Here is a 55,726-nt window from a genome sequence, read left to right as displayed (position 1 = left end):
ACGCCGCCGCTGCCGGGACGGTCGTGCTGTACGAGGCGTCGCGGCAGCGGTCCGGCCTCAGCGGCTGACGTCGTCGTAGGCCAGGGTCAGGCGGCCGTTCGCCGAGCTCGCCCGCACCGCGCTCAGCATGCCGAGCAGGATCATCACGACGCCGGTCATCTCCGCTGCCTCCTCGACGGCCATCACGAGATGCCGCCACAGGTAGCGGACGCCGACCTCGGTGAGGAGCACGTTCACGACCTCCATGCCCAACGCGCCCGCGATCGACAGCGCTAGGCCCCCGACGATGATGCCGCGGGGCCGGAACGGGATTGCTCGGAACGCGGGGATCAGGACGAGAAGGGAGGCGACGATGACCGCGGCGGCCGGGATGGTCCATCCGAGGGACGCCAGCAGGGAACCGGTGTCGAACACCGACGCCGTCCACCGGGCACCGCGCTCGTGCAGGGAGACGACCTCGTCGAAAGAGAGGAGTGCGAAGACGACGGCCAGGACCAGCCATGACCTCGACACGCGCGCCGTCGCCTGGCTGTCGGCGGCCAGCCGGGCGACGACGGTGGCGGTCGCGCAGGAAGCGACCAGCAGCGCGGCCGTCCACCAGCTCGCAACGGAGCGTTCCTGCGCAGCGTTCAGGAGGGCAAGGATGTCGGCCAACGTGCCGGGGCTTGGACGGATGAGGCTGCGGGCCGCGACCGCCACGACGTGAAGCGTCATGACGGCCGCGCACACCACCAGCAGGACCCTGCCGATCGCGTACCGGGGATCGTCCTGCGAGAACGCGGGGACGATCGTCCGGTGACGACCGGCAGGGTCCGTCATGAACGCAAGGTAGCAGCGAGGTGTCCGGGACGTAGCCGACGCGCTAGGCGGCTTCGATGAGAGTTTCCTCAGGAATCTCGGGCCCGTCCTCGACAGGTTCCGTCGTGGCCTGAAACCGGCGGAACAGGGACACCCCGACCACGGCGAAGCAGAGCATCGCCACGGAGCCGACTCCGGCCACCACGTTCAGTCCGCTCATGAAGGCATCCCGGGCGGCGTCGAGCAGCGGCACGGCCACCTCGGGCGGCAGCTGCGGCGCGGCGGCGACGGCACCGGCCAGCGTGTCCTCGGCGGTGGCCGCGACCTCCGCCGGGGTGCCCGCGGGAACGGTGAGCTCGGAACGGTAGATCGCGGTTCCGAGGCTGCCCAGGGCCGCGATGCCCAGCGCGATGCCGAACTCGCCGCTGGTCTCCGAGACCGACGCGGCCGAGCCGGCCTTCTCCGGCGGGGCGGCGCTGACGACGATGTCGGCGGTCAGCGCGGCGCCCGGGCCCAGGCCCACGGTCGCGGTCACGAGTCCGGCCACGATCAGGCCCAGCCCGCCGGTGGCGCCGGCCTGGGTCATCACCGCCAGGCCGATGCCAGCCATGGCCATCCCGCCGCCGATCACCCGGCCGGCACCGAGCCGCTGGCTCAGGGCCGGTCCGAACATCGTCCCGCCGATCATCGCGACCGCGGGCGGCACCAGCCACAGCCCCGCCTCCAGCGGGGACAGGCCCTCGACGAGCTGCAGGAACTGGCTGACGAAGAGGAACATGCCGCCCATCGCGAAGCCGCCGACGGAGAAGATGCCCAGTGCGGAGGTGAAACGGCGGTTGGCGAACAGCCGCAGGTCCAGCAGCGGGTCCGACAGCCGCAGCTGACGGCGGACGAACGCGACACCCACGGCGACGCCGACGGCGATGGCGCCCAGCGACGTGGTGGACGGGCCGTCCTTGGCCAGCTCCTTCAGGCCGTAGATGACCGGGAGGATGGTGCCCAGGGAGAGTGCGACGCTGGCCAGGTCGATCCGGCCGGCTTCGGCATTGCGGTGCTCCGGCAGCAGGACCGGGCCGGTGGCCAGCAGCAGCACCATGATCGGAACGCCCAGCAGGAACACCGAGCCCCACCAGAAGCTCTCCAGCAGGATGCCGCCGATGGCCGGGCCCAGGGCGGTGCCGCCCATGAAGCAGCTCATCCAGACCGCGATCGCGACGCCGCGCTGCTTCGGGTTGGTGAACATGTTGGTGATCAGGCCGAGAGTCGACGGCATCAGCGTCGCGCCGGCGATGCCCAGCACGGTGCGGGTGGCGATGAGCATCTCGGCGCTGGTGGAGTATGCCGCGAGGACGGAGGCGGCGGCGAAGAAGACCGCGCCGGTCATCAGGAGCTTGCGGCGGCCGATCCGGTCGCCCAGCGTCCCCATCGTGATCAGGAAGCCGGCCACCATGAAGCCGTAGATGTCGGTGATCCAGAGCAGTTGGGTGCTGGTCGGCTGCAAGTCCGCGGCGAGGTGCGGCAGCGCCAGGTACAGCACGCTCATGTCCAGGGCGAGCAGTAGCGTGGGCAGCGCCAGGACGGCGAGGCCGATCCATTCGCGCTTGCCGGCGCGGACCTCGGGGGCCGCGAAGGATGTGGTCGTCACGGAAGTCCCTCTCTCGATGGTGGTGTCGCCTGAGACGTCGCGGCCGGCATCGCGTCCTCGACATCACTGTGAGCACAAGCGATGTGACGTGGGTCACATCGATGTCGTGAGAGAGTGTGAACCGTGAAGTACCTGATGCTCATCTACAACAACCCTGGTGCCGGCCCCGATCCGGACCCGGAGGGGCGACTCCAGGGGCACGTCACCCTCTTCCGCGAGCTCGACGCCGCCGGGGCAGTGCTCAGCTCCGCCGCGCTGCGCGACCCGTCGGCGGCCACGACGGTCCGGATGTTGGAGCGCGGCGGGACCGCCACCGTCACCGATGGGCCGTTCCTCGAGGCCAAAGAGCTGCTGGCCGGCTACTACCTCGTCGAGTGCGACTCGCTCGATGAGGCCAAGGAGATCGCCGGCCGGATTCCGTGCGGCGTCGGCGGGGCGGTGGAGATCCGCCCGGTCGACGAGGAGGTCACGACCGCCGTCCGAGGCGACACCCCACATCGACTCGGCTGAGCGGCACCGCCGCGTCGCGGGCCCGGCCCCAGAACGGCGAACACCCGCTCCACCTGTCAGGCAGTCCAGGTGGAGCGGGTGGCTTGCGTTCGCCGGGATCGGTCAGCGCGGCGGCGCCGCTACGCGGCGCTCCGGGGTGCCGGCCGCCATGATCAGGGCAGCCCCGGGCGCGCACGCTGCCAGCGCGGCACGCCGGCGGGTACGCATGGTGTGGTGCCGCTTCCCGTTCCCAGAGGTCATGTGCCCGCGCGCAGCACCGTAAGGTGGCATGACTGGAGGTAGGCTGCGGCGCAACGGCTACTGCAGGTCGTTCCAGAGGATGCGGAACGGCTGGGTAGCGTCGGGCTCGGCCGCGGTGCCGCCGAGGATCGCCAGCTCATCGGGCTTGTGGCGCAGCACGTTCTCGACGTAGTCGCGGGCGGCCTCTTCCAGGCCGGCGTCGTGCCCGAGGTGCTCGGAGAGGTACCAGCGGTGCTCGAGGACCTCGTGGTAGATCTCCGGGCCCTCCAGCTTGCCGCGCAGCTCGCGCGGGATCGCACGCAGCACCGGCTCGTAGGAGTCGAGCACCCAGGCATTGGCGACGATCTCCTCGTCCTCGCCCTGTTGCTCGGTGACGGCCGCGTAGGTGTCGAGGTCGTTGAGTAGCCGGCGCGCCTGGTTCTCCTGTGCGTCGATGCCGATGAGCCGCAGCAGCCGCCGCGAGTGGTGGCCGGGGTCTACCACCTTGGGCTGGACCCTGATGGTGCGGCCGCCGATGTCGGTGACGATGTCGAGCTCGTCGACGTCGAAGCCCAGCTCGTTGAGCCGTTCGACCCGCCGGGCGATGCGCCAGCGCTCGTTGACGTCGAAGGCCTCCCAGTCGGTCAGCTCGGCCCACAGCGCCTCGTACCGATCGGCCACTTGGTCGCTGACCGCGATGGGGTCGACGCTTTCGTCCAGCTGGCCCGCGGCCAGCAGATCCATCATCTCGCCGGCGATGTTGGTGCGGGCGGTGTCCAGGTCGTGCGCGCGCTGCCCGTCGCTGAGAGTGTTGTGCAGCTCGCCGGTCTCGGCGTCGACGAGGTACGCCGCGAACGCGCCGGCGTCGCGACGGAACAGCGTGTTGGACAGCGAGCAGTCACCCCAGTAGAACCCGGTGAGGTGCAGCCGGGCGATCAACACGACCAGGGCGTCGATCAGCCGGTCGACGGTGTCGCGGCGCATCATGCGGGCGAACAGCGCCCGGTAGGGCAGAGAGAACTGCAGGTGCCGGGTGACGAGGATGGAGTCCAGCGAGGTGCCGTCGGGCGCCTCACGGCCACTGACCACGCCCACCGCCTTGACCGACGGCACGTCCAGCCGGGCCAGGTCGCGCAGCATCTGGTACTCACGGTCGGCGAACGGCTTGACGATCTCCTTCAACGCGTAGACATTGCCGCCGAGCCGGGTGAAGCGCACGACGTGCCGCGAGATGCCGCGGGGAAGCGCCACCAGGTACCACTCGGGCCACTGCTCCAGCGGCATGTCCCACGGCAGGTCGAGCAGAGCCTGCTGCTCCCGCGGCGCGGCGAGGATCCGGAGCTCCATGCCCACGATTGTCCCGCACCCCGCGCGTGGCCCAGGGGTAATCGAAGATCAGGGGGCGGGGCCTGCTGTGCCTCGTGATCAACGATCGGGTACATCACGAGGATCGTGTGTGCTTCACCGTGCTTGTAGGCCTGGTGGAGCGCGGGAACGCCCGGTGATGTCGCCGACCGCCACGCACCCGACGACCCCCGGAACCACCCGTGGGTGGGGCGGATGGCGACGGCGTGGGTACGGGCCGGCGCGGCGTGCTGGCGGGTGGTTCGGTGGGGTTCTGGCGCTACCGAATCAACCATGATCATGAGCCGCAGAACGATCAGCGCCCGGCCGGGAGCCGGCCAGGCGCTGATCGTCGTGTGCTGGACGTGAGCCTGTCAGGCGTCGAGACGCTCCCCGGTCTTGACCGAGAAGAAGTGCTCGCTGCCAGGCCGGACCGTGAAGGTGATCTTCTCGCCCTTCTGCGGGGCGTTGCGCGGCTCGACGCGGGCGATGATCTGGTCGCTGCGCAGCCTCTCGGTCTGCTGCTCGGCCTCCGGGCCGGCGGGCCGGCCGTAGACGTAGGCGTCGGAGCCGAGCTCCTCGACGACGTCCACCAGCACCGGGATGCCGCCGGTGTCCTCGCTCGACGCCGGGATCAGCGACTCCGGCCGGATGCCGAGGGTGACCGTCGAGGACCCCTCCGCGGCCACCTGCGAACTGATGGAGCTGGGGATCGCAACGTCGGCGTCACCGAGCTTGGCACGGCCGTCGGCGACGTCGAAGGTCGCGATGTTCATGGCCGGCGAGCCGATGAAGCCGGCGACGAACACGTTGGCCGGCTTGTCGTACAGGCCCAGCGGGCTGTCGACCTGCTGCAGCAGGCCGTCCTTGAGCACGGCCACGCGGTCGCCCATGGTCATGGCCTCTACCTGGTCGTGCGTGACGTAGACGGTGGTGATGCCCAGCCGGCGCTGCAGCGAGGCGATCTGGGTGCGCGTGGACACGCGCAGCTTGGCGTCCAGGTTGGACAGCGGCTCGTCCATGAGGAACACCTGCGGCTCACGCACGATGGCCCGGCCCATGGCGACGCGCTGCCGCTGGCCACCGGAGAGGGCCTTCGGCTTGCGGTCGAGGTACTCGGCCAGGTCGAGCAGCTTGGCGGCGTCACCGACGCGGCGGCGGATCTCGTCCTTCGGCGTGCCGGCGATCTTCAGGGCAAAACCCATGTTGTCGGCGACCGACATGTGCGGGTAAAGCGCGTAGTTCTGGAACACCATCGCGATGTCGCGGTCCTTCGGCGGCATGTGCGTGACGTCGCGGTCACCGATGCGGATGGAGCCGCCGTCGACCTCTTCGAGGCCGGCGAGCATGCGAAGGCTGGTGGACTTCCCGCAGCCGGACGGGCCGACGAGGACCAGGAACTCCCCGTCCTCGATGGCGAGATCGAGACTGTCGACCGCTGGCTTGTCGGTTCCCGGGTAGATCCGGGTTGCCTTGTCGTACGTGACCGTGGCCATCGTGCTTCCCTTCACCGGCAGGTACGTGCCGGACGATCCGTAGTGAAGTGGACGGGGTATTCAGTTGTCCCGCAGGTTTCCACTGGGTTGCGGGTGTTACGAGACACTATATGGTGAGCCGCGACACGTCACCCAGGCGTGACGTAGGTCACGTGGCCGCTGCCCACCGCGCCGGCAGGCGACGGGAGCGCGGTACGGTCCGTCCATGACGGTGCGGCTCAGCGACGTCGCCACGCACGCGGGTGTCAGCGAGGCGACAGTCAGCCGGGTGTTGAACGCCAGGCCGGGTGTCGCCGTGCAGACCCGGCAGGCGGTGCTCGCCGCGCTCGACCTGCTCGGCTATGAGCGTCCCAGCCGGTTGCGCACCACTGGCGCAGGGCTGGTCGGGCTCGTCGTCCCCGAGCTGGAGAACCCCGTCTTCCCGGCGTTCGTCCAGGTCATCGAGACCATCCTGGCCCAGCGCCAGTACACGCCACTGCTGTGCACCCAGACGCCGGGCGGGGTGAGCGAGGACGAGTACGTCGACATGCTGCTCGACCGTGGCGTCGCCGGCATCGTTTTCGTATCGGGCCTGCACGCGGACAGCACCGCCAGCCCGGACCGCTACGTCCGGCTGCGCGAGCTCGGCGTGCCGGTCGTGCTGGTGAACGGGTACGTCGCCGGGCTGGACGCGCCGTTCGTCTCCACCGACGACGTCGCCGCCGCCGGGCTCGCGGTCGGGCACCTCGCCTCCCTCGGGCACACCCGGATCGGGCTGGTCATCGGGCCACGGCGGTTCGTGCCCGCCGCCCGCAAGATCGAGGGTTTCACCCGGGCGCTGCGTGCGGTGCCGGGCGCGCCGGCCGTCGAGAACGCCGTCGCCACCTCGTTCTTCACCGTCGAAGGCGGCCGGGCCGGCGCCGAACAGCTTCTGGACGCCGGCTGCACCGGCATCGTCTGCGGCTCGGACCTGATGGCGCTGGGCGCGGTCCGCGCCGTGCGCAACCGCGGTCTGGACGTGCCCGGTGACGTGTCAGTGGTCGGCTACGACGACTCGCCGCTCATGCCCTTCACGGACCCGCCGCTGACGACGGTCCGGCAGGCGGTGCCAGCGATGTCCGCCGCGGCCGTCAACGCGCTCATGGAGCAGATCGCGGGCGTCGCGCCGGAGCGGTCGGAGCTCCTGTTCGCGCCTGATCTGGTGGTGCGCGCCTCGACCGGGCCGGCGCCGGGCTTGCGCGCTCCGTAGCTGAGAACTTCCGAAAAACCTGGGCAAACCGCCCGCGGGAAGTTCGGATCCCTTTCCTGATCGGCCGATTGGCCGTACGGTTCAAAGGCACCAGGTGTGCTCCGTGCCGGCGAGGAGGCCCCGATGCGAATCTCCGACATCATCCGGAACAAGGGCAAGGTTGTTGTCACCGTGCCGCCCGACACCGACGTCCGCAGCCTTCTGACCGTGCTGGCCGAGAACCGCATCGGCGCGGTGGTCGTGTCGTCCGACGGCAGCACGATCAACGGAATCGTCTCCGAGCGCGACATCGTCCGCGCGCTGGCCGCCCGCGGTGCGGCCATCCTCTCCGAGCCGGTCTCGGCCATCATGACGTCGGAGGTCCAGACCTGCGTGCTCGGGACGCACATCGACGAGCTGGCCGCGGCCATGACGGAGGGCCGGTTCCGGCACGTGCCGGTGATCACCGACGAGGGCCGGCTGGACGGACTCGTCAGTATCGGCGACGTCGTCAAGATCCGCATCACCGAGCTCGAGGTCGAGCGCGATTCCCTCTCCTCCTACATCCGCGCCGCCGCGACCTGACGGCTGGCGCCGGTCCGGCGCGCGTGCATTCCGGGCATTCGAGAATGCCGCGAACTGCCTTCCGCAATTTCCTGGATGGGTAAAATAACTAATAGTGAACCCGTCCAATAGGGAAAACATCTGGTGAATCGTCACGTGCGCGGCGCGGGGGTCTCCGTGCGCCGATTGTCCCCTCTTGTCGTCATCTCCGTTCTGCTGTTGTCGCCATTGGCCGCTTGTTCAGACGATGGCGACGAAAACCCCGGCGGTGATTCCGCGGACCCGTCCGCCACGGGAGGCGGGTCCAGTCTGGTGCGGGTGCCCGAGGACGCGGCCACGATCGGCGAGGCGGTCGAGCAGGTCGCGGCCGGCGGCATGGTGCTCATCGGGCCGGGCACCTACCGCGAGTCGGTCGTCGTCGACACCGCCGACGTCACCATCCGCGGCGCCGACCGCAATGCCGTCGTCATCGACGGTGAGGGCGAGCGCGCCATCGGGGTGCTCGGGGTGGCGGACGGGGTGCGGGTGCAGAACCTGACCGCGGTGCGCAACACACTGGCCGGGGTGCTGATCTCCGGCGTGCACGACGCGCAGGGCAACGTGCCGGGTGACATCTATTCCAGCGAAGACCCGGAGGCCGAGCTCCTGCAGCGTTACGAGGTGCGAAACGTCACGGCCAGCAACAATGGGCTGTACGGCATCTACGCGTTCCACGCCCAGCACGGCGCCATCGTCGACAGCTACGCCTCCGGCGGCGCGGACTCCGGCTTCTACCTGGGTCAGTGCATCGAGTGCGACGCCGTCGTCACCGGCAACGTCGCCGAGCGCAACGCCGTCGGCTTCGAGAACGCCAACGCCAGCGGCGGCGTGCTGATCACCGGCAACCGGCTCTCCGGCAACCGCGTCGGGCTGACGCTGACCTCGGACTACCAGGAGGCGTTCGTCCCGCAACGCGACAACCTCGTCGTCGCCAATGTCGTCACCGACAACGTCCAGGCCGACTCGCCGGCGCAGGCCGAAGGCGGCTTCGGTGTCGGCATCGGGATCAGCGGCGGTCAGGAGAACGTCATCGAGCGCAACCTGATCGGCGGCAACGCAGCGGCCGGCAGCGTGCTCAGTGGCGCGGAGGACGTGCCGGCCCTGGACAACCAGTTCCGCTCCAACCGGTTCGCCGGCAACGGCGTTGACATCGTGGACGCGTCGAGCGAGCGGACGCCGTCGTCGGGGACCTGCCTGCTCGACAACGGTGCCGCCTCGGTCGCGCCGGACGCGCTGGCCGCCGCGGTCTGCCCGGACGGCACGCCGTCGGCGCCGGGGGTGACATACGAGGTGCCTGCCGCGCCGCCAGGGGTGCCGTACCTGGACGTCACCATGCCCGTGGACCAGCCGGGCCTGGCCGGCGACCTCGAGGCCGTGCCGGAGCTGCTGCCGGACACCCCCGAGCGGCCCGTCGTCGACGACCTCCCCGTCCCGGACGCGTCGTTGCTCGCCGACCGTTCGTCGCTGTGAATTCGGGCCGTGAAATCGGGCCCGCCGGACATCATCCGATCGGCCGATCTTTTCTGACCTTTGCCGCGAAAACGGGCAACACGGCGATTGTGGCGGGCGCGTCGGCATGCGTGTCCGTGCTCTTTCTGCAAACCTGATCCGGGCCGAATCCGGCGGTGCGGATTTGTCGTGCGTACGAACGGAAAGACGCATTCCTGATCGTGGTGGTCCTTGGATCGCCATGTCCGGTCGCGGGGACCGCCTGAAATCAAACCCGCGGCCGGGATGGTCACATGCCCTCGTGACCGACGTCGGAGGGCCCGGCACTCCATCCCGGGGTGCCGGGTCCTTCGCACGCCATTGGACAATGTGCGTCTGATGTCGATTCCACGCCGGGCCTGGGCCATTTGGGCCGTCGGCGTCTCCGCCTACATCGTGGCCGTGCTCCACCGGACATCCTTCGGGGTGTCGGGGCTGGACGCGGTCGAGCGGTTCGACCTCTCCGCCAGCGTCCTGGCATCGTTCGTCGTCCTGCAGCTGCTCGTCTACGCCGGGCTGCAGATCCCGATCGGGCTGCTGCTGGACCGGGTCGGCGGCCGGCTGCTGGTCGCTGCCGGTGCCGTGCTGATGGCCGCCGGGCAGGTCACGCTGGCGCTGGCGACGTCGGTGCCGGTTGCCGCGGCCGGCCGGGTGCTCGTCGGCACCGGGGACGCGCTGACGTTCGTGAGCGTGCTGCGGATCGTGGCCGGGTGGTTCCCGCCCGGCCGGGTGCCGGTGATGACCCAGCTGACCGGACTGGTCGGCCAGGCGGGCCAGGTGCTCTCGGCGGTGCCGTTCGTCGCGGTGCTGCACGCGTACGGCTGGAGCTCGGCGTTCGGGTCGGCGGCGGCCCTGGGTGTGCTGGTCGGGGTCCTCGCCTTCTCGGCGCTGCGCGATTCGCCGTCGACACGGTCTGCGCCGGTCCAGGACGGCTCCATGCGGCATCTCGGCCGCGACCTCGTGACGGCGTGGCAGCACCCTGGCACGCGGCTGGGGATGTGGGCGCACTTCACCACCCAGTTCTCCGGCACTGTCTTCGCGCTGCTGTGGGGATACCCGTTCCTGGTCTCGGGCGAGGCCATGTCACCGTCGTTCGCCGGCGCGATGCTCACCCTCACCGTCGTCGCCGGCGTGATGGCCGGCCCGCTCATCGGTGTCATGGTGCAGCGGCATCCGCTGCGGCGGTCGTGGTTGGTACTCGGCGTCGTCGGGACCAACGCCGGCGCGTGGACGGCGGTGCTGCTGTGGCCGAGCAAGGCGCCGGCCTGGCTGCTGGTGCTGCTCGTGCTGTCTCTGGCACTGAGCGGACCGGGATCAATGATCGGGTTCGACTTCGCCCGCACGTTCAACCCGGCCAACCGGCTGGGCACGGCCACCGGCATCGTCAACGTCGGCGGCTTCCTGGCCTCGCTGCTGACGATCCTCGCCATCGGCCTGGTCCTCGACGCCCGCACCGGCGGCTCCGGTCAGTACGATCTGGACGACTTCCGGATCGCGCTGTGCGTGCAGTACGTGGTGTGGACGGTGGGCTTGGCCGGCATCCTGCGCTCCCGCCACCTGGTCCGCCGCCGGATGGCCGAACACGGCGTCGTCGTCCCGCCCATCCGCGACGTCATCGCCGCCCGCCGCCGCCGTCGTCGAGAGCGGCCGTGAAGAACCGCTACCGTTCGTGCCGCTCCGCCAGCCGGCTTCCCCGCGTCGCATCGTGTAACGCTCGGAGGTGGGCCGATGCCGCCTATGGTGCGAGGGGGAGCGCACATCACCAGGGCTTCTGGTGCTTCCTCAGGGATGCAAGCATGGTGACGCACCAGAAGTCCTGGTGATGTCGCCCAACGTTGATGATCAACGGCGCCGCACGGGCGTGTCCCGCCGTGATCCTCCGGCGCGCTTGCTACAGCAAGCATTCATGCGACAGCCCTGCTCCACCCGTTGGCTGTCTGGCGATCTTGTCGCGCAGGCGCCACCAGCGTCTGCGCAGGTGGAGCCCGAAGTCGGATTCGAACCGACGACCTACCGCTTACAAGGCGGTTGCTCTGACCAGCTGAGCTATTCGGGCAGGAGAGGAAACGGTACCCGAGCGGGTACCGTCCCTCCAACCAGTCTGGGCTCAGACCACGGCGCCGTAGTTGGGGTCTTCCCGACTACGCTTGTCGGCCTTCTTGACCGGCGGCGGCGGGGCGGGCTTCTTCCGCTCCAGTGTGATCGCCAGTGGCGTTGCGGTGAAGTTGGACGAGTAGGTGCCGATCAGGATGCCCAGCACCAGCGCTAGGGCGAAGTCGGACAGGGAGTCGCCGCCCAGGAAGAGCAGCGCGAGAAGGATGAACAGCGTGCTGGCGCCAGTGTTCACCGAGCGTGGCAGCGTGTTCAGGATCGCGGTGTTGGCCACCTGGGCGAAGTCCTCGCCCTCCTTGCGTGTCCAGGTCTCGCGGATGCGGTCGAAGACGACGACGGAGTCGTTGACCGTGTAGCCGATGATCGTCAGCATCGCGGCCAGGAAGATGCCGTCGATCGGCTTGCCGATCCAGGCGAAGATGCCCAGGGTGACGATGGCGTTCTGGAACAGCGCGATGACGGCGCCGGTGCCGAAGGTCCAGCGGAACCGGATCGCCAGATAGGCCAGCTGGGCGACCAGGGCCACCGACAGCGCGATGATCGCGTTGCGGCGCAGCTCGTCGCCGAGGCTCGGACCGACCAGCTCGTCGCGGATGAGCTCCGAGCCGCCGCCGAGCTCGCCGAGGGTCTCGACGACGGCGGCGGCGCCGTCGTCGTCCATGTCGCTGGCGCGGACGGTGATGTCGTCGTCGCCGGACTCTTGGACGATGGCGGTCGGGAACCCGGCCTCGGCGACCGCGTCGCGGGCGTCGTCGACGTCCAGCTGCTCGGTGGTGGAGACCTCGACCAGCCGGCCGCCGGTGAACTCGATGCCGTAGTCCAGCCCGCGCACGAAGATGCCCGCGCCACCGACAACCACCGCGAGCGCGGAGATGATCAGCCACCGGCCCGGCCGGGCCATGAGCTGCGGGTTGCGCCGGCGCAGCCACAGACGCACCCGACCGTGGTGGGCCAGACCGCTCGCGTCGGGGTGGTTGCGCAGCCACTTCCGGTCGGCCAGCCACTCGCACAGCACCCGGCTCAGCACCAGGGCCGACAGCAGGGACGCGAGCACACCGATGGTCAGCGTCACGCCGAAGCCGCGGACCGGTCCGGAGGCGAGGAAGAACAGCAGGGCCGCCGCGAGCAGGGTGGTGACGTTGGAGTCGGCGATGGCCGACAGCGCGTTCTTGAAGCCGCTCTGGACCGCGCCGCGCAGGCTCTTGGTCTTGCCGTCGACGTAGTCCTCCCGTGCTCGTTCGAAGATCAGCACGTTGGCGTCGACGGCCATGCCGATGGCCAACACGAAGCCGGCCAGGCCGGGCAGGGTCAGCGTGGCGCCCAGCGCGCTGAGCGCGGCGTAGGCGATGGCCGCGTAGCCGACCAGGGCGAGGATGGCCATGACACCGAAGAGCCGGTACGCGATCGCGATGAAGACGGCGGTCAGGCCCATGCCGATGATCGCGGCCCAGGCGCTGGCCTCGATGGCCGCGTCGCCGAGCGTGGGGCCGACGACGCGCTGCTCCACGACCTCGACGGGAACGGGTAGCGCGCCGCCCTTGATCAGGGCGGCCAGGTCCTTGGCCTCGTCCTCTTCGAAGTCGCCGGTGATCTGGGTCTGGCCGCCGCGGATACCCACGCCGCACGCCACCGAGCTGGTGACGTTGGGCGAGGAGATGATCTCGTTGTCCAGCACGATGGCGATGCGACGGGTCGGGTCGCCCTCCGGCTGGCAGGCCGCGTCGCTGGTCAGCTGCGCCCAGGTGTCGCCGCCACTGCCGGTGAAGTCGATGGTGACCAGCCAGCCGCCCTGGTTGACGTCGAAGACGGCGTCGGCGCCGCTGATCTCCTCACCGGTCATCGCCGACGGGGCCAGCAGCAGCGGCTGCCCCGACTCGTCGGGCAGCACGATCGAGTCCTCGCTCGGGGTCTCCGGCGCGGGGGTCTCCGTCGGCGCGGGGGTCTCGGTCGGGGTCTCCGTCGGGATGCTCGAGGTGTCGTAGCCGAGGACGGGGTGGACGGTCAGCTGGGCCGTCTGGCCGAGGGCTTCCGAGGCGTCCCGCGGGTCGGAGACGCCGGGCAGCTCGACGATGATGCGCCGGTCGCCGGACCGGCTCAACGACGGCTCGGAGACGCCGAGCGCGTCGACCCGGCGGCGCAGCACCTCCAGAGCCCGGTCGGTGGACTCGGCGTCGGCCTGGACGGTGTCGGAGTCCTGCGTCTCCAGGACGATCTGGGCGCCGCCCTCCAGATCGAGCCCGAGGTTGGGGCTACTGGTCAGGGTGACGAACGCGGACCCGGTCAGGACCAGGAACGCGACGACGGCGCGGAACACCCGGCTGCCGTCCGGCGGGTCGGTGCCGCGACGCTTGGCACGATGGCGCAGCAGGTTGTACGTGCCGAGGATGACGGCAATGGCACCTATGAAGAGGTAGAGCGCGGACATGCGATCCACAGTGGGTCTCCAGGAAGCGTGCCCGGCGGGCTGTAGTGGCGCGGCCAGGCAGGGGAGGAAAGCGAGGGCAGGGAGCGTCTACTGCCGGTTCGCCGGCGGTCCCCGGTCGGGGTCGGTGGCGGCCCAGGAGACCTCGGCCGGCGCATCGTCGCCGCGACCGTCGCCGGCCCCGAGGGTGAACAGGTCGAGAGGGTCGACCTCGGTGCCGGCCGCGGCCGGCGGTGCGTAGCCCAGCTTGCCGGTGGGCGCCGTGACCGTGACGGTGCCGGCGCGCTCGTCGACTCCGTCGACGGACGGTGCGGCTGGCGGTGCGGTGGTGTCTTCGGCGCCGCCGCCGACCTCGACGGCGCTGCCGCGTGACCCGGAGCCCTGGCCCGCAGCTGCCGGCAGGGCGGCCGAGAGCAGCACCAACGCACCGGACAGGATCATCAGGACGCCGGAGAAGAGGACGGCTGAGAACGACCCGCTCCTGGGGAGCAGGCGTCGTCCGGACCGGTGTCCGGTCACGGCCTCGACCTCCCTCCGACGGTGTCCCCCTGGTCGGCGCCAACCTTACCCGTGCCGGTGGCGGCGTACGATGGGGTGGACCGGTACCTGTCAGGAAGAAGTGACCACATGCCCAGCATCGGTACACCTGAGCTGATCATCGGACTCATCGTCGTGTTCCTGCTCTTCGGCGCCAAGCGGATGCCGGACATGGCCCGTGGCATCGGCCAGTCGCTGCGGATCTTCAAGACCGAGATGCAGCAGCGTCCCGCCGAGGCCGGCACCACGCCCGCGCCGACCACCCAGGCCCCGCCGGTCACCCCGGACGCCCCAGTCCCGCCGACCGCGGACACGGTGGCCGACACGCCTGCCGCCCCGGCGCAGCCGGCCACGCCGAGCGCCGACCCGCAGCCGCGTCCCACCCCGTAGACCTCACCGGCCCGCCGAGCCTCGATGCCCGGCGGTGACCTGCTGTAAAGCCGCATGACGTCGATCTGACGCCGATCTGAAGGCGCCGCTTGGTTGTATCGCATCATGCGATACAACCGCGCGCGGATGAGCCGGAGAACGTTCGTCGGTGGCGTCGCCGGTGCCGCGGCGCTGGCCGCCACGCCGTCCCCGGCAGCCGCCGGTCAGCCGGCAGCCGGCCAGACGGAGTCGAGCCAGCCGGCGGCGGGCCACGGCCCGCTCCGTGCCGCCGGCCTCACCACCGACCACCTGAGCGACCCGCTGGGCATCGATACGACGGCGCCTCGCTTCGGCTGGCTGCTCGAGGGCGGCGGGTCCGACCGGTACCAGAGCGCCTACCAGCTCCTCGTCGCGAGCGGTACCGGCCGGCTGCGAGACGGCCGCGGCGACGTCTGGGACTCCGGCCGGGTGGAGTCCGGCGAGCAGACCGCTCAGGTCTACGCCGGTCCGCCGCTGCGTTCCCGCACCCGCTACCACTGGGCGGTCCGGGTGTGGGACGAGTCCGGGCGGCGGGGCCCGTGGAGCGAGCCGGCCTGGTTCGAGACCGCGCTGCTGACCGAGGACGAGTGGAGCGGCCGCTGGATCGGTACCGGCCTCGAGGTCCCCCGTCCCACCCGCACCTTGGCGCCCGGCGGGTACGAGGCCGTCCCGCTGCTGCCGGGCCACACGCTCGGCCAGACGTTCGTCTCCGTCTCGCCGCTGGCCGCGGTGGCCGTCCTGCTCAGCACCGCGGACGAGTCCGCGGGTTGCCGCATCACATTGCGCCGCGACGGCCCGGACGGTGAGCTGGTGGCCAGCGACGTCGTCACCGGTCTCGGCGGCGGTGAGGCGCAGGGCCGGCTCGACCTCCCCGTCGAGGCCCAGCCGGGCACGTTCTACCTCGAGCTGTCCGAGGCGGCCGGCGAGCTCGGCTGGCAGGGCGGGTCGAGCCCCGACGACTACCCGTACGGTGCCGCCGTCGTCGACGGGGAGGCGGACGAGACCGTCCCGGACCGCTGGCTGTATGGGCTGCCGCCGGACCCGCCGGCCGATCCACTGCTGCGGCACGAGTTCGACCTGCCCGGCCCGGTCGAGTCGGCCCGTCTCCGCCTCTGCGGGCTGGGACTGGCCGTCGCGTGGCTCAACGGCGAGCGCGCGGGCGACGCGCGACTCTCACCGCCGCCCACCGACTACGACCGGCGGGTGCTGTACACCACCCACGACGTCACCGGGCTGCTGCGGACCGGCCGCAACGCGATCGGTGTGGCACTGGGCCGCGGCTTCTTCGCCACCCGGGCACCGGACAGCGACGGCAGCAACCTCGCCCGCTGGGTGACCGAGCCGCGGCTGACCGCCGTGCTCGAGGTGACGCTGGCCGGCGGCGACCGGGTGATCGTGACCAGCGGGCCGGACTGGCGGGTCATCGAGGGCCCGACCACCTACGACGGCGTGCTGACCGGCGAGACGTACGACGCGCGGGTGGCGGTGCGGCTGAACGGCTGGTCCGAGCCCGGTTACGACGACGGTGCTTGGCGCGCGGCGCCGGAGGTGCCGGGGCCGGGTGGCCGCCTCGTCGCACACCCGCTCGACGTGATCCGGGCCGCGGACGAGGTGGAGCCGGTCGAGGTGCGGCGGCTCGACGAACACACGCGGCTGTACGACTTCGGGGTCGTGCTGGCCGGCTGGGTGCGCATCTCCGGCCGATTGCCCGCCGACGCCGTCGTCAGCGCGCTGTACAGCGAGAAGATCGGGCCGAGCGGCCGGATCGAGGTGGGTGCGCCCGGTGGGGTGAACAACCCGTCCATCGTCGGCCGTTTCAATGTCGACGAGTACGTCGCCGCCGGCCGCGGCCGTGAGACGTGGCAGCCGTCGTTCACCTACAAGGGCTTCCGCTACGTCGAGGTGACGGCGCCGCGCGAGGTCGACGTCGTCGCCGTCACGGTCCAGAGCGACCTGGCCGAGACGATGGACCTGCGGCTGGACGACCCCGAGCTGCAGTGGATCGCCGACGCGTTCCGGCAGACCGCGATCAACGGACTGCACGGCTACCCGGACAACGCGCCGATGTACACGAAGATCGGCTGGACCAGCTCCACGTACCGGGCGACCGCCCCCATGCTCTACCAGCTCGGGATGGCGGGGCTGTTCGCGAAGTGGCTGGACGACATCCGGCTGTGCCAGGAGCCCGACGGCGAGGTCACGGTCTACGCGCCGCACGGGATCCCGTGGCACGGCGGGCTGCTGACGCCCAGCTCGACCGGCGTCTATCCCTACCTGGTCCGAAGGTACTGGCTGACCTACGGCGACCGGACGGTGCCGGAGCGGCACTTCGACGCCGTCGCCCGCTACGTCGACTGGCTGCTCGGACGCATCGGCGACGAGCCGGCGCCGGACCACTTCGGCGACTGGTACCCGCCGCTGCACGGCGCGGAGCACGGGTCACCGCAGGCGCCGGAGGGCGGCGAGATCGTCGGTACCGTCTACACGATCCAGACCCTGCGCGACGCGGTCGCGCTCGCCGAGCTGGTGGGCGACGACGGCCGTGCGGCCGGCTGGCAGGCCCGGCTGGACCGTCTCACGACGCTGCTGACCGAGCGCTTCCTCGACCCCGCGACCGGTGTCTACACCACCTCGCTTCCGGCGGCCGGCTACCGGCAGACAAGCAACGCCGTGCCGCTCGCGTTCGGACTGGTGCCGCCGGAGCATGCCGCCGCCGTGGCCGCCAACCTGGCCGCTGACGTGCAGGCTCGCGGCCGGCACCTGGACACCGGGGCGCTGGGCACCGGGGCGCTGCCGTTCGCGCTGTCCGACCACGGCCGGTCCGACCTCGCGCACGCGGTGCTCAACCGGCGCACCTACCCGTCGTACGGGTTCTTGCGATCGCTGGGTGCCTCCACGTTCTGGGAGTCGTGGGAGGTCGACTCCCGCGGCAACAACGACGCCACGCTCAGCCTGGCGGTGCAGTGGCTGGTGGAGCGCGCCGCCGGGGTCGAGCCGCTGGAGCCGGGCTGGGCGCGGTTCCGGGTCCGTCCGGGCGCCGTCGAGACGCTGCCGGCGGCGAGCATCACCGTGCGGACGGTGCGCGGCCCGGTCGGGCTGGCGTGGCGCCGCCGCGACGGCGGCGTGCTCGCCGTCGACCTGTCCGTCCCGGTCAACGCGGTCGCCGAGGTGGTGCTGCCGGACGGGTCCGGTCGCGAGGTCGGCTCCGGCCGGCACCGGTTCACCGGCTGAGCCGGCTGGTCGGCCGGCCTGAGACGGCTGGTCACCCGCCGACAGACGCTCCGGCGGGTACGGTGACCTCGACGGTGTGGCCGGCGGCCAGCGTGCGCTCCGGCAGCTCCGTCGCGCCGACGCCGGTCAGCGCGATCGACCGCAGCCGCAGCCGCCCACCTCGCACCGCCAGGGTGACCTCGACGCCGTCGTCGGCGGGTCGCTGGGTGAGGGTGCCCCAGGCGTCGCCGCTGGACCAGAACCACCGGACCGGCCGGTCGGTCCCGGACGCCGCGGCGATGCGGAGCGTGCCGGTGACGCCGTCGTAGTCGAAGCCGGTCAGCGCTGGGACGGTTCCCCAGGAGGCCATGGCCCGGACGTAGTGGTGGCCGCACTCGGCCTCGTCGAACGGGTTGCGCCGGCGGCCGTCGAACCGGCTGCGCACCGCATCGACGACGCGCACCCCGTCGTCGGCCAGGCCGGCCTGGATCAGCCCGATGGCCGCGGTGTACTCCAGGCCGGTCCACACCTCGGCGTAGTAGGGGAACGGCCGGGCCGGCCGGTTGCCCCGGGGGTAGGACGCGACCACGAGTCCCGGCTCGTCGGCCAGGGCGTAGCTGCGCTTCGGGTTGAACTCGGCGGCCGGTCCGGTGCGGTCGTTGTGGCGCAGGATGCTGCGCAGCGTGGTTCGTTCGTTGTCCGGGTCGAGCAGGTGGCCCAGGCCGGTGAGGTGGGCAAGGTTCTGCCCGACGAGCTGGTCGGTGAGGCAGCCGTCGCCGATCTGCAGCTCCGGCTCGACCAGGTCGCGGGCGCCGATGCCGGGCAGCCGCAGCCCGGGCGCGATGGCGTCCTCGCTGCCGGGCGGGCGGATCTCGTGCCGGTAGTACTCGCCATTGAACAGGTGCTCGTCGATCCAGGAGCTGCCGCGGGCGAACAGGTCGGCGCAGATGTCGGCGAAGGCGTCGTCGCCGAGGTGCCGCGCCATCTCCTCGCAAGCGCGCAGCGCGGCCAGGTACCACGTTCCGATCTCGGGGTTGGGGCCGAAGTACTCCACGTCCATGGTGTTGTGCTGCGAGCCCTCCATGACGCCGTCGCGGTCGGCGTCCCAGCCGCCGGGGATCCACGCGAACTCCAGTGCCCGGCGCGCCGCGGGCCACAGCGAGCGCAGCAGGTCGTCGTCGCCGGACAGGCGCCACTCGCGGTAAAGCTTGACGATGCAGCCCATCTGGCCGTCGGCCGCGGCCACGCCGTGTGCGCGGGCGCGGTCCAGCGGCAGGTCCAGCCGGAAGCTCATGTGGCCGTCGTCGCCGGTGGCGTGGAGGAACTCCAGCTCGCGCATGGACCTGGCCAGCTCGCCGAACAGGTACGGCGTGGCGAGCTCGTAGTTCCACACGTGGGTGCAGTTGCCGTGGCAGCTGCCGTGGTCGTCGAGGCAGCCCTCCCAGCCGTAGAACCGGCCGTCGGGGGTGCGGAAGCAGGTCTGGCTGCGCAGCGTGCTGACGTTGCTGAGGGCCGCCTCGACGACGGTGCCGGGCAGGTCGCTGCCGGCCAGCGCATCGACGAATCCGACGGTGCGGTCCTCCAGGTTCGCCAGCGCCGGCGCAATGCGTGCGACGACGTCCCAGGCGTCGCGGTAGGCCTGGGTGTAGTGGTTGCCGATGACGTTCTCGCCGCGCCAGTCCATCCGGTTCGGGTAGTGCCAGGTCAGCAGGAACGTGAACGTGTGCGTCACACCGGGCGCGAGCGTGCGCATGGCGGCGACGGACGCCACCGGCTCGCCGGCCGCGGCGGGCCGTTCGTCCAGCCGGCCGTCGGCGCGCAGGTCGTCCCAGAAGTCAAGCAGCGGACCGCCCCAGCTGGACCCGGCCCAGGCGGTGCGGAGGCTGATGTCGTCCTCGTCGAGCACCGCCAGCGCGATCGAGCCCCACCTCTCGTCCCGCTCGTCGCCGCCGGCGGCGAGCAGGACGCCGTCGAGTCCGGGCTCGCGGCGGGCGGCATTGCGGTGGTCGTCCGTGGCGAGGTTGCGAACGCTGCCGGCGACGGTGACGTCGAGCGGCTCGCCGCCGGTGTTGGTCACGGCGTAGCGCAGTACCGCGACCGGGATCGAGCTGGCGTCGAGGTCGGCGGGGACCAGCGGGTTGAACGCGCGCAGGCGCACCGACACCGGCACGGCGGGGTCGTTCAGCAGCACCTGCCCGAGCGGGTAGGCGGCCAGGAACGCCGATCGGGAGAACCGCGGCAGGCTGTGGTTGGCGACGGCCGCACCTTCCCAGCCCTCATAGAGGACGGGGTCGATCGGTCCCTCGAGCGCCCGGACGGTGTCGCCGGCCCGGATGGCGAAGAAGCTGTCGCGCGGTGTCCATCCCTTCGCGGGCCGGTTCATGATCTCCCAGTCGCGCAGGTCGCCACGGCCGCCGAGCGAGACGGTCCCAGTGCCGATGCCGCCGAGCGGCAGGGCGATGCGCAGCGAGTGGTCGGTGTCGTACCGGCGGAGGACCGGCCAGTCGGTCATGGATGCTCCCGTGCGTAGACCTGCGGTTCGTCGAGGAACGAGATGCCGGCGGCGTCCGCCGTCGCCGGCTACCAGCGGTGCCGTCGGTGGCGCCCGGCTCGGCCGCGCCCGCGAGTCCGGCCAGCGGCAGGAGGACGAGGGACAGGGACGTGGACACGACGGTGGGTCGGTTCATGGGAACCTCTTACGAGTCGAACGTCGTAGATCGTGTGCCCGGGCTGCGTTCGCACCCACACAACGTGCAACAGTGTTTTATGTCAAGAGGCGAGTGGCCGCGTCGAGACGACGACGGCCAGCGTCTTGCGCCGGTCCGGCCGCCGGACCGTGTGGACGCCGGTCTGGCCGAGCTCGCCGAGTCGTGCCTCCACCGCCGCGATCTGCGCCGGCGTGATGCCGTGGCCGGGTTTCTCGAGCAGCCGTTCGGCCAGCAGCAGCCGGCCGCCGGGGGCGAGCTTCGCGGTCAGCGTGGCCAGGCCGTCGTCGCGGTCGTCCCAGTGGTGCATCGACATGATGGTGTAGATGACGGTGAACGCGCCGTCGTCGAAGGGGACGTCCTCCGCGCCGGCTACCCGCACGTCGGCGCCGGGCACCCGCTTGGCCACCATGGCCGCGAAGGTGGGCGACGGGTCGACGGCGGCCACGCGCTCGGCGCCGATGCGGCTCGCGGCCAGCTCGAGCGCTGCGCCCGGACCGCAGCCGACCTCGAGCACCCGGTCGTCGGGGCCCAACTCCGCGACGTCGATGACGATGCGGTTGGACGGCGGGTTCCGGTTGAACCACGCGTAGAAGCGGGCGGTGATCGCGCCGAAGCCGCTCATCGTCGCAGCCTACAACCGCACTCGCGGGTGAAATGAGGTGTCGCGCCGGCGGCCGTCACGAGGACTTCGTGTGCATCACGATTCACCCTGTGTCGTCGGGCCGGGCAGGCCCCAGCCACGATCACCCTCACCTTCGTCACGCACCGGCGATGAGAGGAGGCTTCCGGCCCCCGTCTCATCACCAGGCCTGCCCGACCCTCACGAGGCTTGCGAGCATGGTGCGACACGAGATCTCGTGCTGAACGTGATCATTCCGAGGTCCCGCGCAGCGAATGGCTGGTAGTGCGCAGCGCCGACGGCTACCTCGGCTGCGCGACGTACGGCGCCAGGCGGGCCGGTGCGATCTGCCCGGCCCGGACGCGGACCGCGGAGACGGGCTGTCCCACCACGCCGTCGGGCAGGTCCACCCGCACCAGGTAGAGGCCGGGTTCGACGTCCACGAAGCCGAACCACCCAGAGCCGTCGCTGGCGTGCGACTGCTCCTCGCCGCCCATCACCGGCTCGAGGGTGACCGTGACCCCGTCGAGTGGAACGCCGTCGCGCAGGGCGAGCGTGCCCGTCACGTTCCCCGTCGTCGGGTCTTCCTTCCACGGCATCGACGGGACGGCGGCGTCCGCGGCGAACGGCGCGTCCGCGCCGGTGGTCAGGGCGGCGGCGAGCGCGGCGCGTTCGGCGTCCTTGACCGCGGCGGAGCCGGCGGCGGCGGTGAGGCTGGGGTTGGCGTAGGAGTAGCCGCTCCAGCCGACGACGGTGTTGCCCGCGGCGGTCGGCGTCAACAGGTCGCGGACCTGCTGGACGCTGTCGTCGATCTCGTTGAGGTACAGCGCCGGACCGGAGACGGTCTGCCGCTCGCCCTGCCAGTCGGCCAGGACCTCGTTCCACTCGGCGTACATCTGCGCCTGGTCGGGCATCCACTCGCGCTTGTAGTTCATCGCGACGACGGTGTCGATGATCCCTTCTTCCAGCCAGCCCTTCCAGTCCTGGAGGACCTCGGCGTAGGTGCGCGTCTTCTCCCAGCCGCCGACGCTCTGCGGGCCGAAGCCGTAGGTGATGCCGTCGTTGGTGAGCCGGTCGGTCGGGTCGGCCTCGAGCATGCCGAGGTAGATCTTGCGCACGAGGTTGGTGATCTGTTCGCGGCGCCAGTCGGTGAACTGCTGGTCCGACGGTGCCGGCACGTCGGTGCGGCCGGTGGCTGCCTGGAAGCGGGCGATCGAGGTCTCGCTGTAGCCCCAGTCGCTGTGCGTGGTGGTGGAGTTGTAGTCCGGGTAGCGGATGTAGTCGAGGTTGATGCCGTCGACGTCGTACTCGCTGGTGATGCTCTGGATGGCGTCGACGATGTAGTCGACGGCGGCCGGGTTGGCCGGGTCGATGAAGGCGTTGGCGCCGACCAGCTCGGTGCCGTCGTGGCGCTTGTTGAGCCAGCGGTCGGCGCCGGTGGCGCTGGGGCCGTGCGCGTTGAAGGCGTGGTCGGGAGAGCTCGGCGCGGTCGCGGAGTTCCACAGCGTGCCGACGTTGACCCAAGCGTGGACCTCCAGGCCGGCGGCGTGGGCCTGTTTGATGACCTCGTCCAGCGGGTCGTACGGTGCGGGCGCGATGGCGGCGTCGGTGCGCGGGTAGAGCGCCCGGTTGCAGAAGCAATCGTACCGGCGGGCCACCTGGACGATCAGAGCGTTGGCGTTGACCTCGAGCGCGTCGCCGACCAGCTCTTCGACCTGTGCTGAGGTGTAGATGCCTTCGTTGAAGGCGTCGACCCAGTAGCTGCGCCACTGCTCGGGCATGTCGGTGCTCGCGGTGGCCGGTGTGGTCGCGGTCAGGGCGGCCCCGATGAGGCCCAAAGCCGCCGCCGCGGTGACGAGGGAACTGCGACGCGATCGTGTCACGCTGGTGCCTCCTCGTTGGACTAGACCAATATGGGCGCCAAGTCTGGAAGACTTTGCCCGATACGTCTAGACCAAAAGGGGTGGCGGGCGTGGCGAAATATCACTCGATCCGTGACGAGATCCTCGACCTGGTGGCCGAGCTGAGCGTCGGCGACGCGCTGCCGGCCGAACGCGCCCTCGCGCCACGCTTCGGCGTGTCTCGGATGACGCTGCGCCGGGCGGTGGAGGAGCTGGTCAGGGAGGGGCGGCTGGTGCGCCGGCAGGGTGCCGGCACGTTCGTCGCCGGTCCGAAGATCGCCCAAGGCCTCGCGGTCACGTCGTTCTCCGAGGACATGCGCCAGCGCGGCGCGGTGCCGTCGAGCCGGACGCTCGCCGTCGACGACGTGCTGGCCGGCGCGCCGCTGGGCCGCCGCCTGGAGATCTCACCGGGCGAGCGGGTGGTCCGGGTGGTCCGGCTGCGGTTGGCCGACGACGCCCCGATGGCCGTCGAGACCCTGCACGTGCCGGCCCACATCGCGCCCGGTCTGGACGGGCAGATTCTCGCGGACGGTTCGTTCTACGAGCTGCTGCACGACGTGTACGGTCTGGAGCTGTCGGGGGGAGTCCAGACGATCGAGGCGACGGTGACCGACGAGTCCGAGTCGGAGATGCTCGGCGTGCCGCTGCATTCGCCGGCGTTCCTGTTCGAGCGCATCTCCCGCGACGCCCAGGGCCGGGTGGTGGAGTTCGTCCGTTCGGTCTACCGCGGCGACCGCTACCAGTTCCGGGTCGAGCTACAGCCGGCGCACCGGATCGGGGCGGCCGAGTGAGGAACGCCGAGCTGGACGGGCTTGCCACCGAGGGGCGCCTGCCCGCGGCCGCCGATCTCGACCTGCGCAGCACTCGCGAGCAGGTCGCGCTCATGGCCACGCAGGACCGGGCTGCCGTCGACGCCGTCGCGGCCACCCAGGACCGACTGGTCGAGGCCATCGACGCCATCGTCGCGAGGATGCGCCGTGGCGGCCGGCTCATCGAGGTGGGCGCGGGCACACCGGGCCGGCTCGCGGTGCTCGACGTCGCCGAGTGCGGCCCCACCTTCGGCGTCGACGAGCACCAGGTCGTCGCCGTGATGGCCGGCGGCTTCGGCGCGGTCCGCTCCGCCGCCGAGCACGACGAGGACGACGAGGAGGGCGGCCGTGCCGACCTGCTCTCGCTGACACCCGGGCCCCACGACGTCGTGGTGGCGGTCAGCGCGTCCGGCCGCACGCCCTACGTGCTCGGTGCGCTCGCCGCCGCCCGCGGGGCCGGCGCGTACACCGTCGCCGTCGTCAACAACCCCGGCTCGCCGATCGCCGCGGCCAGCGACGTCGCCGTCGAGGCGCTGACCGGGCCGGAGGTGGTGGCCGGCTCCACCCGGCTCAAGGCTGGCACGGCCGCGAAGCTCGTGCTCAACACCATCTCGACGCTGGTCATGGTCCAGCTCGGGCGCACGTACGGCGACTTGATGATCGATGTCCGTGCCACCAACGAGAAGCTGCGCCGGCGGGCCCAGCGCATCGTCACCGACGCCACCGGCGAGAGCGACACCGCCGTCGCCGCTGCGCTGCGCGACAGCGGCGACGACACCAAGGCGGCCACGGTCATGCTCCTGGCCGGGGTCGACGCCGACGAGGCCAGGCGGCGGCTCGCCGCGACCGGCGGCCGGGTCCGCGACGCGATCGCCGCGTTGTAGTTGGCCGCGTCAGGACTCGGTCGCCAGCGGGTCTACCCAGCTAAGGCCCTTGAACCGGCCGAAGTCGGTGTCGTTCGAGTGGAGCTGTGCCCGATGCTCGATCGCGTACGCGGCAAGCTGGACGTCAGTGGTGAGATTGCCAGCCGTCCCCAGGCCTCTGAGGAGGTCCAGCGCGATGTCCATATGTGCGCGTCCGGGGGTGAGGAGGGCGATGTTCGGCTGCTCGAACCATTCGTTGACTCGCCCGGTGGCGTCCTCGACCGGCATCGGGTACTCGAAGATACGCGCATTGGTCGCAAGCCTGAGGAAGCCGAAGACCGCAGGCGGAGTCAGGCCGATCGAGGCCGCACTGTTGACAGCCTCTTCCCACCAGCGGCGCGCTCGGACGTGCTGAGGAAAGCCCGTGATGGTCGCGTAAAGGAGGAGGTTGACGTCCGGAACGATCACGAGGACGGCCGGGTGTGGTGCATGACCGCCTCGTCATCCAACTCGTCGGCAAGTCGATTGAATCCCGCCAGGTCGAAGCCGGGCCGGACAGCCGACTCGTGCGGGACGACACGGAACGGCGTCGCGCGGCTTCGTTCCGGTGCCAGCGCCCGCCGTAGCGCGTCGTTGACCACCTGCTTCATGGGGCGCCGCTCACGATGCATCGCTTCCTCGACCAGTCGGGCTACCTCCGGATCGAGCGTCAAGGTGGTACGCATGGTGACATCATGATGCGCACGAGCTTGAGCGTCAAGATGTCATGCGATGGCGTAGGCGATCTCCAGCACGGCGAGCAGGAGGGTGACGACGGCGACCAGGCCCGGCAGGCGCCCGTCGGGCAGGGTGCGGTCGGCGTGCAGCGCCTCGTGCGAGCGGCGGTAGCGGCGCCGTGCCAGCAGCAGGATGGCCACCGGTAACGGCACGACGACCAGGCCGAACACGAAGGCCGCCGCGCCCAGCGGCTCGGCGGCCAGGCGGCTGGCCAGCACCACGCCGACCAGCAGCGACAGCGCCGTGCGGGTCCACGCCAGAGAGGTCCGCTCGTTCTGCGCGCCGTCGTCGAAGGCCCGGTCGATCATCACGACGCGGCGAGCACGACGACGATGACGATCGCGGCCACCGCCAGGCCGAACGCCAGCACCGGGGCCAGCGCCGGCGAGGGCAGCGGCCGGGACTCCCGCAGTGCCTTCTCCGCCTGCGCCCACCGGAAGAACGCCAGGACGCTGCTGACCGCGCCGAGCAACGCGAGCGCCACCACGAGGGTGAGTCGCAGCACACGCTGGTCGGGGATCTCGAGCGCCTCGAGCGCGATGCCGGCCGCCAGCAGCGCGAGCGCGGTGCGGATCCAGGCGAGGAAGGTGCGCTCGTTGGCGAACGTGAACCGAGGGTCGGGCTCGCGGCCGGCGGCGTAGACGCTGCGCGGCCAGCGGCGGGGCGCGTCGTTCCGGTCGGCGGGTCCGGTCATGGTGCGTCTCTTTCGATCGGCGGGCTGCTGGCTCGGGCTTCCTGGTCGGGCATGGATCGACGGTGCCGCCCGGTCCGGCGCTGGCTGGGCACCCGGGCGTGCGGCGGCCAGCCGCCGTTGCCGTCGGGCGGCGGTGGCGGTCCTGGCGTCTCGACGGCGACGCGGCGAGCCCGGCGGCCGGTGATGCGCTGCTGGGGTGCGGTGTCGGCCGTCGACGGGTCCGGCTCGGCCGGCGGCGCCGTGGCCGGCGTCGGCTCGGGCTCCCGGTCGGGTGCAGGGTCGGGTTGCGGTGCTGGTGCCGGGGACGGGGCGGGCGCGGGCGCGGGAGCGGACCGTTGTTCCGGCGCCGGGCGCAGCGGCTGGAGGCGTGGCGGCGCGTGCGCCGGCTGGCCGAACGGATCGGCGGCGGGGTCGAGCCACTCGATGCTGGTGGCGTCACCGTGCCCGTGCACGGCCATGAGGTCGTCGAGGGATGCCCACAGGCTGGTGGCGGGATGGGTCGACGACCACCGCAGCGCCACCTGACCGTCGCCGAAAACGACGCCGTATGCCACCACGCCGACACCGGAAACGCCGGTGTAGTCGACGTGACGGACGAGCGCGAACCGGCGTGGGAGCAAGCGACCACCGTTACGTAGAGTCTCCGGGCAGGCCGGACGTCACCCCCGTGTTACTCAGGCCTGTGCAGCCACATCATCGTCGATGTGCGTCGTTCCTGTCACGGCGGCCCGCCGTGAGCTGCGCGGCGCGGCGGGTTACGGTACCACTCGACTTCGAGTGAAATCTTCAGGAGTGATCGCGTGATGGACCCACGACTGCAGCCGAAGACCCCGGAGGTCGACCCGATGGTCACCGCCGCCGTGAAGAACGTCCGTGACCGGTTCGGAGCCGAGGGTCTGCGCGACCTGATCGCCGTCGCGACGATGGAGTTGCGCACGGCCGAGGCCGCCGAGCAGCGCCTGGCCTCGCTGTCCCAGCAGGCGCCGGGGCCGGAGCCGCTGGACTCCGCCGACACCCAGGCCTGGCTGGCCTACACCGAGGTCGACCCGGACCACGACCCGAACACCCGCCGCTGACAGGTCACGGCGGGTCAGATCGCTCTCAGTGCGGTGAGGAAGTCCCGGGCCCAGCGGGTGATGTCGTGGCTGATGACGTGGTCCCGCAGGAGCTTCATCCGCTGCTCGGCCTCGGCGTCCTCGATCCGCATCGCCGCCATCATGGTTCGCTTGAGACCGTCGATGTCGTGCGGGTTGACGAGGAAGGCGCCGTCGCCGAGCTCGTCGGCGGCGCCGGCGAACTCCGACAGCACGAGCGCGCCGCGCAGATCGGACCGGGCGCTGACGTACTCCTTGGCCACCAGGTTCATGCCGTCGCGCAGCGGCGTCACCACCATGACGTCGGCGGCGAGCAGCAGCGCGACCAGCTCGGCCCGTTCATAGGACGAGTGCAGGTAGTGCACGGCCGGGGTCCCGATGCGGCCGAAGTCGCCGTTGAGGCGACCGACCTGCAGTTCCACCTCGTCGCGCAGGGTCTGGTAGGCCTCGACCCGCTCGCGGCTGGGCGTGGCCACCTGCAGGAGCACCGCCTCCTCGGGCGTGATGACGCCGTCGCGCAGCAGCTCGCCGAAGGCCTTGAGGCGGTGCCCGATGCCCTTGGTGTAGTCGAGCCGGTCGACGCCGAGCAGGATGTACTTCGGCGAGCCGACCTCCTCGCGGATGGTGGCTGCCCGGGCCTTGACCTCTGGGTCGTCGGCCAGCCGGGCCACCTCCTCGACCTCGATCGAGATGGGGAACGCGCGGGCCAGCACCTCGCGGCCGTCCTCGGTGATGAGGCGGTCGCCGGCGAGCGTGGCGCTGGTGAAGTGGTCGGCCAGCGACTCGAAGTTGCCGGCGGCGCCGGTGCGCTGGAAGCCCACCAGGTCGGCGCCGAGGAGACCTTCGAGGATCTGCCTGCGCCACGGCAGCTGGGCGAACAGCTCGGTGGGAGGGAACGGGATGTGCAGGAAGAAGCCGATCTTCAGGTCAGGGCGCATCCGGCGCAGCAGCTGCGGGACCAGTTGCAGCTGGTAGTCCTGGATGAACACGACGGCGTCCTCGTCGGCGACCTCGGCCGCCGCCTCGGCGAAGCGCTGGTTGACCTTGCGGTAAGCGTCCCACCACTCGCGGTGGTACTCCGGTGAGACGATGACGTCGTGGTACAGCGGCCACAGCGTCGCGTTCGAAAACCCCTCGTAGTACATGGCGACGTCCTCGGCCGAGAGCGGAACGGCCACGAGGTCCATGTCGTCGGTCGAGAAACGGTCCGGAGCGTCGTCCGGTGTGCCCGTCCAGCCCACCCATGCTCCGTCGTACGCCCGCATCACCGGAGCCAGAGCCGTGACCAGCCCACCCGGGCTGCGGCGCCAGGTTGTCCGGCCGTCGGCGGTGACCACCCGGTCGACCGGCAGCCGATTGGCGACTACGACGAAGCTGCTCGTTCCAGTTGTGGACAAATGGGGCCTCCTCGTGCTGTCAACGGTAACCGAGTTGCGTTGCGTGCTTGTCACAGCCCGTGTCTACGATGGCGGCATGGACGACCGGGAGCGCGCGATCCTCGACTTCGAGCGACGATGGTGGAAGTACCCCGGAGCGAAAGAACAAGCCGTGCGATCCACGTTCGACATCTCGGCGACCCGCTACTACCAGGTGCTGAACTCGCTGATCGACCGTCCCGAGGCGCTCGCGCACGATCCCTTGCTGGTCAGGCGGCTGCGCCGGCAGCGCGCCGTCCGCCAGCAGGCCAGGACGGGGCGCCGTGCCAGGACTCGGATCTGAGCAACGTCGCCGGGCCATAAGCCAGTTTCGCCGATCTTGATCATCAATGCCAGAGCCGGACGTGTCGCATGGACGGATGCCTGTGGCGTAGTGTGCTGGTCCTGTGACCATGGGTGAACGACTGGAGCGGCTCTGGCCGTCCCTCGTCGCGCTCGTGGGCGTCGTGGCGGTGGTGCTGGTCCTGCTGTGGCAGTTCGGCGACGACACCTCCGACAGCCCCTCTGACGACGCTGCCGCGAGCGGTGACGCGGGCGGCGACGACGAAGCGGCTGAGCCGCCGCCGACCCAGCCTCCCACCGACACGCCCACCGACGAGCCGACCGGCGATCCCACCAACGAGCCGACCGAGGGCGAGACCGCCCCAGAGGAGCTCCGCGAGCCGATCGGGGTGCTGAACCAGACCGGCGTCACCGGCCTGGCCGAGTTCGCCCAGCAGCGGTTCGAGGAGGGCGGCTGGGAGGTCCCCGCCATCGGCAGCTGGGACGGCAGCGTGCCCGAGACCACGGTCTACTACCCCGAGGACCAGCAGGAGGTAGCCGAGGCGCTGATGGCCCAGTTCCCGGAGATCGGCCGCATCATGCCGACGTTCGAGGGCATCAACCAGGAACGCGTCATCGTCATCCTGGTCGACGACTACGTCGACGAGGTCGGAGAACCGGAGTGACGACGCAGCTGCGCCAGCTCGCCGGGCAGCTCGACAGCACCGTCGTCGCGCTCGACTTCGACGGCGTGCTCGCGCCGATCGTGCCGCGGCCCGAGAACGCCGTGGCGCTGCCCGGGACGGTCGAGGTGCTGACCGCGGTGGCCGCCCGGGTGGCCAAGGTCGCCATCGTGACCGGGCGGGCCGCCGCGGACGCCGTCCGCCTCGGCGGGCTGGCCGCGGTGCCCGGGCTCACCGTGCTCGGCCATTACGGCCTGGAGCGCTGGGAGGACGGCCGGCTCGACGCCCCCGGCGCCGACGACGGCGTAGACGTCGCCCGCCGGCGCGTGGCCGAGCTGGCCGCGGACCGCCCCGGCGTCACCGTCGAGGACAAGGGCCACTCGGTCGCGCTGCACACCCGCAACGCGCCGGACCCCGGGGCCGCCCTGGCCGAGCTGCGGCCGTACGCCGACGCCGTCGCCGCCGGTTCCGGGTTGCAGGTCACGCCGGGCCGCTTCGTGCTGGAGCTGCGCCCCGTCGGCATGGACAAGGGTGTGGCCATCCGGTCCCTGGTCGCCGAGACCGCGGCCGCCGCCGTCGTCTATGCCGGCGACGACATCGGTGACCTGCCGGCCGTCGCGGCCGTCCGCGAGCTCGCCGAGGACGGTGTGCTCGGGCTGGTGGTCTGCAGCGACGCCGAGGAGGCTTCGGCCGAGCTGCGCGCCGCCGCCGACATCGTCGTGCTCGGCCCGCCGGGGGTCCAGGCGCTGCTGCGCGAGCTGGCCGCTCTCTCCTGACGGCGACTCAGCGGCCGCGCCGGCGCCACCGGCGCAGTGGACGCTCCACGTATCCGCCGTCGACGAGCCCGGCCTGCCGCTCGAACGCGTTCCGTGACGCCGGGTCGCCGGTGAGCAGCAACGACCACAGGGCGGCCAGTCCGTACGGCACCAGCATCACCGGGCCGATGAACCAGGCGTACTGAGTGGCGTGCCGTGCCTCGTGGACCAGCAGTGCCGGCCGGCGGGCGAGCGCGGCATCGTCGATACGGAGCAGGACCACGTTGCCGACGGTGAACGCCGGTGCCGGCGGGATCGGCAGCCGGTACCCACGGCCGAGGATGAGCCCGTCCGGGCCGGCGGCGAACCGCGCGCGGCCCAGCAGCCCGATCAGCAGGCCGAGCGGAGTGGACAGGTTCAGCCAGTTCACTACCTGACGCACCCGGTGACCTCGCCGCACCTCGCCGCCTCCTCCCACCCGAATGATCACGTCAAGTATGGGTGCCCCAGCTTCACCAGGGATGCTTGCCGGGACAAGCGCGAACTCGCCCAGTGGGCCGCCCTCCATCCGGCGCGCCGGCCGCGCGCTAGCGAGCGTGGTATCGCGGCGGTATCACCGAGCCATGGCGATGACTCTGCGACTCACCGAGGAAGAGACCGAGGCGCTGCGCCGGCAGGCCGAGCGCGAGCACAGATCCATGCAAGAAGAGGCCCGATTGGCCATCCGGGAACACATCGGGCGAGCCGAGCGATCCCGTCATATCGAGGAGATCACTCGCGAGGGCATCGAGCGGCACGCGGGATTGCTGGCCCGCCTGGCCGAATGAGCACGGTATTCCTGACGCTCGAGGAGGTGCTCGACATCGCCCGACTCACGCTCGGGCGACGGCCGGAGGTCCGGGACCTCGGTCTGTTGGATGCGGCGGTTCATCGGCCGCGAACCAGTCTCTTCGGGGCCGAGGCCTATCCGGATCTGCACACCAAGGCGGCTGCCATGCTGGAGTCGCTGGTCCGCAACCACGCCCTGATCGACGGGGAGAAACGTCTGGGCTGGATGGCCTGTTACGACTTTCACCCCTCAACGGGTTCCTGCTGGCGCCTGATGAGGACGAGGCGTACGACTTCGTGATCGCGGTCGCCGAGGGAAGGCTGGAGCTGGCGGACCTCGCGTCTTGGCTGGCCGACCATGTGGAACCGGCCAGCTGACGTCGTCGCACCGCACAGCTAGAACGTCCGCGATGCGGGACAAAACTGTCTCGCATCGCGGACAGTCGGTGCTCGCGCCGAAGCTTGCACCGTAAAGTGACTGGCAGTTGTCCTCATCCAGAGGAGCTGAGGGACCGGCCCGATGAAGCTCCGGCAACCGTCCGCGCACGCGCGACGACGGTGCCAATTCCGGCCCGCCGGAACACGGTGGGAGAGATGAGAAGGGATCTCGCATGACTGTCACCACCACCTCCCTGGGGCGGGCTACGCACCTGTCATGTCGTGAGTGCGGCGCGACCGTGGAGCTCGGGCCGCACTACGCCTGCCTGGAGTGCTTCGGCCCGCTGGAGGTCGCCTACGACTACGGCACCATCACCCGCGAGCGCATCGAGAGCGGGCCCCGCTCCATCTGGCGCTATCGCGACCTGTTGCCGGTGCCGGCCGACGTAGCCGAGATCCCGAACACCGACCCCGGCTTCACGCCGCTGGTCCGCGCGGACAACCTGGCCCGCGAGCTGGGGCTGCGAGCGCTGTGGATCAAGAACGACGCCGCCAACCCCACGCATTCTTTCAAGGACCGCGTGGTCGCGGTCGCGCTGGCGGCGGCCCGCGAGCTGGGCTTCACGGTGCTGGCCTGTCCGTCCACCGGCAACCTCGCCAACGCTGTCGCCGCGGCCGCTGCCCGCGCCGGCATCCGCAGCTACGTCTTCATCCCCAGCAACCTCGAGCAGCCCAAGATCGTGACCAGCGCCGTCTACGGCACCACGCTGGTCGCCGTCGACGGCAACTACGACGACGTCAACCGGCTCGCCTCCGAGCTGGCCGGCGAGCACGACGATTGGGCCTTCGTCAACGTCAACGTGCGCCCGTACTACGCCGAGGGCTCCAAGACCCTCGGCTACGAGACCGTCGAGCAGCTGGGCTGGCGGCTTCCGCGCCAGGTGGTCATCCCCGTCGCCAGCGGGTCGCAGCTCACCAAGGTCGACAAGGCGTTCCATGAGCTGGTGCGGCTCGGCCTGGTCGAGGGTGACGCGCCAGCCATTTTCGGAGCGCAGGCCACCGGCTGCTCCCCGGTGGCCGAGGCGTTCAAAGCCGGCCACGACGTCGTCCGCCCGGTGCGTCCGGACACCATCGCCAAGTCGCTGGCCATCGGCAACCCCGCCGACGGCCCGTACGTGCTCGACGTCGCCCGGCGCACCGGCGGCGCGGTCGAGGACGTCAGCGACGACGAGGTGGTCGAGGGCATCCGGCTGCTGGCCCGCACCGAGGGCATCTTCGCCGAGACCGCCGGCGGGGTGACCGTCGCCGTCCTGGCGAAGCTGCTGCGTGAGGGCAAGCTCGACCCGGAGGCGGAGACCGTCGTCTTCAACACCGGCGACGGGCTCAAGACGCTCGACGCCGTCTCGCCGGTCGTCGGCCCGGCTGGCACGATCGAACCCACTACCGAGGCGTTCCACCGCCTCGTCAACGGAGGCTGAGCCATGAGCGTAGCGGTACGCGTCCCAACCATCCTGCGCACCTACACCAAGGGCGAGTCCGACGTCACGGTGGAGGTCGCAGCCGACGCCACGCTCGTCGACGTGTTCGCCGCGCTGGACGCGCAGTTCCCGGGCATCGGTGCGCGCGTCCTCGACGACACCGGCCAGATCCGGCGCTTCGTCAACGTCTACGTGAACGACGACGACGTCCGGTTCGCCTCCGGACTCGCGACGCCGACGCCGGATGGCACGAAGGTGTCCGTCATCCCGGCGGTCGCCGGCGGCTGAGCCCGCTCTAGTCGGCCATCGGCGAGGTCACCGTCAGCCGACGGTGACCTCGCTGATGTTGAACGCGTCCTCGGCCCACGGGAACACCCATATGAACAGGGCGTACACCAGGGCCGCGATGAGGATCAGGTAGATGAGCAGCCGAACCGGCCATGGTCCCGGCAGGTGTCGCCATATCCAGGCGTACATCTGTCTAGACTTCCTCTCCGCCGATCAGGACTCCGGTCGCGTACATACGGTGTGACGAGCCCCAGCGTGGCCAGCACGTGGTGAGCGTAATGCGCCGCTCGGTGGGCTTCGTGTCCTCCGGTTCCCCAGGAACCGGATCCACCACCCAGGTCTCGGTGATGTCGATTCTGTTGCCGTCGGGATCGCCGTTCGGCGCATCGTCCAGCTGGTAGACGAACGTACCGGTGGCGGTCTCGATCTCCACGACGTCGCCGACCCGGAGCTCCGGGAACTCCGCCATCGGTTCGCCGTGACCGGAACGGTGGGCGGCGATGGCGAAGTTCCCGAGCTGGCCGGGGTCGACGCTGTCGAGGTAGTGGCCCGGGCCGTTCTTGAGGTCCCCGTCCTCGGTGCCCTGGACGATGATCCACTCCCAGTCGTCGCCGAAGCGGGGAATGCGGATGATGCCGTAGGCGTCGCCGAGCTCCAGCTGGTCCAGCGGAATCGGGTCCTTTTCCAGCTGGCCGGTGTCCAACCCCAGCTGGTCGCGCAGGTCGTCCTGGGCGTTGGCGGTCTGGATGCCGGTGCCCCACAGCGTATAGACGACGAAGAGCAGCACGATGGCGCCCGCGGTGAGCATGAACTCGCCCACGCCGCCGGCGACCAGTGCCGCGACGCTGCGCTGGGGAGCACTCTTCACGCCGCGCTGCGGAGCATTCCTGACGCCGCCCTCGGCAGCCTGGTTCACGCTGCGCTGGGGAGCGTTGTTCGCGCTGTGCTGAGGAGCATTCCTCCGGCGTGGGGCTCTACGGCGCCCCCGGGTCGCCTTGCGATGCATGGCCAAGAGCCTAACCGGCCGTCGAGGGTGGCTGGGACCGGACCGTTTGTCCGAACCCTTGTCCATTCGGTTGATTCGGCTGTCACATCTGCTAGCGTGCGGCGGGCGTGTGTCCGGTTCGCGTCGTCAGACGGGGTCCGGACTGCTGGAGATCACCAGAACACGGGAGATATGACGAATGAGTTCGAGAACCCCACGGCGGCTGCTGGCCGCGGTGGCGACCACCGGTGTCGCGGCCCTCACGGCCGCCGGCACGGCGTCGCCGGCCAGCGCCTCCGACAATCTGCCCGAATTGGTCGAGCAGGCCACGGCTGCCAGCGAGCGATTGCTCGAGACGGCCGCGGACCGCGCCGACCTCAGCCTGCAGGAGGTGCAGGAGCTGGTCGATTCCGACCAGGCCATCGTCGGCCAGTCCGGCGTGCTCTCCTACACCGACCGCTTCGAGGCTCCTGACGAGCACGACCACGAGGCGGCTGACCTCGCACCGGCCGCGGACGTCCCGGGTGACCCCGCGGGCGGCTCGAAGCCGGGCGCGCCGTACACCGTCTACCTCGACTTCGACGGTGCCACTGTCACGAACACCGAGTGGAACCGGTACTACCAGGAGGACGTGTTCGAGTTCGACGCGAACGCCGCGGGTTCGGACGCCGACTACGTCTACCAGGTGTGGGCGCGGGTCGCAGAGGACTTCGCTCCGTTCGACATCAACGTCACCACCACCGACCCGGGTGCGGACGCACTGCACAAGACGTCGATGGACGACGCCGAGTACGGCATGACAGCGGTCGTCACCGACACCACTGACGTGGCGCCGGCCGACCAGGCCAGCGGCCGGGCGTGGCTGGGCGGCTTCGGCAACCAGTTCTACTCGCCGGCGCTGATCTTCGCCCCGGTCGCGCGCGACAGCAACCCGTCCGACGTGGGCAACATCGTGTCGCACGAGGTCGGCCACACGTTCAACCTCAACCACGACGGTATCGGCGACGACGAGTACTACGGCGACACCCTGGCCGAGCCCACCTCGCTGTGGGCGCCGATCATGGGCGCGCCGTGGTCCGCGCCGCTGTCGCAGTGGGACAACGGCCAGTACGCCGACACCACGAACCCCGAGCAGGACGACCTCGCCGAGATCACCCTCGCCGACGGCGCCTACCAGTCGTTCATGGTGTTCGACGGCGACCAGATGTGGCTCGAGGGCTTCTGCACCGACGCCGAGGACCCGAACAACCCGCAGCCGGGGGACACCGTCTACAAGCCCGGCCCGGACGGGACGTGCAACCCTCCCGGTGAAGAGTTGACGCTGCAGTTCTACTACGGCGGGCGCGCAGCCTATGCGGCCGACGACCACTCGGACTCGGTCGGTGAGGGCACCGCTCTGGACAACTCCAGCGGCGACTTCCAGGCCACCGGTGTCATCGGTGCAACCGACGAGCGCGACGTGTTCGAGCTGGTCACCAACGGCGGCCCGGTCTCCATCACGGCCGAGCCGGCCACCGTCGGCCCGAACGTCGACCTGCACATCGAGCTGATCGACTCCGAGGGCAACATCGTCGCCGAGGCCAACCCGGAGACGTCGACCGACATCGCCAGCTCGCCGACCGACCGCCAGGCCAACGGTCTGGGCGCCTCGGTCGAGGCCGAGGTCGAGACCGGCGTCTACTCCGTGCGCGTCAGCGGCGCGGGCCAGGGCGACCCGGCCTCGAACACGCCGAGCAACGGCGCCGGCTACACCTCGTACGGCAGCCTGGGCAACTACGCGCTGACCGGTTCGGCGCCGGCGTTCGACGCCGACCCGATCACGATCATCTCGCCCGAGAACGGCGACGAGGTCGACCCGTCCTCGGTCGAGGTGACCGGCTCGGCGGAGCCCGGCTCGACCGTGACCCTGAGCGTCGGTGACGGCACCGTCGGCACCGGCACCACGGACGACGAGGGCACCTGGAGCATCGTGCTCGAGGGCGACCTGCCCTACGGTGAGACCACCATCACCGCGCAGCAGACCGTCGGCAGCATCCAGGTCCCGGAGACCGCCGAGGTCACCGTCGTCGTCCCGGTCGACGCGCCGACCATCGTCCGCCCGGAGGAGGGTGACACCGCCACCACGGCGACGCCCACCTTCAGCGGTGAGGGCGTGCCGGGCGCCACCGTCGAGGTCTCCATCGCCTGCGGCGAGGACACCTGGGCCGGTAGCGCCGAGGTCGACGAGGAGGGTGCTTGGTCGTTCACCCCGGAGGAGAGCCTGCCGAACGGCGAGTGCTCCGTGACCGCCGTGCAGACGATCAACGGCGTGACCTCCCCGGAGGCCGGCCCGGTCAACTTCACCATCGACGTCTCGTCCGGTGACGAGAATGGCGACGACGGTGGTGAGGAGAACGGTGGCGACGAGAACGGTGACGAGGACGGCGAGGACCTGCCCGACACCGGTGCCTCCACCAACTCGCTGGTCATGGCGGCCGGGCTGCTTCTGCTCGGTTTGGGCGCGGTGCTCTACGCTCGCACCCGTCGCAACGTGACCGGCTGACGCGCCTGAAGCGTCAAACCGCGTAGACGCTGGGGCCCGGGACACTGTCGTCCCGGGCCCCAGCCGCGTCTCCGCCCTGGTCCGCGGCCTGGGTCGACGCTGGTGACGGCCGAGTTCGCGGCATGCGAAACCAGGGCGGCCCGCGGCCCGTCTCATCCTTGAGAGACAGCCACCGGCTCACGGGAGGACCGGACCGATGACCGACGCACCACAGCAGAGGCGGAACAGCGTGCTCGCTGTCATGGCCGCGGTCGTGGTGGTCGCGGTCGCGGTGGTCCTCGCGGTCTGGCTCACCGGCCGCGGCGACGACGACGATTCCGGTGCCGTGGCCGTGCCCTCAGCCGACGGCTCCGGAGACCGGAGCGCGAGCGACGACTCCGCGACCCCCGACGGCTCGCTGCGCACGGGTGAGCCGCTGCAGCTGCTGCCGTCGCCGATGGGCGGCCAGGAGGCCATCGACGCCCTCGGCGAGGAGGATCTCGAGCGGGTCGCCGAGATCAACAACACCACCGTCGACGAGCTGCGCGACCTGCTGCTGCGCGACGCCACCCTCCTGGTCAGTCCGAGCGGGCGGCTGATGTACGAGGACACCATGACGCCTCCTGCCACGTCGGAGTGACCGCCGCCGTAGGATGAGTCGCGTGCAGGCATCCGAGCAGTGCGATGCCGTCGTCGTCGGCTCCGGCCCGAACGGGCTGGCGGCAGCGGTGGTGCTGGCCCGGGCCGGGCTCAGTGTCCAGGTCCATGAGGCCCAGCGGACCATCGGCGGCGGCGCGCGAACCCTCGATCTCGGCCTGGCGCCCGGCATCGTCCACGACATCTGCTCCGCGGTGCACCCCATGGCGGCCGCGTCGCCGTTCTTCCGGGCCTTCGACCTGGCCGCCCGCGGTGTCCAGCTGAACTACCCCGACGTGTCGTACGCCCAGCCGCTGGACGGTGGACGGGCGGGCATCGCCTACCGCGACCTCGACGACACCGTCGACGGCCTTGGCCCGGACGGCCCGGCCTGGCGCCGGCTGATGGGCCCGCTGGCCCGCCACTCGCCCGCCGTCGTCGACGTCGCACTGTTCGACCGCCGCAGCCTGCCCACCGACCTGCTGACCGCGGCACAGTTCGCGCTGTCGATGCTGGAGCAGGGCACCCGCCTGAACGGCATCCGGTGGAAGGACGAGGTGGCGCCGGCGCTGTTGATGGGGGTGGCCGCACATTCCATCTGCCGGCTGCCGACGCTGACCGCGGCCGGTACGGCGCTGTCGCTGGGCGCGCTGGCGCACTCGCCTGGCTGGCCGCTGCCGGTCGGCGGCAGCCAGGCCGTCATCGACGCGATGGTCGCCGACCTCGAGGCGCACGGCGGCACCGTCCTCACCGGAGCCGAGGTCACGTCGTTCGACCAGCTGCCCAAGGCACGCGCCTACCTCTTCGACACGACGCCGCGCGCGCTCGCCCGGGTCCTGGGCGACCGCCTGCCGGCGGCGTATCGGCGCGCCTTCGACCGGTTCCGGTACGGCAACGCCGCCGCAAAGGTCGACTTTGTGCTGTCCGGGCCGGTGCCCTGGGCGCACCCCGAGGTGGGGCGCGCCGGCACCGTCCACCTCGGCGGCACCCTCGCGGAGATGTCGTACGCCGAGGCGGAGGTGGCGGCCGGGCGGCACGCCGAGCGGCCGATGATCCTCGCGTCGGATCCGGCGCTGTTCGACCCTGGTCGCGTGGTCGGCGGACTCCGTCCGTTCTGGAGCTACACCCACGTGCCCGCCGGCTCCACCGTCGACGTCGGCGACACCGTGCAGGCACAGATCGAGCGGTTCGCGCCCGGCTTCGGCGACCTCGTCGTCGAGCGGCACACCATCCCGGCGGCCAAGATGGCAGACCACAACGCCAACTACGTCGACGGCGACATCGCAGCGGGCGCGATGAGCTTCTGGCAGCTGTTCAAGCGGCCCACGCTGCGTTGGAACCCCTACGCGACCGGTGTGGACGGGGTCTACCTCTGCTCGGGCTCCACGCCGCCAGGGCCGGCGGTGCACGGCATGTGCGGCCTCAACGCCGCGCAACGGGCCCTGCGAGCGCGCTTCGGCATCCGCTCCCTGCCCTCCCTCGCCCCGTCGGTCGACTCCGATTGATCACGTTCAGCACGCGATCTCGTGTCGCACCATGCTCGCAAGCCTGGTGACGCGCGGGTAATCCTCGTGATGGCCCGGGCTGTCCAGCGCCGACGCTGCCGGCTAGCTCGCCGCGGTCTGGACCGGCGGACGGCGACGCAGGCCGCTCAGCGCGCGCTGCGTCAGCGGCACGAGGCGCTCAAGCGGCAGGAACGCCAGCCAGCAGATGACCGTGGCCAGGAAGTGGATGCCCAGCGCCAGGTAGGTCATCAGGTGGAAGCCGATGAACGTGACCACGGCCAGGTACAGTGCCTTGCCCTTGAGCCAGAGCACCACTGGCGACAGGAACTCGATGGTGATCAGCCCCCACTGGGCGATGATCAGCAGCCACGGGTAGTCGGTGGTCCAGCGGAACAGGTCGGAGCCGCGGCGGATGAGCGCCCAGATGAACACCGCGCCGTTGGCCCACGCGGCCGGTGAGCCGCTGCGCACCCACTTGACGACGGCCGAGGCGAAGTAGGTGGCGATGGTCGCCACCTGGATGCACCGGAAGGCCCACCCGGCGGCTTCGCTGGAGTCGCGCTCGGTGAAGCGGGCCGGGCCGATGGTGGGCAGGACGGTGACGGCCACCATGAGGGCCAGGTGGTCGTGCGAGACGTAGCCGTAGCCCTGGCTGAACACCATCCACTGGAAGTACGCGACGGCGACGATCCAGCCGGCCACCCTGGGGAGCAGCCCGGTGGCCGCCACCAGGGCGCCGACGACGATCACGATCTGCAGGGTCTGCGCCAGCGGCACCGACGGCTCCGGCAGGGGCAGCGTCCGGCCGATCCAGGTGGGCTGGTAGAACTCCGGCGCGTGCGCCATCGGGACGACGTCGTTGGTGAGCGCGAAGATGTCGTAGAGCAGGAACAGGTAGATCCCGACGCGCAGTACGGCCACCCGGGCCAGCGGGACCGGGCGCAGCCACCAGCCGACGACGGCGTGTGCGGTGTCGCTCAGCCGGCTCATCGCCGCACCTCCCACGTCGTCAGCTCCTCGGTGGTGGGCGTGCCCTGCTGCAAGCCGTCCTCCAACTGGAAGGTGTCGCGCATGACGTACAGCCGCACGTACGGGTCGGCCTCGGGGTGCAGCTCGGACCAGGCGTCGGCGATGCCCTGCAACAGCGACGGGTCGGCGACGATGCGGTCCAGCTGCGACTCGATGTCGGCGCGTCCCACGCCGACACCGCCGGGGTTGAGTGGCACCCGGACTTGGTCGCCGCCGGTGGTGTCGGCCAGCATGTAGACCGAGCGCACGGTGCCGTCCATGTCGCGCGGCGTGGCGTACTGCGAGAGCGAGCCGAGCGGGAAGTAGTCGTTGGTGTCGTGCAGCTGCCCGAAGGTGAGGACGGTCAGCGCGACGGCGGTCACGCCCAACCGCCACCCGACGCCCACTCGGGAGATCTTCCTGACGGCCGGTTCGGAGCCCACAGGGCAGGAGTATACGGGCGAGCTTGCACTCTCCAGGGCAGAGTGCTAAACACGTGCTTAGCACTCTCAAGGTGAGAGTGACAGGACTTCGGGTCGACGAGGCCGCGGGTGTCCGGTGACAGGAGCCGGGCAGCCAGCGGTCGTCCGTCGCGGGCGTCGAGCCGGATGCATCCACCCGCTATGGGAGGACCAGGAACCCATGCCAAAGATCATTGCCTTTGACGAGGAGGCGCGGCGTGGCCTCGAGCGCGGCATGAACGCTCTCGCCGACGCCGTCAGGGTCACTCTCGGCCCCAAGGGCCGCAACGTCGTGCTCGAGAAGAAGTGGGGCGCGCCGACGATCACGAACGACGGTGTGTCCATCGCGAAGGAGATCGAGCTCGAGGACCCGTGGGAGAAGATCGGGGCCGAGCTCGTCAAGGAGGTCGCTAAGAAGACCGACGACGTCGCCGGTGACGGCACGACGACGGCGACCGTGCTGGCGCAGGCGCTGGTCCGTGAGGGCCTGCGCAACGTGGCCGCCGGTGCCAACCCGATCGCGCTGAAGCGTGGCATCGAGCGCGCTGTCGAGGCCATCGCCGAGCAGCTGCTGACCACCGCGCGTGAGGTGGAGACCAAGGAGCAGATCGCCGCGACGGCGTCCATCTCGGCCGGTGACCCGCAGATCGGTGAGCTGATCGCCGAGGCGATGGACAAGGTCGGCAAGGAAGGCGTCATCACCGTCGAGGAGAGCAACACCTTCGGTCTGGAGCTGGAGCTCACCGAGGGCATGCGCTTCGACAAGGGCTACATCTCCGGGTACTTCGTCACCGACCCGGAGCGCCAGGAGGCCGTCCTCGAGGACGCCTACGTCCTGCTGGTCGAGTCGAAGATCTCGAACGTCAAGGACCTGCTCCCGCTGCTGGAGAAGGTCATGCAGGCCGGCAAGCCGCTGATCATCGTCTCCGAGGACGTCGAGGGCGAGGCCCTGGCGACCCTGGTGGTCAACAAGATCCGCGGCACGTTCAAGTCCGTTGCGGTCAAGGCTCCGGGCTTCGGCGACCGCCGCAAGGCCATGCTGCAGGACATCGCCATCCTCACCGGTGGCCAGGTCATCAGCGAGACCGTCGGCCTCAAGCTGGAGAACGCGACGGTGGACCTGCTCGGCCAGGCCCGCAAGGTCGTCGTGACCAAGGACGAGACCACCATCGTCGAGGGCGCGGGCGACCCGGACCAGATCGCCGGCCGGGTGTCGCAGATCCGGGCCGAGATCGAGAACTCCGACAGCGACTACGACCGCGAGAAGCTGCAGGAGCGGCTGGCCAAGCTGGCCGGCGGCGTTGCGGTCATCAAGGCCGGCGCGGCCACGGAGGTCGAGCTGAAGGAGCGCAAGCACCGCATCGAGGACGCGGTGCGCAACGCGAAGGCCGCCGTCGAGGAGGGCATCGTCGCCGGTGGTGGCGTGGCTCTGATCCAGGCCGGTGCCGCTGCGTTCGAGAAGCTGGAGCTGGACGGCGACGAGGCGACGGGCGCCAACATCGTCAAGGTCGCGGTCGAGGCTCCGCTGAAGCAGATCGCGGTGAACGCCGGTCTCGAGGGCGGGGTCGTGGCGGAGAAGGTGCGTGGCCTTCCCGCCGGCCAGGGCCTGAACGCGGCGACCGGCGAGTACGTCGACATGCTGGCCGAGGGCATCAACGACCCGGTCAAGGTGACCCGCTCGGCGCTGCAGAACGCCGCGTCGATCGCCGGGCTGTTCCTCACCACCGAGGCCGTCGTGGCGGACAAGCCGGAGAAGGAGAAGGCTCCTGCCGGCGACCCCAGCGGTGGCATGGGCGGCATGGACTTCTGAGTCCCGCCGCTTCACCAGCACGAAAGACGAGGGCGGTACCCCAGCCGGGGTTCCGCCCTCGTCCGCGTCTCACGATCAAGCCCGGTCCCCGCCCTGGTCGGGTGGATCAAGGGCGGCGCGGAGGTAACGGGCGGCAAGCTTCCGCAGGTGGTCGGCGAACTCCGGCGGGTCGAGCACGTCGAAGTCGACGTCGAGCATGGCGGCGTAGACGGCGATCATCTCGAAGCTGTCGGCACCGGCGTGGATGACGCACGTGTGCTCGTCCCCGGGCTCGACGACGATCGACGACGGCAGCCGGTTCGCGACGGCGTCGGCGGACGCGTGCAGCCGCAGGCTCGCGCGGTAGTCCCAGAGTGCGTAGTCCAGCCCGCGGGCGACGAAGTCGGCGACATCACCCGACGGGGCCTCGCGCGGGGTGAACCGCGGCCCGGTCGGGATCTTCGGCGTCAGGCGATCCACCCGGAAGGTGCGCCAGTCCGACGGTCCGACGTCCCAGGCGACGAGGTACCAACGGCGGCCGCGGTTGACCAGCCGGTGCGGCTCGACCTCGCGGCGCGACCAGTTGCCGTCGTGGCCGACGTAGTCGAAGCGCAGCCGTTGGCTGTCGCGGACAGTGGCCGCGATGGCCGTGAGCACGTCCGCATCGACGGTCGGGCCGCCGCCGGTCAGCGGCACGGTCGCCGACGACAGCGCCGCCACGCGGTGCCGCAGCCGCGCCGGCAGCACCTGCTCCAGCTTGGCCAGCGCGCGCACCGACATCTCCTCGATGCCGGTGACCGACCCGCCCGCCGCCGTCCGCAGCCCGACCGCGACGGCCACCGCCTCCTCGTCGTCCAGCAGCAGGGGCGGCATGTCCGCGCCGGACCCGAGGCGGTAACCGCCGGACACGCCGGGGGTGGATTCGACCGGATACCCCAGCGACCGCAGCCGCTCGACGTCGCGGCGGACGGTCCGCCGGGCGACGCCCAGCCGGTCGGCGAGGTCGGCGCTGGCCCATTCGCGGCGCAGTTGCAACAACGACAGAAGCTTCAGCAGCCGGGCAGAGGTTTCCACCATGCCGTCGATTCTGGCAGTAATCGCGGCCCGAATCTGGCCGCGATTGCCGAGACAGTAGGGGTATGACGAACTCCACGGACATCCGGCCCTTCCGCATCGAGATCCCCGACGCCGACCTCGCTGAGCTGCGCGCCCGGCTGGCCCGGACCCGCTGGCCGGTCGAGGTCGCCGGCACTGGCTGGGAGCGCGGGGTGCCGGTCGCCTACCTGAAACGGCTGGCCGAGTACTGGCGCGGCAGCTTCGACTGGCGCGCGCAGGAGAAAGCACTCAACGCCCACCCGCAGTTCGTGACCACGATCGACGGGCAGGACGTGCACTTCCTGCACATCCGCTCCGTGAACGACGCCGCCACGCCGCTGTTGCTGCTGCACGGCTGGCCCGGCTCGGTGGTCGAGTTCCTCGACGTGATCCCGCTGCTCACCGACGACTTCCATCTGGTGGTCCCGTCGCTGCCCGGCTACGGGTTCTCCGGCCGGGTCACCACCGCCGGCTGGACCGACGGCCGGTCCGCGGCAGCGCTGGTGGAGCTGATGGACCGGCTCGGCTACGACCGCTACGGCGTGCAGGGCGGCGACGTCGGCGGCTTCCTCGGCCCGGAGATCGGCCGGCTTGTGCCGGACCGCGTCGTCGGTGTGCACGCGAACGCGTTCGTGACCTTCCCCTCCGACGACCCGTCCGACCTCGCCGGGCTGACCGAGGACGAGCAGCGGCGCCTGGCGCTGTTCCAGCAGTTCCAGGACGATGGGAGTGGTTACCTGCGGCTGCAGGGCACCCGACCGCAGACGGTGTCGTACGGGCTCACCGACTCGCCGGTGGCGCAGCTGGCCTGGATCGTCGAGAAGTTCCGGGAATGGAGCGACCCGGCCGCCGAGCTGCCCGAGGACGCCGTCGACCGCGACCGGCTGCTCGCCGACGTCAGTATCTACTGGTTCACCGGGACCGCCGCGTCGACCGCGCACTCGTACTACGAGCGGTTCCACGATCCCGCCTTCTGGGCGCCGCGGAAGCGATCCACCGTCCCGACGGCCGTCGCGAACTTCGCCACCGACATCGCGATCCGGCGGTTGGCCGAACGCGACCACACCATCGTCCGCTGGACGACGTTCGACCGCGGCGGCCACTTCGCCGCGATGGAGGCACCGGACCTGCTCGCCGCCGACGTCCGCGCGTTCTTCGCCGACCTGACCCGCTGAACTCGTCGAGGAGACCAGAAGTCATGACCGAGATCCGCCCGTTCCGCATCGAGATCCCGCAGACCGACATCGACGACCTGCACGACCGGCTGGGCGCGACCCGGTGGCCGGCCGAGATGACCGGCACCGGCTGGGAGCGCGGTGTCCCGGTCAGCTACCTGAAAGAGCTGGCCGAGTACTGGCGCGACGGCTTCGACTGGCGCGCCCGTGAGGCCGAGCTCAACGCGCACCCGCAGTTCGTGACCACCGTCGACGGGATGGACCTGCACTTCCTGCACGTCCGCTCGGCGAACGAGGCCGCGACGCCGCTGGTGCTGCTGCACGGCTGGCCGAGCTCGGTCGTCGAGTTCCTCGACGTGATCCCGCTGCTCACCGACGAGTTCCATCTGGTGATCCCGTCCCTGCCGGGCTTCGGGTTCTCCACGCCGCTGCGGGAGGCCGGCTGGGGCGACCTGACGCGGGTCGCCGGCGCGGTCGCCGAGCTGATGACGCGGCTGGGCTACCCACGCTTCGGCGCCCAGGGCGGTGACGTCGGTGCTGGCGTGGTGAGCCTGCTGGCGATGTCGCACCCCGACCGGCTGGTCGGCACGCACATCAACGGACCGGCACCGTATCCGTTCGGGCCACCGGTCGAGACGGACGGACTGTCCGCCGCGGATCGGGTGCGGGCGGAGCGCTTCAACACCTTCCGCGAGGACGGAATCGGATACCTCGCCCAGCAGGCGACCCGCCCGCAGACCCTGGCGTACGGACTCAGCGACTCACCGGTCGAGCAGCTCGCGTGGATCGCGGAGAAGTTCCGGGAGTGGACCGACCCGGCCGCCGAGCTGCCTGAGGACGCCGTCGGCCGTGACCGCCTGCTGACCAACGTGAGCGTCTACTGGTTCACCGCCAGCGGCGCGTCGGCCGCGCACATCGTCTACGAGGGGATGCAGGCGTTCAAGCAGTTCATGGCCGCCGCGGCGAGCGACGGTCACGACGCGGTGAGCGATGGCGAGCGGCCGGTGCCGCCGCCGGGTGCGGTCGCCGTCTTCGCCGCCGACACCTCGATCCGGCACCTCGTCGACCCCATGGGGTCGGTGGTGCGCTGGACGGAGTTCGAGCGCGGCGGGCACTTCGCCGCGCTGGAAGCGCCGGATCTGCTGGCTGCGGACGTCGTCGGGTTCTTCAGCGGCCGGCGCTGACGCCGGCCTCCGCCCGAACCCGGACCCGGAACAACTCTGGTATTCTAAGTGAACAGAAGGTGAACAACGCCTGACGCAGAGATGGCCGAAGGGAGCGGGTATGGCGACGCAAGCATTGGTCCGGCGCACCGGACTCGTGGCCCGGTGGGTGATGGTGACGGACATCTCCGGGCACGAGCGGACGGAGCTGCGCTGGGTCGTCGCCCCGGCCGAGGCCGACACTCGGCGTGGGAGCGTACGCGCGGCGTGACCGGCTCACAAGGCGCCGAGTGGCGCGACGTGCACGCCGGACTTCTCGCACACCCACTGCGGATCGGGTCCGAGCTCGGGCTCGATCCGCAGTTCGTGCGGGTCCGTCTCATTGCACGAGCGGCAGCGCGGCCACCGCCCCACCCCGCCGTCCAGCAGTCGGTCCTGGACGTCCTGCGCCACCTGGCCGGCCACCAGGTCGGCACCGTCGGGCCACTGCTCGACCCACCAGCGCCGCTCGGTGACGGCGGAGTCCAGGGCGTCGACCGCCGCCGGCACGTCGAGCCGGCGCGCGCCGAGGTCGCGCAGCACCAGCGCCCGTGCCGTGAGGATCACATCGTCGACCACGATGTCGATCGTGCCATTTCGCTGGCACACTTATCCACGTGCGTCCGCTCCTGGAGATCATCGCGCTGGGTCCCGGCGACGCGTCCGGCGCGGTCGAGGGGGGTGCCGACCGGCTCGAGGTCGTCGCCGACATGGACTCCGACGGCCTGACGCCCAGCCTCGAGACCGTGCGCGATCTCAAGCGCGCCTGCGACCTGCCGCTGCGTGTCATGCTGCGGGCCAACGACGGCTTCTCCACCAGCGGGTCGGAGCTCGCCCGGCTCAAGATCGCCGCGTATCAGCTGGCCGCCGCCGGCGCCGACGGGTTCGTGCTGGGCTTCCTGGGCCTGAACGCCGAGGTCGACGTGGAGGCCACGCTCGCCCTGGTCGACGAGCTCGGCGGACGGCCGTGGACGTTCCACCGCGCCATCGACCACAGCCTCGACCACGATGACGCGTGGGAGATCGTGCCCGGCCTGCCCGGCCTCGACGCCATCCTCACCGCCGGCTCCCCGCGCGGTGTCGGCTCCGGCCTGGACGAGCTGTGCACCCGTGCCACCGGTGATGCCAAGGCCGCCCGGCTCATCATGGCCGGCGGCGACCTGGAGCCTGGCCATGTGCCGTGGCTGGCGCGAGCCGGGGTCCGGCAGTTCCACGTCGGCAGCCGGGTCCGGCCCAGCGGCTCGTGGCGGGCCTACGTCGACGCCGCCCTCGTGCGGTCGTGGCGCAACCTGATCGACGACGCCGTCGGCGCGGCCCTGTGAGGGTCGGTCAAGATCTGAGGTTCTCTGGGGAGCGCACGCAGTGGTTGCCTGACCCGAACGGCCAGGGGTGAATGTAGGCATGATCCTCATCGACCCGCCGGCCTGGCCGGCGCACGGCCGGCTGTGGTCGCACCTGGTCTCGGACCACTCCTTCGACGAGCTGCACGAGTTCGCGGCGCGGCTCGGCCTGCCGCCGCGGGGTTTCGACGGCGACCACTACGACATCCCCGCCTCCGATTACCAGCGGGCCGTCGACGCCGGCGCGTTGCCGGTGCGCAGCCGCGAGATCGTCGCCCGCCTGCGCGCGGCTGGGCTGCGCCGCCGCAAGCGCCGCCAGCACTGACCCCGGGGCACGACGCCGACCCGGCCGGTGCCGCGCACCGGTGGGCTGCGCGCCGGCCCTCGGCTCGCCCTGTGCCGCCCTTGGCGCGTCATGTCACGCCCTTCTGCCGCATTCGTAGGTCGGTGCCGTTTGCATCGCGATGCCGGTGCGGACTGGTGCCGTGACCCGGCCGGTCACGTCAGCGGCCGCGTCGACCCGGTTTCCGCCCCGGGGGCCTTGGGCCGTGGATCCGGCGCCTGGTCAACCGCAGCAATCTCACACCGTGGCCTCGAAATGATCACGTTCAGCAGGATCACCCGAGCCTCACCATGATTGCGAGCATGGTGTGACACGAGATCTCGTGCTGAACGTGATCATTTCGGGGTACCGCGGACCCACGGCGGCAGCAGCACAGCCTCATATCACGGCGTGACGTACGTCACGGCGCGGCGGCGCGCAGCAGCACCAGCTCGGTCTGGAGGTTGTGCCGCGCCGGTTGCTCCCAGCGCCGCCGCCCGTGCTCGGTGCGGTACAGCTCCGGCCGGCCCAGCAGGCCCTCCAGGACGGCGGCCCGGCCGGCGGCGAAGTCGGCGTCGGACACGTGCGCGTAGTCGTCGCGGACGGCGGCCGCGTATGCCGCGTACTCGCTCGGCGCACCGGCCAGGACGGCGAGATCGGCGTCGCACAGCACCGCGGCGTTGGCGTCGCCGGGCGCGGGGTCGTGCTCGATGGTGGCCAGGACCAGGCGCTCCACCTCGTCGACCCGCTCGGATGACACACCGAGCGAGGCCAACACGTCACGCGCGAGGGCGGCGCTGGCCCGCTCGTCGTCGCCGGGACGTCCCTCGTAGACGGCGTCGTGGAACCAGGCGGCGAGCCGGACCGCGTCGGCGTCGTCCGCGCAGTGGGCCAGCTCGTCGACGGCGTCCAGCACCGCCCGCAGGTGGCCGATCGAGTGATAGTGCCGATGCGGCTCCCGCCAGCGGGTGAGCAGCTCCTCCGCCGCTGCCGTGGCAGCCGGTGCGGTGCCGGCCAGCGCGGACCATCGCTGCCGCAAATCGTCCATGAAGCCATCATCGCGGTACACTTCGACACAGCACAGGGCTACGGCGTGACCTGGTGGAGGGAGGCACGCCGCTGAAGTGTCCGCTGTGGAGCCCTGTCGTGTCGCCTCTCACCTCCTACCGCCGTCTGCTGGCCCTCGCCGGCCCGCGCTACGTCGTCATCGCCTTCCTCGGCCGGCTGCCGCTCGCCATGAGCCAGCTCGGCACCCTGCTGCTTGTCTCCGACGCCACCGGCCGGTACACCGCCGGTGGGCTGGCCGCGGGCGCGCTGGCCGTGGCCAACGCCGTCGGCGCCCCGATGGCCGGCGCCCTCGCCGACCGCGTCGGCCAGCGGCCGGTGGTCCTGGCGCAGTCGCTGGCCGCGGGCGTGGCGCTCGCGGTACTCGTCGCCGCCGTCCAGGCCGGCGCGTCCACGCCGGCGCTGGTGGCGTCGGCCGCGGTCGCCGGCCTCACCATGCCGCAGGTGGGTCCGTTGGCGCGAACCCGCTGGCGGCCCATCACCCACCGTGCCGGGGCCCACCAGCGGCGCCTGGTCGACGCCGCGTTCTCCTACGAGGGCGCCGCCGATGAGGCGTCGTTCGTGCTGGGGCCCGCGCTGGTCGGGCTCGGCGCCGTCCTGCTCAGCCCGAGCGGCGCCCTGCTGGCCGCGGCCAGCCTGCTCATGGTGTTCGGGTCGTGGTTCGCGCTGCATCCGACCGCGCGGCTCGCACACACTCTACGTCCGGCCGCCGACCATGGCACCGGGCGGTTGGTCACCGCCGCGTTCCTGGCCCTGGCGCTGGCACAGCTGCTGATCGGGATGATCTTCGGCGCGACCCAGACCGGGACGACGGCCCTGGCCACCGCCGAAGGGCGCCCGGGCCTGGCCGGGCTCGTGCACGCGCTGCTCGGTGTCGGCAGCGTGCTGGCCGGCCTGGCCACCGCGGCGCTGCCCGAGCGGTTCGGATACCAGCGCCGCATCCTGGTGTTCTCCGGCGCGCTGATGATGCTGTCGACGCCGCTCTTGCTGGTCGGTTCGCTGGCGGCGCTCGTGCCCGCGGTCCTGGTGCTGGGGCTGGCGGTCGCTCCGTACATGATCAGCGTCTTCGCCGCCGCCGAGCACCTGGTGCCGCCCTACCGCGTCGGCGCTGCCATGACCGTGCTGGCCGGCGCCACCGGCATCGGCTACGCCATCGGCTCCGGGGTGGCCGGCCGGCTGGCCGACCTCGGCGGCCACCGGCCGGCGTTCGCCGTCACGGTGACCGCCGCGACGGTGGCACTGGTCGCGGCGGCCGTCCGGGCACGGGGCACGACGGAACGCGGTGCGGAGACTCCCGCCGTCACCACTCGCGGTGCGCTGGCAGCAACGTCCCGGGATTGAGGTTGCGGCCCGGGTCCACGGCGCGCAGCAACCCGGCCATGACCTCGGTGCCGGCGCTGGAGATGTCGTCCTCCAGCCAGTGGGCGTGGTCGGTCCCGACGCCGTGGTGGTGCGAGATGGTGGCGTCGTTGTCGACGAAGGACTGCTGGATGGCCCGCTTCACCACCCAGTACTGCTCGATCTGCTCGGCGGCGACGTCGCTGCTGGGCGGGAAGGCGAAGGTGAAGTAGAGGCACGCGCCGGAGTGGTAGCTGTGCGACAGGTGGCACATCACGAAGCCCATGACACCGAGTTCGGCGAAGGCGTCGGTGGCGGCGCGGACGGTGTTGGCGTAGAGGTCCATCAGCTTGGACCACGGCGCCGCGGTCTCCGACACGTCGCCGAGGGCGCCGATGTCAAGCAGGAAGTCGCGGATGTACGGGGTGTCGAACTTCTTCTGGTCGTACAACGCGCCCGGGCCCTTGCCGAGCTTGATGCCGCCGTGTTTGCGCACGATCTTGCCGACGATGGACTTCTCGTACTTGAGGTGGTCGTCGTCGCCCTCGTAGCCGATGTAGGACAGACAGGCCGCGTTCAGGTCCCAGCCGCGCCGCTCCAGGACGTTGAAGAGGATCGGCCCGGCCTTCGCGGCCAGCCCTTTCGACGGCTTCTGCATGGACAGCGAGAACGCGGTCTCGTTGGCGTCGGAGACCCGGGTGACCGTCGGCGACGCGTCGGACTCGGTGATGGCGTGCATGGCCGCCAGCCCGGCCGCCCAGGTGGGGAAGAGGTAGGCGACGATCTCGCGGTTCTTCGGCAGCCGGTGCACGTTGACCCAGACCTCGGTGATGACACCGAGGCGGCCCTCCGAGCCGAGGATCATCTCGCGCACGCTCGGCCCCGAGGAGGTGCTGGGCAGGGGCCGCAACGCGATGACCTTGCCGGGCAGCACGACCCGCATGCCCCGGGTGATGTCGCTGATGTCGCCGTACTTGTCCGACTGCATGCCGCTGCTGCGCGTCGCGACCCAGCCGCCGAGGGTGGAGTGACGGAAGCTGTCGGGCTGGTGGCCGGTGGTCCAGCCGCGGGAGTTGAGCTGGTCCTCGAGGTCCGGTCCGAGCACGCCGGCTTGGACGCGGGCCAGCCCGGCGGCCTCGTCGACCTCGAGCACCCGGTTGAGCCGGCCGAGGTCGAGCGAGACGACCACGCGCTTCTCGTCCACCGGCGGGGTCAGCGACCCGGAGATGTTGGAGCCGCCGCCGAACGGGATCAGCACGCCGTCCGCCGCGACCACCGCGTCGACCACCTGGCGCACCTGGTCCTCGTCGGCGGGGTAGACGATGGCGTCGGGCACCCGCGGCAGGTCGCTGGCGCGCACCCGAACCAGGTCGACCAGGCCCTTGCCGTAGGTGTGTACGACGCGGTCCATGTCGTCGGTGCCGACGTAGGCGTCGCCGACGGCCGCGCGCAGCACACTGGCGAGGTCGCCGTCCAGCAGTGACGCCGGGACCTTGAGATCCTCGAAGGCCGGCGGTGGGGTGCCGGGCGCGTTGAGGTCGATGCCGACCTTCTCCATCACGAACGGAGCCAGCTTCGGCTTGTCTTCGTGGGTGAAGGTGATGCCCTCGACCCCCCAGCCCCACCACTTCTGGTGCTGCACACCGGTCACGACGCCTCCTCCTTCTGAGTGCGCTCGCTGGAATGGTCCTGGGGCCGCGCCTCGTGGCGGGTCAGGTCCGGTTTGGCGTTGGGGTCCCCGGTCGCCAGCATCGCCGCCACCTGAGCCTCCAGCCGATCATTGAGGTCGCGCACCCGCTCGCCCGGCTGCGGCCGGATCGGGGCGCCGACGAGGAGCGTCACCGGCGGCCGGCCCGGGACCGGCCAGAAGTGGCCCACCGGCATGGCCTGGTCGGTGCCGACGATGGCCACCGGGATGCACGGGACGTCCTGGGTGATGCTCAGCGCCGCGGCGCCCGGCTTGAACCTCTTGACGCCGTTCTCGGTGTTGCGCCGGGTGCCCTCGGGGAAGATCACCACGGGGACGTTCTCGCTGAGAAGCTGGTTCGCCAATCCCTTGCCCTTGCCCATGTCGGCGTTGGTGCGGCTGACCGGATAGGTGTTGAAGAACAGCGACGTGGTCGCCTTCATCCACTTGCGCCGGTAGAAGTAGTCGGCGGCCGCGTTGACGGCCAGCGTGCGCGTGTAGCGCCGCGGCAGCGCCGTCACCAGGAGCGGGGCGTCGAGGTGGCTGCTGTGGTTGGCGACGACGACGAACGGCGCGGACACGCCGTCGAGGTTCTCCGCGCCACGCACCGACACCTTGGTGACGGCGTGCACGACCGGCCGCAGCACCAGCCGCTGGGCGACGAACCGTGCCCAGCGGTGCCAGGCCGCGTGGTACCTCTTCGTACTCGTCATGCCGCTCACCGCCGCCCGCTGACCAGTCTGGCCGTGACCCGCCGCACCGCCGCCCGGGGTGCGTGCTCGGCCAACCAGGCCAGCACCTTGAACCGAGCCGACGGTACCGAACGTGCCCGCCCCTTCTCGACATCGGCCAGGCAGCCGGCGACCACGTGGTCGGCCTGGAGCCACAGCGACGACGGGATCGAGCCGGTGCGGATGCCGGCCCGTTGGTGGAACTCGGTGCGCACCCAGCCCGGCAGCAGCACTGTGACCTGCACCCCGGTGCCGGACAGCTCCAGCGACAGGCTCTCGGAGTAGGTGCGCACGAACGACTTGACCGCCGAGTAGCCGCCCATGGTGATGAGGCCGGCCACCGACGAGACGTTGATGATCACGCCGCCGCCGCGCTCGCGCATGGTGCGGGCGGCCGCAGCGCCCAGCACCAGGACGGCGGTGATCATCAGGTCGATCGCGTGCTCGTGCTCGGAGGTGTCCTCGACCGCGAGCGGCGAGTGAACCCCCTTGCCGGCGTTGTTGACGAAGACGTCGATCGGGGCGGCGGGGTCGGCCAGGCGGGCTGCGACGTCGTCGACCTGCTCGCGGACGGCGAGGTCGGCCGGGAGGATCTCCACTTGCACACCGTGCCGGCCGCGCAGGGCGTCAGCGGTCTCCTTGAGCCGTTCGGCGTCGCGGGCCACCAGGACCAGATCGCACCCGCGCGCGGCCAAGGCCTCGGCGAAGGCCAGCCCGATGCCCGACGTCCCGCCGGTCACCATTGCCCGGCCGGTGAGCTTCGGACCGCCGGTCATCCCCGTCGCGCTCCCTTGATGCTGCGCAGCACCGGTGTCAGCCGGCCCTCGGCGGTGGTGGTCCAGCTGTGGACCGGCCAGCGCTTGGACTTGGCGTAGCGGTAGAGGCTGGCGTCGGGGTTGACGGCGTTGGGATGGCCGACCATCTCGAGCCAGGAACGATCGGCGTAGCTGTCGCCGTACGCGTACGAGCCGGCGAGGTCGAGACCCTCGCTGCGGGCGTACCGGCGCAGCCAGGCCGCCCGCGCCTCGCCCACCAGCGGCGGCGTGGCCAGGTGCCCGGTCCACCGGCCGGTCGGGTCGGACTCCATGCGCCCAGCCACCATGACGTCGAACAGCGGCGCCAGTGGCTCGACGAACACGTCGATCTCGCCAGTCAGCAGGACGGTGCGGTGCCCGGCCTCGCGGTGCGCGCGGATGCGCTCCAGCGCCTGCTCGAACAGGCCGCGGTGCAGCGAGACCGTGACCTCGTCGGCGATGATCTTGCGCAGCTCGTCCTCGTGGACGCCCTCGTAGCGGCGCATGAACGTGCGGATGAAGTCGCCCCGGTCGCGCCGTTCGGCCTGCAGGTAGCGCGGCCCGAGCGCGACGAGGTTGCTCATGACGACCGGCCAGCGCGACAGCGGCTTCGCGGCCAGCTCGATCCAGACGTAGTGTTCGACCAGCGTGGCCGCCGCGACCGTGCGCTGCAGGTCGAAGACCGCCATGACGTCGGTGCGGGCGGGCAGGTCCGGCCGCAGGGTGGCCGGGCCGCCACCGTCGCCGGAACCGCCGCGGGTCAGGCCGGGCACGCCCGGGATGTGGATCTTCTGCAGGTAGTGCGCCCAGTCGATCTCGGTGACGTCGAAGCCGTGGTCGGCCTTGCGGTCGTCGGGCAGCGCCGCGTGCAGGGTCCGCAGCTGGGCGTCGTCGAAGATGACCTCGGTTTCGGTGTACGGCTGGTACAGCGAGGTGAACTTGCGCAGGGTTTCCAGGTCGCGCCGGGTGCGGTAGATGGCGGAGATCCAGGAGCGGGTGCGGTCGCCGGGCGGCAGCCGGTCGACGGCCCGGTCTGCGAAGTTGACAGCCTTTTCGCGACGGCGCAGCGCCCGCTCGACCACCCCGCGGTGCGGGAAGGACCACGACGGCACGGCGAGGTAGCCGCCCTTGGCGTCCTTGAGCGGGTTCGCCTCGAAGTACTCCCGGACCAGCCGCAGCAGCCGGCCGAACGGCAGCGGGTTGGTGATGCCGGAGCTGACCTGCAGGTACCGGACCTCGCCAATCGGAGGCCGCGACTGTGCTGCTGCGATGATCGCGTTGACCACGAAGTCGACCGGTATGACGTCGAGCACGGTGTCGGCCAGCGCCGGGAACTGCGGCAGGAGTCCGCGTCCGTAGGCGGCGATCAGCGGGTCGGCCACCTTGAAGCCGTCGATCCAGCCCGGGTAGGGATGCTTGAGCGCGGACTCGATGATGGTGGGGCGCACGACGGAGAGCCGGTTACCGGCCCCGGCCCACAGGTCCTCGGCGACCCGCTCGCCCAGCGCCTTGGTGAAGGTGTAGACGTCCGGCCAGCCGAGGCTCTGGGCCCGGGTTCGGCCGGCCTCGATCAGCTGGTCGCGCACCCAGTTCTGGCGGGCCTGCTCGGCGGCCTCGGTGACCACCCGGGCGCCCGCCCGGCCGTGATCGTCGCGGGCCTTCGCGACCAGCCTGCCGAGCAGTCGTGGATTGCGCGACAGCCGCTCGACATCGGCGCGGGCGGCCAGCGCGTGCTCCAGTTCGGCCTGGCGGTCGACCTCGTGCTCCAGCGAGCGCTCCTCGGCGATGCCCTTGCGCAGCCCCGCCACGTAGCTGGTGGAGACGTGCACGACGTGCGGCCGCGTGCCGCTGTCGAGGAGCGCCCGGTACAGCGACTGCGGCCCGGCGACGTTGGACGTGAAGGCCTCGTCGATGGGCAGGTCGAAGGAGACCGTCGAGGCGGAGTGGACGACGACGTCGAGGTCGGCCGGTAGCGGCGGCACGTCGCCGAGCTCACCCTCGATGACGCGGACCCGCTCGCGGAACTCGCGCAGCGCGGTCTCCTCGCCGACGGCGTCGCGCCACGGGCCGAAGACCGGCTTGCGGAACAGCCGCTCCATCCGCTGCTCGCCACTCAAGGCGCCGCGTCGCCGGACGAGCACGCTGACGCGGATGCCGGGATACGCGGAGAGCAGCTTCTCGAGGACCGCCTGGCCGACGAAACCGGTGGCGCCGGTGAGCAGGACGTGCGCGCCCTCACCCAGCACTGGGGCGGTGCCGCTCGTGGCCGGGCTCACCGGTGGCTTCCCGGGCGGGCATCGCGTACGGCCGGAGTCAGGTCGAAGTCAGATGCCATGCGCCCTCCCCAGGCAGGTGCCGTCGCTCGCGCCGAGCGAATCTCGGGGGGTGCCGATGACCCCTTACGCGGTGCAGAGAATACACAGAATGTAGCTCTTCGCGGGCATCGGGACCCTATCCCCCCTGGTGGACCAGTGGTTCCCGGCTGGTGAGAGGCTCCGGCA

The 55,726-nt window shown here is 71.1% G+C and carries 54 protein-coding genes, 1 tRNA gene, 2 pseudogenes and 1 riboswitch (2 of these 58 only partly in view); of the genes and pseudogenes, 28 read left to right on the top strand and 29 right to left on the bottom strand.

Annotated features, from left to right (window positions below; all coding sequences use genetic code 11):
* Positions 1-68 carry the end of a TrmH family RNA methyltransferase gene (locus tag E1269_RS12070; protein ID WP_131894709.1) on the top strand. It extends 751 nt beyond the left edge of the window, so 68 of the gene's 819 nt are visible here — the last part of the coding sequence; its start codon lies beyond the left edge, outside the window; the stop codon is at positions 66-68.
* On the opposite strand, the gene E1269_RS12065 is transcribed toward E1269_RS12070, so the two are convergent.
* Both E1269_RS12065 and E1269_RS12060 read right to left on the bottom strand, forming a co-directional pair.
* Positions 58-819 (bottom strand): hypothetical protein, encoded by a 762-nt coding sequence (locus E1269_RS12065; RefSeq protein ID WP_131894707.1) that lies wholly within the window; start codon positions 817-819, stop codon positions 58-60. The two genes, E1269_RS12070 and E1269_RS12065, sit on opposite strands and share 11 nt — an antisense overlap.
* 43 nt (positions 820-862) lie before the next feature.
* The gene (locus E1269_RS12060; RefSeq protein ID WP_420810627.1) at positions 863-2,461 is read right to left on the bottom strand and encodes an MFS transporter; all 1,599 of its coding nucleotides are present in this window, start codon (positions 2,459-2,461) and stop codon (positions 863-865) included.
* A gap of 105 nt (positions 2,462-2,566) precedes the next feature.
* Between E1269_RS12060 and E1269_RS12055 the strand changes: the two genes are divergently transcribed.
* Complete coding sequence (locus E1269_RS12055) at positions 2,567-2,953, top strand: YciI family protein (RefSeq protein WP_131894705.1); 387 nt, start codon at positions 2,567-2,569, stop codon at positions 2,951-2,953.
* Between the two features lie 297 nt (positions 2,954-3,250).
* Here the strand turns inward: E1269_RS12055 and E1269_RS12050 are convergent, their stop codons facing one another.
* Complete coding sequence (locus E1269_RS12050; RefSeq protein ID WP_131894703.1) at positions 3,251-4,519, bottom strand: DUF4032 domain-containing protein; 1,269 nt, start codon at positions 4,517-4,519, stop codon at positions 3,251-3,253.
* 371 nt (positions 4,520-4,890) lie between these two features.
* Positions 4,891-6,012, bottom strand: coding sequence for an ABC transporter ATP-binding protein (locus E1269_RS12045; protein WP_131894701.1), 1,122 nt, complete (start codon positions 6,010-6,012; stop codon positions 4,891-4,893).
* Positions 6,013-6,217: 205 nt separating this feature from the next.
* Between E1269_RS12045 and E1269_RS12040 the strand changes: the two genes are divergently transcribed.
* The 4 genes from E1269_RS12040 to E1269_RS12025 all read left to right on the top strand — a co-directional run bounded on the left by E1269_RS12040 (position 6,218) and on the right by E1269_RS12025 (position 10,963).
* Entirely contained in the window at positions 6,218-7,240 is a 1,023-nt protein-coding gene (locus E1269_RS12040; protein WP_131894699.1) for a LacI family DNA-binding transcriptional regulator, read from the top strand.
* A 123-nt stretch (positions 7,241-7,363) separates the two neighbouring features.
* Complete coding sequence (locus E1269_RS12035) at positions 7,364-7,804, top strand: CBS domain-containing protein (RefSeq protein ID WP_131894697.1); 441 nt, start codon at positions 7,364-7,366, stop codon at positions 7,802-7,804.
* A 297-nt stretch (positions 7,805-8,101) separates the two neighbouring features.
* Positions 8,102-9,292: a right-handed parallel beta-helix repeat-containing protein gene (locus tag E1269_RS12030; protein ID WP_203433403.1), complete on the top strand. Its 1,191-nt coding sequence runs from the start codon at positions 8,102-8,104 to the stop codon at positions 9,290-9,292.
* A 357-nt stretch (positions 9,293-9,649) separates the two neighbouring features.
* Positions 9,650-10,963, top strand: coding sequence for an MFS transporter (locus tag E1269_RS12025; RefSeq protein ID WP_131894695.1), 1,314 nt, complete (start codon positions 9,650-9,652; stop codon positions 10,961-10,963).
* Between the two features lie 326 nt (positions 10,964-11,289).
* Here E1269_RS12025 and E1269_RS12020 read toward each other — a convergent pair.
* From E1269_RS12020 to E1269_RS12010, 3 genes are all read right to left on the bottom strand, one after another.
* Positions 11,290-11,366, bottom strand: a tRNA-Thr gene (locus E1269_RS12020).
* A 51-nt stretch (positions 11,367-11,417) separates the two neighbouring features.
* Positions 11,418-13,847, bottom strand: a complete 2,430-nt coding sequence (gene secD, locus E1269_RS12015; RefSeq protein WP_131894693.1) for a protein translocase subunit SecD — start codon at positions 13,845-13,847, stop codon at positions 11,418-11,420.
* Positions 13,848-13,934: 87 nt separating this feature from the next.
* The gene (locus E1269_RS12010) at positions 13,935-14,363 is read right to left on the bottom strand and encodes a hypothetical protein (RefSeq protein WP_131894691.1); all 429 of its coding nucleotides are present in this window, start codon (positions 14,361-14,363) and stop codon (positions 13,935-13,937) included.
* 108 nt (positions 14,364-14,471) lie between these two features.
* Here E1269_RS12010 and E1269_RS12005 point away from each other — a divergent pair, with 108 nt between their 5' ends.
* Positions 14,472-14,771: a twin-arginine translocase TatA/TatE family subunit gene (locus E1269_RS12005; protein WP_131894689.1), complete on the top strand. Its 300-nt coding sequence runs from the start codon at positions 14,472-14,474 to the stop codon at positions 14,769-14,771.
* A gap of 126 nt (positions 14,772-14,897) precedes the next feature.
* Entirely contained in the window at positions 14,898-18,020 is a 3,123-nt protein-coding gene (locus E1269_RS12000) for an alpha-L-rhamnosidase (protein WP_131894687.1), read from the top strand.
* Positions 18,021-18,051: 31 nt separating this feature from the next.
* On the opposite strand, the gene E1269_RS11995 is transcribed toward E1269_RS12000, so the two are convergent.
* The 3 genes from E1269_RS11995 to E1269_RS11985 form a co-directional block, all read right to left on the bottom strand.
* Complete coding sequence (locus E1269_RS11995; RefSeq protein WP_131894685.1) at positions 18,052-20,511, bottom strand: GH116 family glycosyl-hydrolase; 2,460 nt, start codon at positions 20,509-20,511, stop codon at positions 18,052-18,054.
* Positions 20,512-20,768: 257 nt separating this feature from the next.
* The gene (locus tag E1269_RS11990) at positions 20,769-21,329 is read right to left on the bottom strand and encodes a class I SAM-dependent methyltransferase (protein WP_131894683.1); all 561 of its coding nucleotides are present in this window, start codon (positions 21,327-21,329) and stop codon (positions 20,769-20,771) included.
* 299 nt (positions 21,330-21,628) lie between these two features.
* Positions 21,629-23,209 (bottom strand): family 10 glycosylhydrolase, encoded by a 1,581-nt coding sequence (locus E1269_RS11985; RefSeq protein ID WP_203433401.1) that lies wholly within the window; start codon positions 23,207-23,209, stop codon positions 21,629-21,631.
* A gap of 89 nt (positions 23,210-23,298) precedes the next feature.
* Here E1269_RS11985 and E1269_RS11980 point away from each other — a divergent pair, with 89 nt between their 5' ends.
* The gene (locus E1269_RS11980) at positions 23,299-24,018 is read left to right on the top strand and encodes a GntR family transcriptional regulator (RefSeq protein WP_131894681.1); all 720 of its coding nucleotides are present in this window, start codon (positions 23,299-23,301) and stop codon (positions 24,016-24,018) included.
* Positions 24,015-24,920 carry an N-acetylmuramic acid 6-phosphate etherase gene (gene murQ / locus E1269_RS11975; protein ID WP_131894679.1) on the top strand — a complete coding sequence of 302 codons (906 nt, stop codon included), beginning with the start codon at positions 24,015-24,017 and terminating at the stop codon, positions 24,918-24,920. Before E1269_RS11980 ends, murQ begins: the two co-directional genes overlap by 4 nt.
* A gap of 9 nt (positions 24,921-24,929) precedes the next feature.
* Here the strand turns inward: murQ and E1269_RS11970 are convergent, their stop codons facing one another.
* Genes E1269_RS11970 through E1269_RS32845 form a run of 5 tightly spaced genes read right to left on the bottom strand, consistent with a single transcriptional unit; the run spans position 24,930 to position 26,990 of the window.
* Entirely contained in the window at positions 24,930-25,367 is a 438-nt protein-coding gene (locus E1269_RS11970) for a type II toxin-antitoxin system VapC family toxin (RefSeq protein ID WP_131894677.1), read from the bottom strand.
* Entirely contained in the window at positions 25,364-25,624 is a 261-nt protein-coding gene (locus tag E1269_RS11965; RefSeq protein ID WP_131894675.1) for an antitoxin, read from the bottom strand. The genes E1269_RS11970 and E1269_RS11965 overlap by 4 nt, the downstream gene beginning before the upstream one ends.
* Positions 25,625-25,663: 39 nt before the next feature.
* Positions 25,664-25,984, bottom strand: coding sequence for a DUF202 domain-containing protein (locus E1269_RS11960; protein ID WP_131894673.1), 321 nt, complete (start codon positions 25,982-25,984; stop codon positions 25,664-25,666).
* Entirely contained in the window at positions 25,984-26,370 is a 387-nt protein-coding gene (locus E1269_RS11955) for a YidH family protein (RefSeq protein ID WP_131894671.1), read from the bottom strand. Before E1269_RS11955 ends, E1269_RS11960 begins: the two co-directional genes overlap by 1 nt.
* Positions 26,367-26,990 carry a hypothetical protein gene (locus E1269_RS32845; RefSeq protein WP_203433399.1) on the bottom strand — a complete coding sequence of 208 codons (624 nt, stop codon included), beginning with the start codon at positions 26,988-26,990 and terminating at the stop codon, positions 26,367-26,369. The genes E1269_RS11955 and E1269_RS32845 overlap by 4 nt, the downstream gene beginning before the upstream one ends.
* A 180-nt stretch (positions 26,991-27,170) precedes the next feature.
* Here E1269_RS32845 and E1269_RS11945 point away from each other — a divergent pair, with 180 nt between their 5' ends.
* Entirely contained in the window at positions 27,171-27,446 is a 276-nt protein-coding gene (locus tag E1269_RS11945) for a hypothetical protein (RefSeq protein ID WP_131894669.1), read from the top strand.
* Positions 27,447-27,460: 14 nt separating this feature from the next.
* Here E1269_RS11945 and E1269_RS11940 read toward each other — a convergent pair whose 3' ends face one another.
* Positions 27,461-28,861 (bottom strand): alpha,alpha-trehalose-phosphate synthase (UDP-forming), encoded by a 1,401-nt coding sequence (locus E1269_RS11940; protein ID WP_131894666.1) that lies wholly within the window; start codon positions 28,859-28,861, stop codon positions 27,461-27,463.
* A gap of 76 nt (positions 28,862-28,937) precedes the next feature.
* On the opposite strand from E1269_RS11940, the gene E1269_RS11935 reads away from it, so the two are divergent.
* The 3 genes from E1269_RS11935 to otsB all read left to right on the top strand — a co-directional run bounded on the left by E1269_RS11935 (position 28,938) and on the right by otsB (position 30,620).
* Positions 28,938-29,183 carry a DUF3263 domain-containing protein gene (locus tag E1269_RS11935; RefSeq protein ID WP_131894665.1) on the top strand — a complete coding sequence of 82 codons (246 nt, stop codon included), beginning with the start codon at positions 28,938-28,940 and terminating at the stop codon, positions 29,181-29,183.
* 109 nt (positions 29,184-29,292) lie between these two features.
* Positions 29,293-29,847 (top strand): LytR C-terminal domain-containing protein, encoded by a 555-nt coding sequence (locus E1269_RS11930; protein ID WP_131894663.1) that lies wholly within the window; start codon positions 29,293-29,295, stop codon positions 29,845-29,847.
* The gene (gene otsB / locus E1269_RS11925; RefSeq protein WP_131894661.1) at positions 29,844-30,620 is read left to right on the top strand and encodes a trehalose-phosphatase; all 777 of its coding nucleotides are present in this window, start codon (positions 29,844-29,846) and stop codon (positions 30,618-30,620) included. The genes E1269_RS11930 and otsB overlap by 4 nt, the downstream gene beginning before the upstream one ends.
* A gap of 7 nt (positions 30,621-30,627) precedes the next feature.
* Here the strand turns inward: otsB and E1269_RS11920 are convergent, their stop codons facing one another.
* Positions 30,628-31,041 (bottom strand): hypothetical protein, encoded by a 414-nt coding sequence (locus E1269_RS11920; protein WP_203433397.1) that lies wholly within the window; start codon positions 31,039-31,041, stop codon positions 30,628-30,630.
* Between the two features lie 181 nt (positions 31,042-31,222).
* Between E1269_RS11920 and E1269_RS11915 the strand changes: the two genes are divergently transcribed.
* The 4 genes and pseudogenes from E1269_RS11915 to E1269_RS11900 all read left to right on the top strand — a co-directional run bounded on the left by E1269_RS11915 (position 31,223) and on the right by E1269_RS11900 (position 33,571).
* Entirely contained in the window at positions 31,223-31,426 is a 204-nt protein-coding gene (locus E1269_RS11915; RefSeq protein WP_203433395.1) for a CopG family transcriptional regulator, read from the top strand.
* Positions 31,423-31,805, top strand: a pseudogene (locus E1269_RS11910) (type II toxin-antitoxin system death-on-curing family toxin). Before E1269_RS11915 ends, E1269_RS11910 begins: the two are co-directional and overlap by 4 nt.
* Before the next feature lie 110 nt (positions 31,806-31,915).
* A riboswitch (SAM riboswitch) is annotated at positions 31,916-32,028 on the top strand.
* A 10-nt stretch (positions 32,029-32,038) separates the two neighbouring features.
* A complete protein-coding gene (gene thrC / locus E1269_RS11905) occupies positions 32,039-33,283 on the top strand; it encodes a threonine synthase (protein ID WP_131894657.1) in 1,245 nt (414 codons plus the stop codon).
* 3 nt (positions 33,284-33,286) lie between these two features.
* A complete protein-coding gene (locus E1269_RS11900) occupies positions 33,287-33,571 on the top strand; it encodes a ubiquitin-like small modifier protein 1 (protein WP_131894655.1) in 285 nt (94 codons plus the stop codon).
* Positions 33,572-33,604: 33 nt separating this feature from the next.
* On the opposite strand, the gene E1269_RS32840 is transcribed toward E1269_RS11900, so the two are convergent.
* Both E1269_RS32840 and E1269_RS11895 read right to left on the bottom strand, forming a co-directional pair.
* On the bottom strand, positions 33,605-33,760 hold the full coding sequence (locus tag E1269_RS32840; RefSeq protein WP_203433391.1) for a hypothetical protein: 156 nt from the start codon (positions 33,758-33,760) through the stop codon (positions 33,605-33,607).
* A gap of 4 nt (positions 33,761-33,764) precedes the next feature.
* Positions 33,765-34,439 (bottom strand): class E sortase, encoded by a 675-nt coding sequence (locus tag E1269_RS11895; RefSeq protein WP_162606371.1) that lies wholly within the window; start codon positions 34,437-34,439, stop codon positions 33,765-33,767.
* A 316-nt stretch (positions 34,440-34,755) separates the two neighbouring features.
* On the opposite strand from E1269_RS11895, the gene E1269_RS11890 reads away from it, so the two are divergent.
* The 3 genes from E1269_RS11890 to E1269_RS11880 all read left to right on the top strand — a co-directional run bounded on the left by E1269_RS11890 (position 34,756) and on the right by E1269_RS11880 (position 39,218).
* Positions 34,756-37,098 (top strand): Ig-like domain-containing protein, encoded by a 2,343-nt coding sequence (locus tag E1269_RS11890; protein WP_131894651.1) that lies wholly within the window; start codon positions 34,756-34,758, stop codon positions 37,096-37,098.
* 196 nt (positions 37,099-37,294) lie between these two features.
* Complete coding sequence (locus E1269_RS11885; RefSeq protein WP_131894649.1) at positions 37,295-37,717, top strand: hypothetical protein; 423 nt, start codon at positions 37,295-37,297, stop codon at positions 37,715-37,717.
* Between the two features lie 13 nt (positions 37,718-37,730).
* Positions 37,731-39,218, top strand: coding sequence for a phytoene desaturase family protein (locus E1269_RS11880; RefSeq protein WP_131894647.1), 1,488 nt, complete (start codon positions 37,731-37,733; stop codon positions 39,216-39,218).
* A 102-nt stretch (positions 39,219-39,320) separates the two neighbouring features.
* Here E1269_RS11880 and E1269_RS11875 read toward each other — a convergent pair whose 3' ends face one another.
* Positions 39,321-40,208, bottom strand: coding sequence for a hypothetical protein (locus E1269_RS11875; RefSeq protein WP_131894645.1), 888 nt, complete (start codon positions 40,206-40,208; stop codon positions 39,321-39,323).
* Positions 40,205-40,669 carry a hypothetical protein gene (locus E1269_RS11870; protein ID WP_131894643.1) on the bottom strand — a complete coding sequence of 155 codons (465 nt, stop codon included), beginning with the start codon at positions 40,667-40,669 and terminating at the stop codon, positions 40,205-40,207. Before E1269_RS11870 ends, E1269_RS11875 begins: the two co-directional genes overlap by 4 nt.
* A 199-nt stretch (positions 40,670-40,868) precedes the next feature.
* On the opposite strand from E1269_RS11870, the gene groL reads away from it, so the two are divergent.
* Positions 40,869-42,497: a chaperonin GroEL gene (gene groL, locus E1269_RS11865; RefSeq protein WP_131894641.1), complete on the top strand. Its 1,629-nt coding sequence runs from the start codon at positions 40,869-40,871 to the stop codon at positions 42,495-42,497.
* A 75-nt stretch (positions 42,498-42,572) separates the two neighbouring features.
* Here groL and E1269_RS11860 read toward each other — a convergent pair whose 3' ends face one another.
* Positions 42,573-43,553, bottom strand: a complete 981-nt coding sequence (locus E1269_RS11860; protein ID WP_131894639.1) for a helix-turn-helix transcriptional regulator — start codon at positions 43,551-43,553, stop codon at positions 42,573-42,575.
* 62 nt (positions 43,554-43,615) lie between these two features.
* On the opposite strand from E1269_RS11860, the gene E1269_RS11855 reads away from it, so the two are divergent.
* From E1269_RS11855 to E1269_RS32220, 3 genes are all read left to right on the top strand, one after another.
* A complete protein-coding gene (locus E1269_RS11855; protein WP_131894637.1) occupies positions 43,616-44,746 on the top strand; it encodes an epoxide hydrolase family protein in 1,131 nt (376 codons plus the stop codon).
* 23 nt (positions 44,747-44,769) lie between these two features.
* A complete protein-coding gene (locus E1269_RS11850) occupies positions 44,770-45,930 on the top strand; it encodes an epoxide hydrolase family protein (protein WP_131894635.1) in 1,161 nt (386 codons plus the stop codon).
* A gap of 100 nt (positions 45,931-46,030) precedes the next feature.
* On the top strand, positions 46,031-46,180 hold the full coding sequence (locus E1269_RS32220) for a hypothetical protein (RefSeq protein WP_162606370.1): 150 nt from the start codon (positions 46,031-46,033) through the stop codon (positions 46,178-46,180).
* A gap of 5 nt (positions 46,181-46,185) precedes the next feature.
* Here the strand turns inward: E1269_RS32220 and E1269_RS11845 are convergent, their stop codons facing one another.
* Entirely contained in the window at positions 46,186-46,527 is a 342-nt protein-coding gene (locus tag E1269_RS11845) for a hypothetical protein (RefSeq protein WP_239000870.1), read from the bottom strand.
* 38 nt (positions 46,528-46,565) lie between these two features.
* Here E1269_RS11845 and E1269_RS11840 point away from each other — a divergent pair, with 38 nt between their 5' ends.
* Both E1269_RS11840 and E1269_RS34220 read left to right on the top strand, forming a co-directional pair.
* Positions 46,566-47,270: a copper homeostasis protein CutC gene (locus E1269_RS11840; RefSeq protein ID WP_131894633.1), complete on the top strand. Its 705-nt coding sequence runs from the start codon at positions 46,566-46,568 to the stop codon at positions 47,268-47,270.
* 79 nt (positions 47,271-47,349) lie between these two features.
* Positions 47,350-47,517, top strand: a pseudogene (locus E1269_RS34220) (DUF4031 domain-containing protein); the annotation flags it as partial.
* A 514-nt stretch (positions 47,518-48,031) separates the two neighbouring features.
* On the opposite strand, the gene E1269_RS11830 reads toward E1269_RS34220, so the two are convergent.
* Positions 48,032-48,658 (bottom strand): HD domain-containing protein, encoded by a 627-nt coding sequence (locus E1269_RS11830; protein ID WP_131894629.1) that lies wholly within the window; start codon positions 48,656-48,658, stop codon positions 48,032-48,034.
* Between the two features lie 98 nt (positions 48,659-48,756).
* Between E1269_RS11830 and E1269_RS11825 the strand changes: the two genes are divergently transcribed.
* Positions 48,757-50,016, top strand: coding sequence for an MFS transporter (locus E1269_RS11825; RefSeq protein WP_131894627.1), 1,260 nt, complete (start codon positions 48,757-48,759; stop codon positions 50,014-50,016).
* Here E1269_RS11825 and E1269_RS11820 read toward each other — a convergent pair.
* From E1269_RS11820 to E1269_RS11800, 5 genes are all read right to left on the bottom strand, one after another.
* The gene (locus tag E1269_RS11820) at positions 49,976-51,664 is read right to left on the bottom strand and encodes an FAD-binding oxidoreductase (RefSeq protein WP_131894625.1); all 1,689 of its coding nucleotides are present in this window, start codon (positions 51,662-51,664) and stop codon (positions 49,976-49,978) included. The two genes, E1269_RS11825 and E1269_RS11820, sit on opposite strands and share 41 nt — an antisense overlap.
* Positions 51,661-52,413 (bottom strand): lysophospholipid acyltransferase family protein, encoded by a 753-nt coding sequence (locus E1269_RS11815; RefSeq protein ID WP_131894623.1) that lies wholly within the window; start codon positions 52,411-52,413, stop codon positions 51,661-51,663. The genes E1269_RS11820 and E1269_RS11815 overlap by 4 nt, the downstream gene beginning before the upstream one ends.
* Positions 52,414-52,418: 5 nt before the next feature.
* Positions 52,419-53,207, bottom strand: a complete 789-nt coding sequence (locus E1269_RS11810; protein ID WP_131894621.1) for an SDR family NAD(P)-dependent oxidoreductase — start codon at positions 53,205-53,207, stop codon at positions 52,419-52,421.
* Positions 53,204-55,501: an HAD-IB family hydrolase gene (locus E1269_RS11805; RefSeq protein ID WP_203433389.1), complete on the bottom strand. Its 2,298-nt coding sequence runs from the start codon at positions 55,499-55,501 to the stop codon at positions 53,204-53,206. Before E1269_RS11805 ends, E1269_RS11810 begins: the two co-directional genes overlap by 4 nt.
* Before the next feature lie 175 nt (positions 55,502-55,676).
* Positions 55,677-55,726 carry the 3' end of a HelD family protein gene (locus E1269_RS11800; protein WP_131894619.1) on the bottom strand. The gene runs 2,110 nt beyond the window's last position, so only the last 50 of its 2,160 coding nucleotides appear in the window; the start codon falls outside the window, past its right edge — the gene reads right to left on this strand; the stop codon is at positions 55,677-55,679.

Source organism: Jiangella asiatica (assembly GCF_004349065.1).
GTDB classification, from domain to species: Bacteria; Actinomycetota; Actinomycetes; order Jiangellales; family Jiangellaceae; genus Jiangella; species Jiangella asiatica.
The sequence above is the reverse complement of the archived record's forward strand: the minus strand, read 5'-3'. Positions and strand labels throughout refer to the sequence as shown.

What these genes read in the sequence shown, in the direction of transcription:
- E1269_RS12025 (WP_131894695.1), top strand. Translation starts at nt 9,650, where the DNA reads ATGTCGATTCCACGCCGGGCCTGGGCCATTTGGGCCGTCGGCGTCTCC.
- E1269_RS11955 (WP_131894671.1), bottom strand. Translation starts at nt 26,370, where the DNA reads ATGACCGGACCCGCCGACCGGAACGACGCGCCCCGCCGCTGGCCGCGC.
- E1269_RS11860 (WP_131894639.1), bottom strand. Translation starts at nt 43,553, where the DNA reads ATGGTGGAAACCTCTGCCCGGCTGCTGAAGCTTCTGTCGTTGTTGCAA.
- E1269_RS11965 (WP_131894675.1), bottom strand. Translation starts at nt 25,624, where the DNA reads ATGCGTACCACCTTGACGCTCGATCCGGAGGTAGCCCGACTGGTCGAG.
- E1269_RS11930 (WP_131894663.1), top strand. Translation starts at nt 29,293, where the DNA reads ATGGGTGAACGACTGGAGCGGCTCTGGCCGTCCCTCGTCGCGCTCGTG.
- E1269_RS11960 (WP_131894673.1), bottom strand. Translation starts at nt 25,984, where the DNA reads ATGATCGACCGGGCCTTCGACGACGGCGCGCAGAACGAGCGGACCTCT.
- E1269_RS12035 (WP_131894697.1), top strand. Translation starts at nt 7,364, where the DNA reads ATGCGAATCTCCGACATCATCCGGAACAAGGGCAAGGTTGTTGTCACC.
- E1269_RS12050 (WP_131894703.1), bottom strand. Translation starts at nt 4,519, where the DNA reads ATGGAGCTCCGGATCCTCGCCGCGCCGCGGGAGCAGCAGGCTCTGCTC.
- E1269_RS12040 (WP_131894699.1), top strand. Translation starts at nt 6,218, where the DNA reads ATGACGGTGCGGCTCAGCGACGTCGCCACGCACGCGGGTGTCAGCGAG.
- E1269_RS11915 (WP_203433395.1), top strand. Translation starts at nt 31,223, where the DNA reads ATGGCGATGACTCTGCGACTCACCGAGGAAGAGACCGAGGCGCTGCGC.
- E1269_RS11810 (WP_131894621.1), bottom strand. Translation starts at nt 53,207, where the DNA reads ATGACCGGCGGTCCGAAGCTCACCGGCCGGGCAATGGTGACCGGCGGG.
- E1269_RS11885 (WP_131894649.1), top strand. Translation starts at nt 37,295, where the DNA reads ATGACCGACGCACCACAGCAGAGGCGGAACAGCGTGCTCGCTGTCATG.
- E1269_RS11990 (WP_131894683.1), bottom strand. Translation starts at nt 21,329, where the DNA reads ATGAGCGGCTTCGGCGCGATCACCGCCCGCTTCTACGCGTGGTTCAAC.
- E1269_RS12045 (WP_131894701.1), bottom strand. Translation starts at nt 6,012, where the DNA reads ATGGCCACGGTCACGTACGACAAGGCAACCCGGATCTACCCGGGAACC.
- groL (WP_131894641.1), top strand. Translation starts at nt 40,869, where the DNA reads ATGCCAAAGATCATTGCCTTTGACGAGGAGGCGCGGCGTGGCCTCGAG.
- E1269_RS11875 (WP_131894645.1), bottom strand. Translation starts at nt 40,208, where the DNA reads ATGAGCCGGCTGAGCGACACCGCACACGCCGTCGTCGGCTGGTGGCTG.
- E1269_RS12005 (WP_131894689.1), top strand. Translation starts at nt 14,472, where the DNA reads ATGCCCAGCATCGGTACACCTGAGCTGATCATCGGACTCATCGTCGTG.
- secD (WP_131894693.1), bottom strand. Translation starts at nt 13,847, where the DNA reads ATGTCCGCGCTCTACCTCTTCATAGGTGCCATTGCCGTCATCCTCGGC.
- E1269_RS11850 (WP_131894635.1), top strand. Translation starts at nt 44,770, where the DNA reads ATGACCGAGATCCGCCCGTTCCGCATCGAGATCCCGCAGACCGACATC.
- E1269_RS11900 (WP_131894655.1), top strand. Translation starts at nt 33,287, where the DNA reads ATGAGCGTAGCGGTACGCGTCCCAACCATCCTGCGCACCTACACCAAG.
- E1269_RS32840 (WP_203433391.1), bottom strand. Translation starts at nt 33,760, where the DNA reads ATGTACGCCTGGATATGGCGACACCTGCCGGGACCATGGCCGGTTCGG.
- E1269_RS11815 (WP_131894623.1), bottom strand. Translation starts at nt 52,413, where the DNA reads ATGACGAGTACGAAGAGGTACCACGCGGCCTGGCACCGCTGGGCACGG.
- E1269_RS12065 (WP_131894707.1), bottom strand. Translation starts at nt 819, where the DNA reads ATGACGGACCCTGCCGGTCGTCACCGGACGATCGTCCCCGCGTTCTCG.
- E1269_RS11935 (WP_131894665.1), top strand. Translation starts at nt 28,938, where the DNA reads ATGGACGACCGGGAGCGCGCGATCCTCGACTTCGAGCGACGATGGTGG.
- E1269_RS12000 (WP_131894687.1), top strand. Translation starts at nt 14,898, where the DNA reads ATGAGCCGGAGAACGTTCGTCGGTGGCGTCGCCGGTGCCGCGGCGCTG.
- E1269_RS32220 (WP_162606370.1), top strand. Translation starts at nt 46,031, where the DNA reads ATGGCGACGCAAGCATTGGTCCGGCGCACCGGACTCGTGGCCCGGTGG.
- E1269_RS11890 (WP_131894651.1), top strand. Translation starts at nt 34,756, where the DNA reads ATGAGTTCGAGAACCCCACGGCGGCTGCTGGCCGCGGTGGCGACCACC.
- E1269_RS11830 (WP_131894629.1), bottom strand. Translation starts at nt 48,658, where the DNA reads ATGGACGATTTGCGGCAGCGATGGTCCGCGCTGGCCGGCACCGCACCG.
- E1269_RS11995 (WP_131894685.1), bottom strand. Translation starts at nt 20,511, where the DNA reads ATGACCGACTGGCCGGTCCTCCGCCGGTACGACACCGACCACTCGCTG.
- E1269_RS11880 (WP_131894647.1), top strand. Translation starts at nt 37,731, where the DNA reads ATGAGTCGCGTGCAGGCATCCGAGCAGTGCGATGCCGTCGTCGTCGGC.
- thrC (WP_131894657.1), top strand. Translation starts at nt 32,039, where the DNA reads ATGACTGTCACCACCACCTCCCTGGGGCGGGCTACGCACCTGTCATGT.
- E1269_RS11855 (WP_131894637.1), top strand. Translation starts at nt 43,616, where the DNA reads ATGACGAACTCCACGGACATCCGGCCCTTCCGCATCGAGATCCCCGAC.